This window comes from Streptomyces sp. NPDC043861, assembly GCF_056435905.1.
On sequence record NZ_JBWKDP010000001.1, the window covers coordinates 558,322 to 615,992 of the forward strand.

43 protein-coding genes and 5 pseudogenes (1 of these 48 running past the window's edge) are annotated in these 57,671 nt (G+C 70.8%); 16 read left to right on the top strand and 32 right to left on the bottom strand.

What is annotated here, in order from left to right; all coding sequences use genetic code 11:
* The 4 genes from AC068D_RS02255 to AC068D_RS02270 all read left to right on the top strand — a co-directional run.
* A partial coding sequence (locus AC068D_RS02255; RefSeq protein ID WP_478821007.1) for a HAMP domain-containing protein occupies positions 1-3,230 on the top strand: 3,230 nt, incomplete at its 5' end.
* Entirely contained in the window at positions 3,227-3,895 is a 669-nt protein-coding gene (locus AC068D_RS02260; protein WP_478821008.1) for a response regulator, read from the top strand. The genes AC068D_RS02255 and AC068D_RS02260, both read left to right, overlap by 4 nt.
* A gap of 50 nt (positions 3,896-3,945) precedes the next feature.
* A complete protein-coding gene (locus AC068D_RS02265) occupies positions 3,946-5,763 on the top strand; it encodes a SpoIIE family protein phosphatase (RefSeq protein WP_478821389.1) in 1,818 nt (605 codons plus the stop codon).
* Between the two features lie 313 nt (positions 5,764-6,076).
* Positions 6,077-7,348 (top strand): pyridoxal phosphate-dependent aminotransferase, encoded by a 1,272-nt coding sequence (locus AC068D_RS02270; protein ID WP_478821009.1) that lies wholly within the window; start codon positions 6,077-6,079, stop codon positions 7,346-7,348.
* Between the two features lie 179 nt (positions 7,349-7,527).
* Here the strand turns inward: AC068D_RS02270 and AC068D_RS02275 are convergent, their stop codons facing one another.
* Entirely contained in the window at positions 7,528-8,466 is a 939-nt protein-coding gene (locus AC068D_RS02275) for a MurR/RpiR family transcriptional regulator (protein WP_478821010.1), read from the bottom strand.
* 284 nt (positions 8,467-8,750) lie between these two features.
* Positions 8,751-9,734, bottom strand: coding sequence for an ETX/MTX2 family pore-forming toxin (locus AC068D_RS02280; protein ID WP_478821390.1), 984 nt, complete (start codon positions 9,732-9,734; stop codon positions 8,751-8,753).
* Positions 9,735-10,167: 433 nt separating this feature from the next.
* Here AC068D_RS02280 and AC068D_RS02285 point away from each other — a divergent pair.
* Positions 10,168-10,415, top strand: a pseudogene (locus AC068D_RS02285) (helix-turn-helix domain-containing protein); the annotation flags it as partial.
* Here AC068D_RS02285 and AC068D_RS02290 read toward each other — a convergent pair.
* Positions 10,416-10,700 (bottom strand): annotated as a pseudogene (locus tag AC068D_RS02290) (transposase); the annotation flags it as partial.
* Between the two features lie 227 nt (positions 10,701-10,927).
* On the opposite strand from AC068D_RS02290, the pseudogene AC068D_RS02295 reads away from it, so the two are divergent.
* From AC068D_RS02295 to AC068D_RS02310, 4 genes and pseudogenes are all read left to right on the top strand, one after another.
* Positions 10,928-11,701: pseudogene (locus AC068D_RS02295) on the top strand (AraC family transcriptional regulator); the annotation flags it as partial.
* A gap of 107 nt (positions 11,702-11,808) precedes the next feature.
* On the top strand, positions 11,809-11,970 hold the full coding sequence (locus tag AC068D_RS02300; protein WP_478821391.1) for an HNH endonuclease: 162 nt from the start codon (positions 11,809-11,811) through the stop codon (positions 11,968-11,970).
* Positions 11,971-12,079: 109 nt separating this feature from the next.
* A pseudogene (locus AC068D_RS02305) lies at positions 12,080-12,204 on the top strand (IS5/IS1182 family transposase); the annotation flags it as partial.
* 157 nt (positions 12,205-12,361) lie between these two features.
* On the top strand, positions 12,362-13,120 hold the full coding sequence (locus tag AC068D_RS02310) for a DUF6193 family natural product biosynthesis protein (protein WP_478821011.1): 759 nt from the start codon (positions 12,362-12,364) through the stop codon (positions 13,118-13,120).
* Positions 13,121-13,763: 643 nt separating this feature from the next.
* Here AC068D_RS02310 and AC068D_RS02315 read toward each other — a convergent pair.
* The 7 genes from AC068D_RS02315 to AC068D_RS02345 all read right to left on the bottom strand — a co-directional run bounded on the left by AC068D_RS02315 (position 13,764) and on the right by AC068D_RS02345 (position 19,410).
* Positions 13,764-15,281: a class I adenylate-forming enzyme family protein gene (locus AC068D_RS02315; protein WP_478821012.1), complete on the bottom strand. Its 1,518-nt coding sequence runs from the start codon at positions 15,279-15,281 to the stop codon at positions 13,764-13,766.
* Between the two features lie 62 nt (positions 15,282-15,343).
* Complete coding sequence (locus AC068D_RS02320; RefSeq protein ID WP_478821013.1) at positions 15,344-15,664, bottom strand: cupin domain-containing protein; 321 nt, start codon at positions 15,662-15,664, stop codon at positions 15,344-15,346.
* Between the two features lie 48 nt (positions 15,665-15,712).
* Positions 15,713-16,699, bottom strand: coding sequence for a D-2-hydroxyacid dehydrogenase (locus tag AC068D_RS02325; protein ID WP_478821014.1), 987 nt, complete (start codon positions 16,697-16,699; stop codon positions 15,713-15,715).
* Positions 16,696-17,508 carry a thiamine pyrophosphate-dependent enzyme gene (locus tag AC068D_RS02330; protein ID WP_478821015.1) on the bottom strand — a complete coding sequence of 271 codons (813 nt, stop codon included), beginning with the start codon at positions 17,506-17,508 and terminating at the stop codon, positions 16,696-16,698. Before AC068D_RS02330 ends, AC068D_RS02325 begins: the two co-directional genes overlap by 4 nt.
* Entirely contained in the window at positions 17,505-18,611 is a 1,107-nt protein-coding gene (locus AC068D_RS02335; RefSeq protein WP_478821016.1) for a hypothetical protein, read from the bottom strand. The genes AC068D_RS02330 and AC068D_RS02335 overlap by 4 nt, the downstream gene beginning before the upstream one ends.
* Positions 18,608-18,838, bottom strand: coding sequence for a 4Fe-4S dicluster domain-containing protein (locus AC068D_RS02340; protein WP_478821017.1), 231 nt, complete (start codon positions 18,836-18,838; stop codon positions 18,608-18,610). The genes AC068D_RS02335 and AC068D_RS02340 overlap by 4 nt, the downstream gene beginning before the upstream one ends.
* Positions 18,835-19,410: a 2-oxoacid:acceptor oxidoreductase family protein gene (locus AC068D_RS02345; RefSeq protein ID WP_478821018.1), complete on the bottom strand. Its 576-nt coding sequence runs from the start codon at positions 19,408-19,410 to the stop codon at positions 18,835-18,837. Before AC068D_RS02345 ends, AC068D_RS02340 begins: the two co-directional genes overlap by 4 nt.
* A gap of 143 nt (positions 19,411-19,553) precedes the next feature.
* Between AC068D_RS02345 and AC068D_RS02350 the strand changes: the two genes are divergently transcribed.
* Both AC068D_RS02350 and AC068D_RS02355 read left to right on the top strand, forming a co-directional pair.
* On the top strand, positions 19,554-20,213 hold the full coding sequence (locus AC068D_RS02350; protein ID WP_478821019.1) for a TetR/AcrR family transcriptional regulator: 660 nt from the start codon (positions 19,554-19,556) through the stop codon (positions 20,211-20,213).
* A 175-nt stretch (positions 20,214-20,388) separates the two neighbouring features.
* A complete protein-coding gene (locus tag AC068D_RS02355) occupies positions 20,389-20,520 on the top strand; it encodes a hypothetical protein (protein WP_478821020.1) in 132 nt (43 codons plus the stop codon).
* Here AC068D_RS02355 and sigJ read toward each other — a convergent pair.
* Positions 20,517-21,416, bottom strand: a complete 900-nt coding sequence (gene sigJ, locus AC068D_RS02360; RefSeq protein WP_478821021.1) for an RNA polymerase sigma factor SigJ — start codon at positions 21,414-21,416, stop codon at positions 20,517-20,519. The genes AC068D_RS02355 and sigJ overlap by 4 nt on opposite strands.
* 101 nt (positions 21,417-21,517) lie before the next feature.
* Between sigJ and AC068D_RS02365 the strand changes: the two genes are divergently transcribed.
* On the top strand, positions 21,518-21,895 hold the full coding sequence (locus AC068D_RS02365; RefSeq protein ID WP_478821022.1) for a hypothetical protein: 378 nt from the start codon (positions 21,518-21,520) through the stop codon (positions 21,893-21,895).
* 83 nt (positions 21,896-21,978) lie between these two features.
* On the opposite strand, the gene AC068D_RS02370 is transcribed toward AC068D_RS02365, so the two are convergent.
* Both AC068D_RS02370 and AC068D_RS02375 read right to left on the bottom strand, forming a co-directional pair.
* Positions 21,979-22,353, bottom strand: a complete 375-nt coding sequence (locus AC068D_RS02370) for a hypothetical protein (protein WP_478821023.1) — start codon at positions 22,351-22,353, stop codon at positions 21,979-21,981.
* Positions 22,350-22,937 carry a TetR/AcrR family transcriptional regulator gene (locus tag AC068D_RS02375; RefSeq protein ID WP_478821024.1) on the bottom strand — a complete coding sequence of 196 codons (588 nt, stop codon included), beginning with the start codon at positions 22,935-22,937 and terminating at the stop codon, positions 22,350-22,352. The genes AC068D_RS02370 and AC068D_RS02375 overlap by 4 nt, the downstream gene beginning before the upstream one ends.
* A 972-nt stretch (positions 22,938-23,909) precedes the next feature.
* On the opposite strand from AC068D_RS02375, the gene AC068D_RS02380 reads away from it, so the two are divergent.
* Entirely contained in the window at positions 23,910-24,695 is a 786-nt protein-coding gene (locus tag AC068D_RS02380) for an alpha/beta fold hydrolase (protein ID WP_478821025.1), read from the top strand.
* A 313-nt stretch (positions 24,696-25,008) separates the two neighbouring features.
* Here AC068D_RS02380 and AC068D_RS02385 read toward each other — a convergent pair whose 3' ends face one another.
* Both AC068D_RS02385 and AC068D_RS02390 read right to left on the bottom strand, forming a co-directional pair.
* Positions 25,009-25,242 carry a hypothetical protein gene (locus AC068D_RS02385; RefSeq protein ID WP_478821026.1) on the bottom strand — a complete coding sequence of 78 codons (234 nt, stop codon included), beginning with the start codon at positions 25,240-25,242 and terminating at the stop codon, positions 25,009-25,011.
* Positions 25,242-25,544 (bottom strand): hypothetical protein, encoded by a 303-nt coding sequence (locus AC068D_RS02390; RefSeq protein ID WP_478821027.1) that lies wholly within the window; start codon positions 25,542-25,544, stop codon positions 25,242-25,244. Before AC068D_RS02390 ends, AC068D_RS02385 begins: the two co-directional genes overlap by 1 nt.
* 354 nt (positions 25,545-25,898) lie before the next feature.
* On the opposite strand from AC068D_RS02390, the pseudogene AC068D_RS02395 reads away from it, so the two are divergent.
* The 3 genes and pseudogenes from AC068D_RS02395 (at position 25,899) to AC068D_RS02405 (ending at position 29,949) form a co-directional block, all read left to right on the top strand.
* Positions 25,899-27,115: pseudogene (locus tag AC068D_RS02395) on the top strand (glycosyltransferase).
* A gap of 671 nt (positions 27,116-27,786) precedes the next feature.
* Positions 27,787-29,058 (top strand): APC family permease, encoded by a 1,272-nt coding sequence (locus AC068D_RS02400; RefSeq protein WP_478821028.1) that lies wholly within the window; start codon positions 27,787-27,789, stop codon positions 29,056-29,058.
* A 156-nt stretch (positions 29,059-29,214) separates the two neighbouring features.
* Positions 29,215-29,949, top strand: coding sequence for a DUF4328 domain-containing protein (locus tag AC068D_RS02405; RefSeq protein WP_478821029.1), 735 nt, complete (start codon positions 29,215-29,217; stop codon positions 29,947-29,949).
* Between the two features lie 663 nt (positions 29,950-30,612).
* Here AC068D_RS02405 and AC068D_RS02410 read toward each other — a convergent pair.
* The 17 genes from AC068D_RS02410 to AC068D_RS02490 all read right to left on the bottom strand — a co-directional run.
* A complete protein-coding gene (locus tag AC068D_RS02410; protein WP_478821030.1) occupies positions 30,613-32,181 on the bottom strand; it encodes an amidase in 1,569 nt (522 codons plus the stop codon).
* Positions 32,178-33,392 carry an MAB_1171c family putative transporter gene (locus AC068D_RS02415; protein WP_478821031.1) on the bottom strand — a complete coding sequence of 405 codons (1,215 nt, stop codon included), beginning with the start codon at positions 33,390-33,392 and terminating at the stop codon, positions 32,178-32,180. The genes AC068D_RS02410 and AC068D_RS02415 overlap by 4 nt, the downstream gene beginning before the upstream one ends.
* A 16-nt stretch (positions 33,393-33,408) precedes the next feature.
* Complete coding sequence (locus tag AC068D_RS02420; RefSeq protein ID WP_478821032.1) at positions 33,409-33,954, bottom strand: hypothetical protein; 546 nt, start codon at positions 33,952-33,954, stop codon at positions 33,409-33,411.
* Between the two features lie 36 nt (positions 33,955-33,990).
* Positions 33,991-34,365 carry a hypothetical protein gene (locus AC068D_RS02425; RefSeq protein ID WP_478821033.1) on the bottom strand — a complete coding sequence of 125 codons (375 nt, stop codon included), beginning with the start codon at positions 34,363-34,365 and terminating at the stop codon, positions 33,991-33,993.
* 1,120 nt (positions 34,366-35,485) lie between these two features.
* A complete protein-coding gene (locus AC068D_RS02430; RefSeq protein ID WP_478821034.1) occupies positions 35,486-35,839 on the bottom strand; it encodes a VOC family protein in 354 nt (117 codons plus the stop codon).
* 308 nt (positions 35,840-36,147) lie between these two features.
* Positions 36,148-37,056: a GNAT family N-acetyltransferase gene (locus tag AC068D_RS02435; RefSeq protein ID WP_478821035.1), complete on the bottom strand. Its 909-nt coding sequence runs from the start codon at positions 37,054-37,056 to the stop codon at positions 36,148-36,150.
* Entirely contained in the window at positions 37,023-37,943 is a 921-nt protein-coding gene (locus tag AC068D_RS02440; protein WP_478821036.1) for an NAD-dependent epimerase/dehydratase family protein, read from the bottom strand. Before AC068D_RS02440 ends, AC068D_RS02435 begins: the two co-directional genes overlap by 34 nt.
* A gap of 44 nt (positions 37,944-37,987) precedes the next feature.
* Positions 37,988-39,142, bottom strand: coding sequence for a hypothetical protein (locus AC068D_RS02445; protein ID WP_478821037.1), 1,155 nt, complete (start codon positions 39,140-39,142; stop codon positions 37,988-37,990).
* Positions 39,139-39,870, bottom strand: coding sequence for an HAD family hydrolase (locus tag AC068D_RS02450; RefSeq protein WP_478821038.1), 732 nt, complete (start codon positions 39,868-39,870; stop codon positions 39,139-39,141). The genes AC068D_RS02445 and AC068D_RS02450 overlap by 4 nt, the downstream gene beginning before the upstream one ends.
* A complete protein-coding gene (locus tag AC068D_RS02455) occupies positions 39,857-41,110 on the bottom strand; it encodes an ATP-grasp domain-containing protein (protein ID WP_478821039.1) in 1,254 nt (417 codons plus the stop codon). The genes AC068D_RS02450 and AC068D_RS02455 overlap by 14 nt, the downstream gene beginning before the upstream one ends.
* 44 nt (positions 41,111-41,154) lie before the next feature.
* Positions 41,155-43,701 carry a non-ribosomal peptide synthetase gene (locus tag AC068D_RS02460; protein ID WP_478821040.1) on the bottom strand — a complete coding sequence of 849 codons (2,547 nt, stop codon included), beginning with the start codon at positions 43,699-43,701 and terminating at the stop codon, positions 41,155-41,157.
* The gene (locus AC068D_RS02465; RefSeq protein WP_478821041.1) at positions 43,698-45,305 is read right to left on the bottom strand and encodes an AMP-binding protein; all 1,608 of its coding nucleotides are present in this window, start codon (positions 45,303-45,305) and stop codon (positions 43,698-43,700) included. Before AC068D_RS02465 ends, AC068D_RS02460 begins: the two co-directional genes overlap by 4 nt.
* Positions 45,306-45,316: 11 nt before the next feature.
* On the bottom strand, positions 45,317-48,544 hold the full coding sequence (locus tag AC068D_RS02470) for a non-ribosomal peptide synthetase (RefSeq protein ID WP_478821042.1): 3,228 nt from the start codon (positions 48,542-48,544) through the stop codon (positions 45,317-45,319).
* Positions 48,541-49,797, bottom strand: a complete 1,257-nt coding sequence (locus AC068D_RS02475; RefSeq protein WP_478821043.1) for an MFS transporter — start codon at positions 49,795-49,797, stop codon at positions 48,541-48,543. Before AC068D_RS02475 ends, AC068D_RS02470 begins: the two co-directional genes overlap by 4 nt.
* The gene (locus AC068D_RS02480; RefSeq protein ID WP_478821044.1) at positions 49,790-53,914 is read right to left on the bottom strand and encodes a non-ribosomal peptide synthetase; all 4,125 of its coding nucleotides are present in this window, start codon (positions 53,912-53,914) and stop codon (positions 49,790-49,792) included. Before AC068D_RS02480 ends, AC068D_RS02475 begins: the two co-directional genes overlap by 8 nt.
* The gene (locus tag AC068D_RS02485) at positions 53,911-55,173 is read right to left on the bottom strand and encodes a MupA/Atu3671 family FMN-dependent luciferase-like monooxygenase (RefSeq protein ID WP_478821045.1); all 1,263 of its coding nucleotides are present in this window, start codon (positions 55,171-55,173) and stop codon (positions 53,911-53,913) included. Before AC068D_RS02485 ends, AC068D_RS02480 begins: the two co-directional genes overlap by 4 nt.
* Positions 55,174-55,175: 2 nt before the next feature.
* Positions 55,176-57,671, bottom strand: partial view of a type I polyketide synthase gene (locus AC068D_RS02490; protein ID WP_478821046.1) — the 3' portion only. 2,103 nt of this gene lie beyond the right edge of the window; the window shows 2,496 of its 4,599 coding nt (coding positions 2,104-4,599); its start codon lies off the right edge, out of view; it ends in the stop codon at positions 55,176-55,178.

Consider the following 57,671-nt stretch of genomic DNA (forward strand, 5'->3'; position numbering starts at 1 on the left):
AGTCCACGGTGAACACGATGGTCGATCAGCTCTCCGCGTTCGCCGACGAAGTCACCCGTGTCGCCCGCGAAGTGGGCACCGAGGGAAACCTCGGCGGCCAGGCACATGTCCGCGGCGTCTCCGGCGTCTGGAAGGACCTCACCGACAACGTCAATTTCATGGCCGACAATCTGACCTCGCAGGTCCGCAATATCGCCCAGGTCGCCACCGCAGTAGCTCAGGGCGACCTCGGCAAGAAGATCGACGTCGACGCCCGCGGCGAGATCCTCGAAGTCAAAACCACCATCAACACCATGGTGGACACCCTTTCCTCCTTCTCCTCCGAAGTGACCCGTGTCGCCCGCGAAGTGGGCACCGAGGGAGACCTCGGCGGACAAGCACATGTCCGCGGCGTCTCCGGCGTCTGGAAGGACCTCACCGACAACGTCAATTTCATGGCGTCCAATCTGACCTCGCAGGTCCGTAACATCGCTCAGGTCACCACCTCCGTGGCCAACGGCGACCTGTCGCAGAAGATCACTGTCGACGCCCAGGGCGAGTTCCTCCAGCTCAAGTCCACGGTGAACACGATGGTCGATCAGCTCTCCGCGTTCGCCGACGAAGTCACCCGTGTGGCACATGAGGTGGGCACCGAGGGAAACCTGGGCGGCCAGGCACATGTCCGCGGCGTCTCCGGCGTCTGGAAGGACCTCACCGACAACGTCAATTTCATGGCCGACAATCTGACCTCGCAGGTCCGCAATATCGCCCAGGTCGCCACCGCAGTAGCTCAGGGCGACCTCGGCAAGAAGATCGACGTCGACGCCCGCGGCGAGATCCTCGAAGTCAAAACCACCATCAACACCATGGTGGACACCCTTTCCTCCTTCTCCTCCGAAGTGACCCGCGTCGCCCGTGAGGTGGGCAGTGAAGGACAGTTGGGCGGCCAGGCCCGCGTCGAGGGCGTTCACGGCACATGGAAACGTCTGACGACGAGCGTCAACAGCCTGGCTCTCAACCTGACCACACAGGTTCGGGCCATCGCTGAGGTGGCCTCTGCGGTGACCCAGGGCGATCTTTCCCGTTCCATCGCCGTCGACGCCCGCGGCGAGGTCGCCGAACTGAAGAACAACATCAACCTCATGGTCTCCAACCTCCGGGAGACCACCAGGGCCAAGGACTGGCTGGAATCGAACCTGGCCCGTCTGGCGGGCCTCATGCAGGGCCACCGCGATCTCAGGGAGGTCGCCGAACTCATTCTGCGCGAACTCACCCCGCTGGTGAACGCTCAGTACGGCGCGTTCTTCCTGGCGGACACCCACTGCGACGACAGTTCCTCCGACAACGTGGGGAACCAGGGCAAGGGACTCGCCTTCATCGCCGGCTATGGGTCCCAGGCATCGACCACGGGCGCCGCGGACACCCTGGGATCGACGGTGGAAACGCCCGGCATGCTCAGTCACGGCTTGGTGCGTCAGGCCGCTCTGGAGAAGAAGCGGATCCTTGTCGAAGAGGCACCACCGGACTACATCAAGATTACTTCGGGACTCGGGGAAGCTGCCCCCGCCAGCGTGGTGATCATCCCCATTCTGTTCGAGGACACGCTTCTCGGCATCATCGAACTCGCCTCCTTCTCGCGCTTCTCCGATGTGCATCTGGCGTTCTTCGACCAGTTCGTCAACACCATCGGCGTGGCCATCAACACGATCATCGCCAACTCTCGTACGGAGGCGCTGCTGAGTGAGTCCCAGCGGCTGGCGATGCAATTGCAGGAGCAGTCGGACGAACTGCAGAGCCGGCAGGCTGAACTACAGCGGTCGAATGCCCAGCTCGAGGAGAAGGCGAGCCTGCTCGCGTCCTCGTCACAGTACAAGTCGGAGTTCCTGGCGAACATGTCGCATGAGCTGCGGACCCCCTTGAACTCGCTGCTCATCCTCGCCCGGCTGCTGGCGGAGAACCCCGATGGCCATCTCACCGACAAGGAGGTCGAGTTCGCCACGACCATATACCGCTCCGGGTCCGACCTCCTCCAGCTCATCAACGACATCCTCGACCTTTCCAAGGTCGAAGCCGGCCGGATGGACATCCGACCGAACAGGATTCCCCTGGTCAAGCTCGTGGAGTATGTCAGCGCCACGTTCCGCCCGATAGCCATAGACCGCCGGCTCGCATTCGAGATCGTGGTCGGGGAGGACGTGCCGGGCGAGATCTACTCCGACGAGCAGCGCATCCAGCAGATCCTGCGCAATCTGCTGTCCAACGCGATCAAGTTCACCACACAGGGCAAGGTCACCCTGCGGGTGGAACGAAGGCAGAATCTCCAGGTGCTGATGACACCGGCCACCGACGTCATCGCCTTCGTGGTGGAGGACACCGGCATCGGCATTGCGCATGACAAGCTTTCCTCGATCTTCGAGGCGTTCGAACAGGCCGACGGCACGACCAATCGCAAGTACGGCGGCACCGGTCTGGGCCTGTCCATCAGCCGTGAGCTCGCCAACCTGCTGGGCGGCAAGATCGTCGCCGAGAGCGAAGTGGGGAAGGGCAGCACCTTCATCCTGTACGTTCCGGTCGCCTCACCGGACGGCGACGCCGGCGCGGAGACGGTGCCACCGGCCGACGCGTCCGCGCGAGAGCTCGTCAGCACCCAGGTGGCACTGTCCCCCAAACTCCGCGAGCCCGACGCCGCCTTCCCGCTCTGTCTGCCCGTCAAGCAGAGCGACAACTGGCTGAGCCCCACACGTCTGGAGGAATGGACGTCCGGACGTCCGGGACAGGTGCTGCCGGGCAGGCGCGTCCTCATCGTCGATGACGACATCCGTGTCGTCTTCGCGCTCACCCAGGTCCTGGGACGCGTCAAGATGCCTGTGGTCTACGCGGAGAACGGAAAGGAAGGCATCGAGGTTCTCGAGCGCCAGCCGGACGTCTCCCTTGTCCTCATGGACATCATGATGCCTGAAATGGACGGCTACGAGACCATCGAAGCGATCCGCAGCACCCCGCGCCATGCGGACCTGCCCATCATCGCCGTCACCGCGAAGGCCGTCCCCGGCGACCGTCAAGAGGCCATCGCACGGGGAGCCGACGAATACGTCCCCAAACCCGTCGACGTGGACCGGCTGCTCGCGGTCGCATGCGAACTCCTGGACCCCGACGGATCACCCGGAACCCCGCGCGTCACCACCGTAGGTGAGGCGGATGCCAGCCCACGGCGGGATACCACTGACACATCCCCGGAGCAGCCGTCATGACACCCGGACCCACCCCTGACGTCGCCAGCATCCTCCTCGTCGACGACATGGAAGACAACCTCACCGCCCTCGAGGCCGTGCTCGATCCCCTCAACCAGCACCTCGTACGGGCGTCCTCGGGACCGGAAGCCATGAAGGCGCTGCTGCGCCAGGAGTTCGCCGTCATCCTGCTCGACGTACTCATGCCCGGCATGGACGGTTTCGAGACCGCATCCAACATCAAGCGTCTCGATCAGACCAAGGACGTGCCGATCATCTTCCTCACCGGCGCGAGTACCGACAGCAGTTACGCGTTCCGCGGCTACGCCACTGGCGCCGTGGATTACCTCACCAAGCCCTTCGATCCATGGGTGCTGCGCGCCAAGGTCTCCGTGTTCCTTGAACTCCACCGCAAGAACAGACAACTGCAGGACCTGGTGGCCCGGCATCTCCATCGTCTCGACGACGTCAGCGAACGGCTGACCCGTGTCGAGACCCAGCTCGCGTCAAGCAGCCCGGACGACACCGCGGGGCTGTGGCACCACGTGGCCCGTATGGGGGAGGCCATCCGGGAACTGCGCCAGTTGCTCACATCCCGTTACTCCGCGGACCTCAGAGGTGAGAGCGACGGGCTCACCGACGCGCAGAGCCAGCCTTGCATGGCCTCCCCGGGTGTGTTCCGGTGATCGGGCGAGGGGACGTTGACATGCGCGAATCCGAAGTGGCGACAGTTCGGATGTGCACCCTTCCGGGAAGCACTGTCGCTCCCTCTGCCGCGCGTGCGTTCATGCGCAGAACACTCGATGAGTGGGTCGGCCGCGAACTCTCCGCGGAGACTGCCCAGCGGCTGCTCGAGGACGCTCTGCTCCTGGTGAGCGAGCTGGTCACCAACGCCGTCGTTCACGCAGGTACGGCCGTGGATGTGCGCTGTCGCCTCCAGGATCCAGTAGCGCTCGAAGGCGAACGGACGGCACCGGCACTGGTAGTGGAAGTTTCCGACCGCCATCCATCCCGACCGCCGCTGCCGGGGGAGCTCGACACATCAGGCATGAACGGCCGTGGACTCCAACTTGTGAGGGCGATCGCACAGGCCTGGGGCGTGAGCTACGGCGACGGGATCAAGACCGTCTGGTTCCGGCTCTCCCCCGCCGACGCGGACACGGCAGCCTGCGCCGTCCCCCGGCTGACCGGCACATCGGCCCCGGACCGTGGTGACGTTCACAGCGTTTCCCCACCGCACCCTCGGCATCCGATCGCCGAGGACTGTCATCCCGCGTGGGACAGACACGCCGCGCTGTCCTTCCTGGCCGAGGCATCGGACCTGTTCTCCGGCCAGTTCGACGAGGACAAAGTGGCCGCGCTGGCCGGCCAGCTCCTCGTGCCCCGGTTCGCGGAATGGTGCGCGGTGTGGCTGGAGGGAGAGGGAGGCACACAGCGCCGCACACCCCGACTCGTGCGGGTCTGGCACACCAGCGAAAGCCTGGCTCCTGGCCTGCGGACCCTTCTGGAGACGAAATCCTCCGCACTCCTGAAGCAGGCACAGATCTGGCCCGCGCAGCTGCCCATGCCCCCTTGGCTGGGTCCGGCACCCGGCGTCCACGACGGGCCGCCGGGGGGCGTTGCGCTCGCCTGCCAGCTCGTCGCAGCAGGGCACAGAGTGGGCACGCTGGTCCTCGGGCGGATAAGACGCACCCACCCGCCGGGCGCGGCCGTCGCCCTCATAGCGGATTTCGCCCGTCGGCTCGCACTGGCGGTCACCGCGGCCCGCCGGTACACCCGGCATGCCGACACCAGCAGAGTGCTCCAGCAGGGGCTGTTGCCGGAGAGTCTCCCGGACGTCCCGGGCATGGACACCCATCTCGTGTACGAACCCGTGGGCGAAGGCGCGACGGCGGGCGGCGACTTCTACGACCTGTTCCGCACCAACGACGGCCGGTGGTGTTTCGCTCTCGGCGACGTCTGCGGGCATGGGCCCGAAGCGGCTGTCGTCATCGGTCTCGTACGACCTCTGCTGAGGGTCCTGGCCGAGGACGGCTACGCCGCCCCCAAGGTTCTGGACCGGCTCAACCGGGTGCTGGTCGACGATGCGGTACGCGCGGCTGAAGCCGCCCCGGCCGGACACGCCTGCACCTGGGAGGAAGTGCGTTCGCTGTCCCTCCTCTACGGTGAACTCGCCCCCGGTACTCCCGGCGGCATCCGCTGCACGCTCGCCAGCGCCGGGCACCCGCTTCCCCTCCTGCTCGGCGCCGGGGGAGACGTACGTCCCGCCGCGGACCCTCAGGTGCTCCTCGGCATCATGGAGACCACTGCCTATGAATCGCAGTCCTTCACCTTCGCACCCGGCGATGCCTTGCTGTGCGTCACCGATGGTGTGACCGAAAGGCGTTGCGGGAAGCGCCAGTTCGACGACGACGAGGGCCTGCCCCGGATGCTCGCCCGGTGCGCCGGGCTGGGAGCGGCGGGCATCGCCGAACAGATCCGGCACGCCGTGCACAGCTTTGCCCCGGCCCCACCCGTCGACGACCTGGCGCTGTTCGTCCTGCGAGCCCGTTGACCCGGGCGCCTGCGACGCAACTGGAGTTGCATAAAAATAATATCTTGCAAGGAAAGTTGCATCACGGTCCCGCAGTAACTAGCCTTTCGCGCATCCCATTCGAACTGCGAAGGCCGCGATGGCGATGGATCCCCGTGTCTCGCTCCGTGGCGTCACCAAGCGCGCAGCCTGGGACTGACCGATGGGCCCGCGGCACCCAGTGTCCGGCACGACCACCTGACCGCTCGAGCATCCATTGCGGCCTTGGCACGCACACGATGCAGGAAACTCACACATACCCCGGCTGGTGCAGACCTGGCATCAGCTGACATCCATGGGAGATGAAGACGCCGTGACGATGCATTCGGCGACCCTGGCCATCAACGAAACCATCCAGGCCCGCAGAACGGCGGGCGAGAGGGTGCTGCACCTCGGCTTCGGCGAGGCCGGCCTGCCGGTCCCGGAAGGAATCGCCGACGTCCTGTCAGAGGCCGCCGGGCGCAACGGATACGGGCCCGTCGTCGGTTCCTCTCAGGCCCGTGAAGCGGCTGCGGGCTGGTTCACCCGCAGGCACGTGCCGACCCGGCCCGAGCAGGTCCTGTTCGCTCCCGGCAGCAAGGCGCTCCTGTTCGCGCTGCTGACAGCGCTTCCCGGGGACCTGGTGCTGCCCTGCCCTGCGTGGGTCAGCTATGCCGCGCAGGCGGGCATCGTGGGCAAGCGCGTCATCAAGGTGCCCGTACCCGCCGAGTCAGGAGGCATCCCGGACCCCGCGCTGCTGCAGCGGGCGCTGAAGGCCGCGCGTGGGGCGGGCGCGAACCCCGGCGTGCTGGTGCTCACCGTCCCGGACAACCCGACGGGCACGGTCGCCCGGCCGGAACACATCCGCGAGGTGTGCGCCATAGCCCAGCAGTACGGCCTCGTGATCGTCTCGGACGAGATCTACGCCGAGCTGTGCCACGACGGCACACCGCCTCCGAGCGCGACCTCCTGCTTTCCCGAGCGCACCGTCGTGACCAACGGCTTGAGCAAGTCCATGGCGTTGGGCGGCTGGCGGATCGGATTCGCCCGAGCGCCGGACACTCCCTGGGGCCGCCTGCTGATGCGTGATCTGACCGGCATCGCCAGCGAAGTGTGGTCCAGCCTCGCCGCGCCCATGCAGGCCGCGGCCGCCTACATCCTCGCGGACCCCGGCGACGTGACCGCCCACATCTCCGCCTCGCGCCGGCTGCACGCCGCGGTCGCCCACGCCGTGCATCGCGAGTTCGTCCGTGCGGGTGCCGTATGCCGGACCCCGCAGGCCGGCTTCTACCTGTACCCGGACTTCGAACCGGTCCGCGAGGGGCTCGCGCGCCAGAGTGTCACCACCGGCCCGGAGCTGGCACATGTCCTGCTGGACCGTCACGGGGTGGGTGTCCTGGCCGGCCAGGCGTTCGGCGATGACGTACGTGCCCTGCGCGCCCGGGTGGCCACGAGCCTGCTGTACGGCGAGTCGACGGACGAGCGCTGGGCGGCCCTGCGCAGCGACGACCCACTCTCCCTGCCCTGGATCTCCGCCTCGCTCGACCATCTCTCCAAGGCCCTGGACGCTCTCGTTCCGCAGGACTGAAGCGGCAGCCGATCAGCGGACGGGACCGTTGCGGCCCGGCACTGTGCCGACTGGACACTGCCGGGCCGCAGACGGCCCCCGTCCGCCACGACCGCGGGCGGCCGAGCCGGTGACGCCCTCGCGCCTGGAGAATTGCGCGCAGGGCCGTGCACAGGGCCGCGCTTGGCAATCGCGTAGGGTCAGTCGGCCTCGGGTGTCGCCCCACCGGGTTTGGCGGGCAGCTCCCGCAGAGGCTCGGCCACGTAGACGCCGAATCCCTCCAGCAGTTCCTCCTCCTCCAGCAGCGTCTCGCGCACCTCAAGCCCGCTCGCCTGAGCCACGCCCGCGGCCAGCGCCTGGACCAGCGCCGTGAAGGCGGTCATCGATCGCAGCACGGAAGGCCCGGAGGCATCCACGAAGAACGCGTGATCCGCGAGCGGCGCCAGCGGCGACCCAGGATTGTCGGTGAGGGCGATGCACCGGGCTCCGCGTGCACGGGCCCAGTCGAAGGCACGGACGGTCTCCGCGGTGTAGCGGTGGATGGAGACGGCGACGAAGCAGTCGCCCGCACGGATCCGGCGCAGCTCATCGGTGAGCGTGCCGGCGCCGGCCGTCACGAGCTCCACGTCCTCACGGAGCATTCGCAACAGGTAGCCGAGCAGGTACGCCGGGGCATGACACTTGCGCAGGCCGATCACATGAACCCGCGGCGCATCGGCCAGTGACCGTACTGCCGCGTCCCACTCTGCCCGGTCGATCCTGGCGAAGGTGCGGGAGATGTTGGCCCGGTCCAGCGCGACCGCCCGCTCCAGCAGGTCGCCGCCCTCCGCATTCAACTGCTCCAGGTTGTCGTACCGGCGCAGCAACTGCGCCTGCTCCTTCAGCCGCTCCCGGCACAGCCGGGTCAGCCCGGGATAGCCTCCCAGCCCCAGACCCGTTGCGAACCGGACGACCGTTGCCTCGTTCACTCCGACGGCCGACGCCAGATCGGAGACGGTCATGAACGCGACCCCTTCGGGGTCGGCCATGACCCGGTCAGCCAGCAGCCGCTGCGAGGGGGTGAGCCTGCGAAGTCGCTCCTGCAGTCGTGCCACGAGCTCGTCGAAGGAACCCGGTGCTTCTTGGGATGCCGATGCCATGGACCGATCTTCTCGCTCCGGGCGGCGCCGGGCACCGGCGGGTGCCCGAGGAATGTCACGTGGGACCGCTGCCCGGACGCATCGAGGCAGCGGCCCGAGTCGGCTCAGCCACCGCTGTGAACGCCACCGTGCCATGTGCGCGGAGGCGCACCCTGCCCGGCCGAGGACTGCACGGAATGAGGTGACGGAAAGCCGAGGCTCCGGCGGTGCGGAACAGCCATGCACTGGCCGTCCATTCGCCGGAGCCTCGTCGGGAGCCGCTGTCAGGAGGCGGGAACTGTGGACTACCCGACTGGTTCCGAACCCCATCCCGTTCCGGTATATGGCTTGTAGGGGCCAACACCGTTGCTGGCAAACAGGGCCGTCGAAGTGCCCGTGACTTCAACGAGGCTATTCATCAGCAGATGGTCCTCTTCCGGTTTCGGGATGCTCCACCCGTCGGGCAGGGACCACCCCGCTTCCCTCGCCTTCTGCAGCACGTCGACTACATCAACCTCGACGGCGAACCTGTTGTTCCAGCAACTTACCCCGCCGCCTGCGCAATTCTTCTCCTTGTCTTTGCCATTGATCTTGACCTTCTTAGTGAACTTGGCCTTGACACTCCAGTCCGATTTGTACTTCGCTGTCTTGAGCGTGGAGTACACGTAAACTTCCTTATGCGGGGGCACCGTGATATTGGAGGAGGGAATTGAATAGGTCCTTGCGAGACTCGTCGTACAGGCACGGGACTTGGTGAGCGATACAGTGAGCGTTTGCGTGACGGTCCCTGAGGCCACATTCTGTTGGCCGAGAGTTCCAGCGACCTCGAGGGCGGCCGAAATTCCTCTTGTCGTCGTGGCCGTATGCGTCGTCCAGTGCTGCGCTGCATAAGACGCACTGGACAGCGTCTGAGTGGTGTTGTTGCCATTCCAGAGTCTAGTTTTCAGCACCGCCTCATCTGCCACTCCAGTGACCGTGGTGCCCAAATGCTTACTGACGAGATCACTGACCTCTACATCATCGGTGATCACGTCAACATCGCGAGTATTATTGTCGTTGCGGCCGGCGTTCACCCCTTTCCAGAGGTAAGCATCCTTGATCATTTTCTCCAGGTTGGTGAAGCCTGGGGCCCGCGAAGGGAGATCGTCGGCGTCGTACCCATCACCGGTGGGATCGGCCGGGTCGGCAGTGGCGTACTCATTGTTGCACTCGTCAGGCTTAGGCATGCCACCAATTGCTATGATGGCGGAAGCAGGCTGCTGCATCAGCACCATGGAGAGCAGCGCCATCGTCACCCCCGATCCAACAATCACTCGCCTTCTTCTGCTTCTGCTATTCATCGCTCTTCACCCTTCCATGCTCACGGGACGAGCCGGCCCTGGCTCCGACTCGGATGGGCGTAGTGGGCAGCAGCCCGCGTCGGTGTAAGTCATCGAGCCGGGTCGGCGTCTTGGGGTGTGTGGGGCCTGCCACGCTCCCGTGTCCCGCGCGGCGCCGCCTGAGTATCCGTTGCTCAAGGCCGGGCGGCCCTGCGCGCACGTCACCGGGCCCCGGGTGCCCGCGGCTCCCGCTCGGGACGGCCAGTCGCAGGTCAGTGGCCGGTCTGCGAGTAACTCTCCACGTTCATGGGCGAGTTCCGCGGTCCCGCTTGCGCATGCTCGCCGCGCCCGCCGCCATTGAGTACGGTCCGCCGGACACGCGTACGAGCGGGAAGGGCACGAGGTGGGGCGGATGACCGGTGGGGATCCGTCGCTGCTGCGGCGGATCAATTCCGCAGTGGTGCTCCATGCGCTGCGCGCGCCGAGGCGCCCACACTCACCGATCTGACCCGGATCACGGGGCTGTCCCGGCCGACCGTCGAGGGCGTCCTCGAAGGGCTGGTCGGCTCCGGTCTGGTCGTGGAGACAGGCCCCGACGAGAGCGAGCCCCGGCGGCAAGGGCGGCCGGCGCGGCGGTTCCGTGCCGAGGCACGGGACATCGAGGCCCCAGGACCGGGTCTCGTCGATCATGTCCAGGGCCAGTTGCCACTTCTCGACATGGCCCACGTCCTCCGGGATGCCGCACCGCTCGCGGTGGGCCACCTTGGCGGGATCAGCCTGCGGCGACGCAGGATCCCAGCTCTTGGGGAGAAACAAGCGCCAGTCGATCGCCGCCGAGGCGGTGTCCGAGGCCAGGTGCAAGGACACGCCCGCTTGGCAGTTGGTCACCTTGCCGGCGGTGCCGGTGCACTGCCGCGACACACAGGCGGAACTGTCACGCTTCCGGGGTGCTGCGGTCCGTCCGCCGCATGCGGCGGGCCTCAGAAGAGTGCTTTCAGGGCTGCGTCGATGCCGATGAGGGTGGCCTCGCTGAGAAGTTGGCCCACGCGTTGTTGTATCGATCAGCGGCGTTGCCTGAACGAACAAGGTTCCTACTGTTCGTACTGCTCCTACCCCCACCCGGCCACGCCCGCTGCCTGCCGTAGCCTCTATGGATGCAGGTCATGGAGTGGGACGGAGGTCAGCTGGCGGTAGTGCGTCCCCCGTCGGGCGGGTTCCCGCGGCACAGTCACGACGAGTACGTGATCAGCGTCAACCTCTGCGGCTTGGAGCAGGTCCGGCTGGACCGCACCTCGTTCGACGTGAGCCTGGACGAGTTCACTGTCTACAACCCCGGCCAGGTCCAGTCGTGCACCACCCAGGTCCTGCCCGAGACTTCCTTCGCGGCCGTGAGCTGGTACGTCCCGCCCACGGTGGTGGAATCGCTGACCGGCGATGCCACCGTCGACTTCGAACGGCCCGTCGTCCGTTCTCCGCACCTGCGCGCCGATTTTCTGGCTGCCGCCAGGGCATTCCGCAAGCTTGCACCGGACGGACACCCTTCGCCCGCCGAATCCGCTGCTCTGGTCCAGGAGCGACTGGTGCTCGTGCTGTCGCGGCTGCTCGACCTGGCGGCGGGACGGCGCGCGCGTGGCCCGGAGACCACCGACGCCCGGATCGCCGCGGTTCTTGACCGGCTCCGCGCCGACCTGTCCGTCGCGCCCCGGCTGGCCGAACTGGCCGACGAGGCAGGCATGTCCCGGGAACATCTGATCCGGACGTTCACCCGCGCCACCGGAGCCCCGCCCTACGCCTGGCACCTGTCGGCCCGGTTGGCCGAGGCGCGGCGTCGGCTGCGCAGGGGCGTGCCCGTCGCCGACGTTGCGCACGGGCTCGGCTTCGCCGACCAGGCGCATTTCCACCGCCATTTCGCCGCGGCCTACGCCATCACACCCGGCCGGTACCGTCGGCTGTGCCGGTTCGAGTGGACTATCCGCAGAAGGAACTCATCGCGAGACTCCTGGCGGATACCTGCGAGATCTGCGGAAGCAAGGGCAACGTTCAGGTGCACCACGTCCGTGCTCTCGCCGACCTCGCTCACACCGGATGGCAGCCTTCCGACTGGGCGCGCGTCATGCTTCACCGACGCCGCAAAACCGTCGTGGCCTGCAACACCTGCCACGACCGCATCCACTCAGAACGGCCAGCCAGACCACTCACGCAGTAGTCACTGGAGAGCCGGATGACCGGGAAACCGTCATGTCCGGTTCGGCGGGAGGCCGCGCGGAACAGGACTCGCCCCACGGCGAGCACCTCACCGCGCGGCCGACCCAACCGCCTGGCTGCACGGTTTCAAACGGCTCCGCATCCACTCGGAACGCCGAGCAGACATCCACGAAGCCTTCTCCTCAAGCTCGCCTGCTGCCTGATTACCCACCGACAGGTGCTGTCCCTGACCTGACCGCCATCTGCCTCACGCCGATAGACGGCTCCGGCGAACTGCTTGCATGAACCGCACGTACTGCAGTCCGCACTTGCCCCCAGATCCAGGTAGGGGGACTCGGCCCCTGGAACAGCAGCCACATAACATGACCAGCCGGACGAGAGGAAGATCACCTGTGAGCGCACAGTCCCAGCACGACGGGTCAAAGATGGATACCGCGCTCTACCCGGAGCTCAGCCCCGACGCCGGCGACCCGGGCGCTGGGCTGCGGCGCTTCGCGGCAGCAGCAGGAATCACCCTGGCGCCGCTACATGTCACGGAATGGGCATCGGCGCCTCACGGGCCAGTCACGCTCGTCGTCGAAGCAAACCGCGGGATCGTCCATGTCGTCCTGGAACGCGACAGGCACGAAATCCAGGTCGACCTGACGATGCCCTGGCTGGGAGCGGCCCTTTCCGGGCATGCCGAGACGCTGACGGACGTGGCGCAGGCGATCGACGACTGGCAGCGTGGCGACGCACTCACCATGATCGCCAGCCGTCGGGTGTGGCTCGCCGCCTCCCCGCGCGCAGTGGCACACGAGCAGGGGCGCGCTGTCGAGTACGCATGGGACGTGGCGAGGGCCGCGACCGCCGACCAGTGGAATGGGCCTCTCGTGGAAGAGGCATACAACACCCCGGAGCTTCGCCAACTCGCCCCGCTCGTCACCCACGGCACGCTCACATTCCGCCGCTCCCCCATGCCGCCCTTCTCCCACGACCTCTTCGAGATAGGCCCCGCCGGCAACAACAGCTGGCGGGTCGGTAGCCAACAGGCCCCACTCGGCACGCACACCGTTGTCCCCACCGTCGCCGAAGCGATCGCCCTGGTCGTAGAGGCGCTGACCCCGGACTGCAACCCGGCCATCCAGGCCAGTGACTCCGAACTCGACTAGCTACTTGCTCCTGAAAAATGGTTCGCCCAGCTCAGAGGCGGTATCAGGGTTGGATCGTGGTGGCGGCTTTTGTAGGTGGGGGCTCTGTCATCGGCTGACGACGACCATCCGCTGCAGGTTGTAGGCGAAGATCCCGAGTCCGGTCCAGGCCTGGGCACCCGCCAGGTGGCGCAGGCGGGTGCGGCGGAGTCCGAAGGTCAGGAGCAAGTAGCTAGTGGGTCGCTCTTTGTTAGGCGCTCTAAGACAAACGGCGGCGCAGTTCACCGGTGCGGCTGACCTTCCACGGGTTCGGGCCTCGCTCCGAGGCTCTGATCCGGTGGATCGTCTTGTGTGACTCGTGGTGCACGGCACCCACGGCGAGGTCATCGGCCATCGCGCGGTCCGCGACCACATTGCCCTGCGACCGCTTCCGGCGACGCCCTACGTCGGACTGCTTCAAGTGCCCCAGGGTCCGACTCGGTGCTCCGGCCTCGCGGTCGGCCATCCGCAGCAACCTGACCACTGAGCGGTTGCCACGTATCTCCGAGCGTCAATTGGATGGATCACGCCTGCCACGCTTCCCGCCACCCGCGCAGCGGCATCCTGCGCGTGGTCGTGTTCTCGCCCGGCCTCTGTGTGCTGACCGACAGCAAGACCCGGCGGCTCACCAGGAGCTGACGCCGCAGCACGACGATGCGGCCGCGATCCGCTGCGCGATGAGTCGGCGCCGGACCTGGCCGGTTGCCGGTGTACGGGGCAGCTCGTCGACGACGCGGAGCAGGCGTGGGTGCTTGTGGGGCGCCAGCCTGCCGTCGAGGTGGCGCCGCAGGTCCCGCAGGCTCGGCGGACGTCCGGGGTCGCGGGGTACTACGACCGCACAGACCACCTCGCCCCATACGGGATCCGGCAGGCCGACGACGGCGGCGTCGGCCACGGCCGGATGGTCCGCGAGCCAGGCCTCCACTTCCCCTGGGAAGACGGTCTCGCCACCAGTGCGGATCAGCTCACCGAGCCGTCCCGTGAGGGTGATGCGCCCTGCGGCGTCGATCTCCGCAAGGTCCCCGGTGCGATACCAGCCGTCGTCGAAGGCCGCGGCGGTGGCGGCCGGGTCGTCGAAGTAGCCGTCGAAGAGCAGCGGGCCGCGCACCTGCAGCTCCCCGTCGGCGCCCCTGCGTACCTCGGTCGACGTACCGGGCACGCCGATGGAGTCCGGGCGGTCGAGGAGGCCGTCGCCGTCGAGCGCCGCGACGTTGCCCGTTTCGGTCGAGCCGTAGAAGACGCGCAGGTGGGCCCGTGGTGCGGCGGCCCGGATGGCGTCGAGGAAGGCGGCGGTGACGGCGGACGTGCCCGTGTCGGCGAAACGCAGCGTGGCCAGCGCCGCATGGTTGCCGTCCAGCACCCGCTGCCAGACGGCGGGCACGCAGTAGAGCCGGGTCGCCCGGTGGGTCCGGACGGCCGCCCGGATCGCCTGCCCGTCCGCTTGCTCCAGGTACACCACCGTGTCGCGTGCCTGCCACTGCTGCAGGGAGATCGTCCAGGCCGCCATGTGGAACAGAGGGAACGGGCAGACCGCGGCGCCGCGCGGTTCGAGCTGTGATCCCGGGTGGGACCGCAGGAAGCTGACGCGGTGGGACAGCACGATGCCCTTCGGCCGGCCGGTCGAGCCTGAGGAGAAGAACACGCAGTGCGGGTCGGTCTCCAGGAGGCCGGTCGCGGTGTGCGGATCCGTGCCGCGCGTCGCGGCCGCCCTGTGTACCTCTGCCTCTGCTGCGACCACGGCCCTCAGGTCCCGTACTGGGGCGCCGATCGCAGCGCGGAGCCGCGCGGTCTCGGCCGGTGTCCGGTCCGCCGTGATGACGAGCGCCGGGCGGACCGCGGCGGCGAGCTCGGCCGCCTCGTCGACGCCGAGCGTTCCCGCGACGGGCGCGTAGAGTGCGCCGAGCCTGGCAAGCGCGGCGAAGAGAGGGACCGCGTCGATGGTCGTGCCCGCCCAGCAGACGACGCGCTCGCCCCGGCCCACACCGAGCCCCCGCAGGGTGCGGGCGATCCTGTCGGCGCCGGCATCGACCTCGGCGAAGGTGAGCGATCGGTCGCCGAGCACGGCCGCCGTGCGGTGCGGCACGGCCCGCGCGGCGTTGGTGAAGACATCGCCGATCAGCAACTGGTGCACGGGTGCGGGCATGAGTACGGGCCTCCTGCGTGCGGCGGTACGGCGCGTGGCGGCCGCCACGCGGGCCGCGCCGGTCAGTCCTTCAGCTCGACGATGATCTCGTGATAGTCGCGCTCCCCGGTGTTCACCGCCGTCTCCACGCCACCGCGGGTGACGTAGATCGCGGCGCCGGGCACTACCTCGGCCTCCAGGAAGTCCCGGTAGGGACCCTCGGTGTCGGGCTCGGGCCGTACGACGATCCGGTCGCCGGAGATCTGCACCAGGATGTTGTCGAGCTCGTGCCGGTGGATGTCGCTGTGCTCGCCCGGTGCGAGTCGCAACTCCCAGATCCGCACCCGGTCGTTGTCGAACAGGACCTTGCTGCCGATGCGCCCGAGCACGCGTTCTTCGTCCACAGTCCGCTCCCGTCGTGTCCGTCGCCGCTACCGGGTCGCCGGCAGCGATCAGTACCCGATCGTCGTGTCGACCTCGTTGATCAGCCTCTCGCCCGCGAGATAGCGGGCCAGGTTCTGGCGCAGGAGCCGGAAGACCCCGGCGAAGTGCGCACCCGCGGCGGAGGCCGAGTGCGCCGAGATCGCCAGATTCGGCGCGTGCCACAGAGGGCTCTCGGCAGGCAGTGGTTCGACACGCGCGACGTCGATCGCGGCGCCGCCGAGCCGCCCCGACCGCAGGGCCTCCACCATGGCCTCCTCCACGACGCACGAGCCGCGGCCCACGTTGCAGAAGAACGCTCCCGCAGGCATCGCGGCGAACGCGGCCTCGTCCATCATGTCCACGGTCTGCGGCGTCTCCGGCAGGGCCGCAACCACCGCGTCGCACTCGGCCAGCATCGAGCGCAGCCCGTCCGGGCCGTACAGCGTATCGGCGTGCGGCGTGGGGCGTTCGGCGCTGCGCCGCACCGCCGACACCCGCATGCCGAAGGCACGGGCACGTACCGCGACCTCGGTACCGATCGCGCCTAGGCCGAGCACGCCGAGGGTACGGCCTGTCAATGGCTCGCCGTAGTAAGGGGTCCAGCTGCGCTCGCGCTGCGCGCGGTCGAATTCGGCGAACCGCTTGAAGTACCCGAGCACCCTCGCGAAGGCGAACTCCGCGACCGGCACGGCGTTCACCCCGGACGCGGTGGACAGCCGGATGCCGCGGGCGTCGAGGTCCGCGGGCAGCAGGTGCCCGACACCCGCGCCGATGGCCTGGACCCAGCGCAGCCGGGGCGCGGTCCGCAGGAGGTCCGGCGGCAGGTGCAGCCCGACGAGGATGTCGAGCCGGCCCAGCGCCGCGGCGGTGGTGTCGCCGGGCGGGCATTGGACGACCTCGACGCGCGAGTCGACCGCCCGTAGCTCAGCGATGTCCCGCTCGATCACGTCGGCGGCCCGCTGGTCCCAGGACGGCGGGTAGGCAAGACCGACGACGACCGCGGAAGGCTCCGTCACCGCGCCACGTCCTTCCGGCCTTCCAGGTCCTTGAGCACGCCCATGGAGTGCACCGCCGCATGGTGCTCGGCCAGGTAGCCGGGGGCCTGCGTCGTCTCCACGAACCAGCCGGTCGGGCACATCGTCAGGATCTCGACGAAGGTGAAGCCCAACTCCTGTGCCCGCAGTGCCCGCACGACCATCCTCTTCGTGCGGTGCACATTGACCGCGGTGTCGACCGCGCCGCGTGCGACGTACACGGCCCCGTCCAGCTGGGCGAGCAGGTTCGCGAGCCGGATCGGATGGCCGTGCCGGGCGCTGTCGCGGCCTTCGAGGGTGTTCTTCGTGCGCTGGCCGAGCACGGTCGTGGCTGTCATATGGCCGCCGGTCTCGCCGAACACGCCGTTGTTGAGCATGAAGCAGGTGATCCGTTCACCGCGGGCCGCCGCGTGCAGGACCTCCTGCAGGCCCTCGTCGGCCATGTCGCCGTCGCCCTGTACGGTCAGTACGGCAAGGTCGGGCCGGCTCCGCTTCACTCCGGTGGCCACCGAAGGGGCTCGCCCGTGCAGTGCCTGGACGACCTCGATGTCGAGGTTGTTGGAGAAGGCCGTGGAGCAGCCGATCCCGAACACCGCGACGCAGGAGGCAGTGCGGCCGAGTTCCGCGACGGCTTCCACGATGGCGCGCATCGCGACCGGTTCGCCGCAGCCCGGGCAGAGCTGATGGGCCCCGATGTCGACCAGGGCGGGCGTGAAGTCGTGGACGAGTTTCGCGCCGCAGGCCGGGGGCTCGTCCGTGGGGACGATGGGCAGGGCCTTGCGTCCGGTCATGGGGCCACCTCCGTGATCCGCTCCCGCAGAACCCGCACGTCCAGATCCGGTGCGACACCGAAGCCGGAGGGGTCGGTCGAGAGCCCGCCGATGAATTCGACCGGCAGCGCGCCGTCCACCGCGAGCCGCACGTCCTGCACCGCCTGGCCGGTGTTGTTCTCGTACACCGCGACGGCACGCGCGCCCCTCACGAGCCGTGCGATCTCGGCGTAGGGGAAGGGAACCAGCGTCACGGGCCGCACGAAGCCGATGCGCGCCCCCGCGGCGCGCAGTTCGCGCACGGCGGCACGCAGGTACGTGGCCGGGGTGCCGTAGCCGACGACCACGAGTTCGGCGTCGTCGAGGAACATGGACTCCACCCGGGGCGGGATCGTGCGCAGCATCGCCTCGGTCCGCTCGGCGCAGGCACGGTAATGGACCGCGAGGTCGTAGCCGGCCAGGCCGCCGAGGCCGTCGCGCTGCTTGACGGTGCCCAGCGGGGAGACCAGCTTCGCGCGGCCGGTGCCCCCGCTGCTGCCGTCCAGCGCCCACCCGGGGCGCGGGAGGACTCCTTGCGAGGCCCTTTCCGACCCCTGCGGCCCCGGGACCGACACCGACCGGTGCGTGTGCGCGAGGTAGTAGTCGCCCAGGACCATGACCGGGGTGCGCCATGTCTCGGCCCACTCGAAGGCGAGCGAGACATGCGCGACCGCCTCCGGGACGTCCGACGGCGCGAGCACGGGCAGCCGGTAGTCGCCGTGGCCCCCGCCGCGGGTGGTCTGGAAGTAGTCCCCCTGGCCGCGGGCCATGTTCAGCACGACCAGGGGCAGCCGCGCGAGCGTCATTTCCGCCAGCGACTCCTGCATGAGCGCGAGTCCCTGGCCGGTCGAGCCGGTGGCGGCGCGCGTGCCGGTCGCCGCGGCTCCCCAGCACATGCCGATCGCCTCGAGCTCGCTCTCCGCGTTCATGCAGACACCGCCGGCCTCGGGCAGCCCCACTGCCATCGACTCCAGGACCTCCGTGAACGGCGTCATCGGATAACCGGCGAAGAACCGGCAGCCCGCGGCGACCATCGCGGCCGCGAGCGCGTCGGAGCCGGCAAGCAGCCGAGAGGGCCTGGTCATCGGGCCGCCTCCCGCTGGTCGTAGCGGTACACCTGGAAGACGAAGTCGGGGCAGATCGCCGTGCAGGCCGTGCAGGCGATGCAGCCGGGCAGCAGCCGCGGGTACCGGTGCCCCCGGCTGTTCACCTGATCGTCGGTCATCACCAGGACCGACGGCGGGCAGGCGCCGATGCACAGCTCGCATCCCTTGCACGCCTCGACGTCGATGACGAGCGTGCCGCGGCTCATGCGACCGCCTCCGGCCAAGCCGGCACGTACGCCGCGGCCGCGTGGCCGAAGCCGGCTTGCAGAGCCCGCTCGTTCACGGCCAGCAGGCGGCTGCGGTAGGGCGGCACGACATCGGGCAGGGCGGCCACCATGTCGTCGATCCCGACGATGCCGGTACCGCGGACGTACGCGCCGAGGGCGACGAGCGTCGCCGCGGCCACCGCCCCGAGCTCGTCCGCGACGCCTGATGCCGGGACCTCCAGCACCCGGATCCCGCCCGGCCACGGACGGGCAGTGCAGAGCGTGCTGTTGACCACGGCGAGACCGCCGGTCCTGACGCGCTCGGTGATCCCGTCGGCGTATGCCTCGTGCATGACCAGGCACGACCACGCACGGAAGACGGTCGGCGGGCTCTCGATCGCGCAATCGCCCGCGACCAGCGTGGCCTCGGTACTGCCGCCGCGCATCATCCCGCCGTAGCTGCCGAACATCGAGACAGCGAATCCGGCGCTCGTCAGCGCCTGGGCGAGCAGCCTGGCGCCGAGCTGGATGCCCTGCCCGCCGATGCCGGTCATCAGCAGTTCACGCTCCACCGGCCCTCCCTCCACCCGAAACTGACGCATCATTGATCTGATGCTCTGTCAGAACAACGTTCTCAGAATAGGAACGACCGTTCCCCGCCGCCAGATGCTGTGGCAGGATTTCTTGCACAGGGCGGAGAAGGCGGGGAGAGACGATGACTGACGGAGCGCCAGATCTGGTGGAGCGTGCGGTCGCCCGGCCGCTCGCCGGACGCTACGAGGTCTCGGCGGACGAGGTGCAACGGCTGATCGAGGGCACCTACACGGTGATCGAGAGGACCGGGTCACTGGACCCCACGGTGCGCGACATCCTGCGCGAGTCGAGCCTGTCCAACCAGGTGTTCTACCGGCACTTCCGGTCCAAGGACGACCTCCTCATCGCGATGCTCGACCACGGCCGGCGGCGGATGGCGGACCATCTGCGCCACCGGATGTCCCTGGCCGCAGATCCGCTCGACGCGGTCCGGGCCTGGATCGAGGGGGTGCTCGCCCAGGCCGCCGACCGGCGTGCGGCCGCCAGGACCCGACCCTTCCTGGCCCATGTCGACCGGCTCGCGGCACGCTTCCCCGAGGAGCAGCGGGCCTCCGAGGAAGCCATGATCCAGCTGCTGGCCTCCGCACTCCGCGAGGCGGCCGCGACCGGCGTACTCACCGGCGCGGGCGAGCGCGCCGACCACGACCGCGATGCCCGTACCGTCTACCTGCTGACCATCGCGGTCCTCCACGACCACCTGCGCACCGGCACGCAGCCGGACCCGGCGGAGACGGACCACCTGGTGCGGTTCGCGCTCGCCGGCCTCAGCGGCAGCCGCTGACCGCTCCCCTGTCGGTGCGCTGGAACGACCTCCAGCGCTGTTGCGCCCGGCTTCGAGACCGTTGGCCACGCCTCCAGCAGATCGTGCGGCGGGGCAGTACCGGCACGCTGCGTACCGGCGGCATCGCAGCGTTCCTGCGCACCCGGGTCCACCGGGAACGCAACACCGTCGAGCGGTGCATCAACCGCTTGAAGCAGGGCGCGGCATCGCCACCCGCTACGAGAAGACCGCCACCACCTACCTGGCCGGACTCCACATCGCGGGCATCTCCCTCTGGTCCGCCGGTGATCCAAACGAAACCGCCTAGCCCTCCCGCGCCCACGGCCGCAGCTTCTCCGGGTTGCGGACCGCCCAGATCCGGGTGACGCGCCCGTCGGAGATGTCGAACGAGGCTACGGTCATGACGACGCCGCCGCGCCGGGCCACGAGGCCCGGCACACCGTTGACCGACCGCTCCAGGAGTTCGAGCCCCGGAGCCTTGTCGGCAATGGCGACCATGTACTGGGCGATGCGCGTGCCGCCCTCGACCGGGCCCAGGACGGTGCCGACCATGCCGCCGCCGTCGGCGGTCATCACGGCGGCTGGGTTGAGGAGACCGACGAGGGCTGCGATGTCCTTGGTCTCCCATGCCTCTTTGACGTGCCTCACCACGTCGGCCTGGTCGTTCGCCGTCATCGGAGCGCGCGCGACGCTCACCCGCCGCCGGGCGGAGGACGCCAGCTGCTTGCAGGCCGCGGGGGTGCGGCCGAGAACGTCGGCGATCTCGGCGAACGGGTACCGGAATACGTCGTGCAGGACGAACGCCACCCGCTCGGCGGGCGTCATCGACTCCAGGACGACGAGGAAGGCCATGGTCACCGACTCGTCCAGGACGATCTGTTCGGCGGGGTCGGCGCCGCCCGCGGGGTCCCACTCGGTGCGGTCGGGCAGCGGCTCGGGCAGCCACGCGCCGACATAGCGTTCACGGCGGGCCCGCGCCGAGCCGAGCACGTCCAGGCAGATGCGGCTCGTCACCGTCGTCAGCCAGGCACCGGGCGACAGGATCTCCTCCTGCCGGCTTCGTGGCAGCCCGTACCAGCGTGCGTAGGCATCCTGTACGGCGTCCTCGGCCTCGGTCACCGAACCGAGCAACCGGTAAGCGACATTGATCAGTTGGCGTCGCTCGCCGGCTATCTCATCTGTGCTGGTCCCGGCAGTCCCCATGCCTCCGGCCGCCCCCTCGCCTTACCTTTCGCAGGCCCGGGTCGTCGGGCTGGTGAGACCTTATCGATCTACTGCCCGAGGGCGGAAAAGGGGACTGTGACATGGCCACTCAGGTGACGGCGACGGCGAACGCACAGCGCAGTTCCTCGTTCCTGCAGATCGCGATCGCCCTGCAGACACTGACCATCTTGCTTCAGGCGGTCTCCGCCGGACTGCTGCTGACCTCGTCCTACGGAGAGGCACTGCACAGTGTCGGAGCCCGTGTGATGTACGGGGCGTCGATGCTCTACGTGCTCGCGGCGGTGCTGGCGTGGAAGCCGGGCGGCGGCTCGCCCCGGCCTGTCCGGCACGCGTCAGGTTTCCTCGTACTCGCCTCGGTCCAGGTCGTGCTCGGCATCGCGCACGTCCCGTCGGTCCATCTCCCCCTGGGCGTTTTGATGTTCGGTTTGAGTGTGCTGGCGCTGGCCCGGCGCCACTGACTTCGGCCCGGCCAGGTGAACTTCCGCGAAGTCTCTGTGGACGGGGAACGAGATGACAGCCGAGGCGAGCGGTGCCGGTATCGCTACAGCACCCCGGCTCCGGCCAGGGCCGCCACCGGAAGCAGCAGCATCCACTGCGGCAGCCGCAGCAGGGGGCGTGACCAGCCTGCGCGGAGCGTGATCACCAGGAAAACCGCCGTATATGCGAGGAAGTGGGCCGCGATGAAGAGGACGAGCGGCGCATTCGCAGTGGGCCGGGTCGCGAGGGCGATCAGGGTGAGGCCGCTGAACAGGAGGTCCGCAGTGGCGAAGTGCCACACCACGTGCAGGGTACGCCGCGGCTCGGCCTGAAGGGAGCTGCCCAGCAGCGGGCGGACCACGTCGCGCTCGCCGGCGACGAGGTGGATCAGGGCCGTCACGGTCGCCAGGGAGCCCCCGGCCAGCAGCCATCCGTTCACCGGGCCTCGATTCCCTTGGCGGCGATCCCGGCAACACTCCGGGCCAATTGGGGGCCGGCAGGCTCGCCGAGGATGCCCAGCCGGAACAGGACGGTGCCGACGAGGGCGTCGAGTACCAGGTTGGTATCGACGCTCGGGCCCGTCTCGCCGCGCGCCTGAGCGCGCTCGAAGACGTCGGTCAGGCGCTGCTTGGCTGGCGCGAGGAAAGCGTCGCGGATTCTGGCGCGAAGCTCGGGGGCGGCAGCGAAGTCTGCCAGCAGGCCGGGCAGCGCCGCAGCGGCGGCCGGGGTGCTGAACTCGTCGATCAACTGCTGCACGAGGACGGTGAGGTCGCCTTCGAAGGTGCCGGTGTCTGGAACCGGTGCGGTGTCGGTGGTGGTGAACACGGCCTCGTAGACCAGCTCGGCCTTGCCGGACCACCGGCGGTAGATGGTGTCCTTCCCCACCCTGGCCCGGCTTGCCACGGCCCCGAGGGACATGGCGGCATAGCCGGTCTCGGCCAGCAGTTCGGTGGAGGCGACGAGGATCGCCGCATGAGCAAGCTCATCTCGCGGGCGTCCTCGACGAGTTGTCTCGGCAGTCATGACCTCTTTTTACCATACGGGTCGACCCGTATGGTAAATATTCCGCGGTCCTCGATCGCACAACCAGACGAATCCCAAAGGCGGGACGGGCGGGACTGCGGCGGGGTGGCCGGTCCGTGGACCGTGAACCGGCCGCAGACGGGACGCCACGGCTGGACCGTCGAACGCATACCGCGAACTGTCCTGCCGACTGCCGCCTGCGCCGGCACCACGCGAGCATCGCCTGCGGTGCTGTGGACGTGGCGCCGCACCTGTCCCGCAAGCTCTGCCCAGGGCTCGACCGGGCGACGACCGGCCCGGTACTGCCGCTTCAACTCCACCCCCTCGTACGCACAGGTGGCCGCCGACCGCCGCCGCGTCAAGGCTTCGTCGTCTCAGTCGGGGAGACGGGATGGACCAAAGCGTTCGGATCACTGCGGCGGCCATCCGCATTGTCAGTCACCCTCATCCCTCAACTCGACGGCGAAGTCCAGGTCCAGTTCGTCTCTTTCTGGCACTGCGTCTCAGCCGGGGGACATGCCGAGTTCTACGTCGATGTAGGTGGCTCGGCGAACTCGGTCCTGTGGACGCGCCTCCGGGGGCAGGCGGTGTGCAGGGCGAGTCCTTGCCACCGGCCAGGCGCACTCCCGCCCAGCCCATCACAGAAGCGCACCAATCCCGACGTAGAGGCGTTGGGTTCACCAAACCGCCCACGTCCTCGACGCCATGCCGAAGTCGACCCAGTCAGCGGGGTGAAGAAGGCAATCCAGGACATCTGCAACGCCGAGGACCACGAGCGTGCCGAGCAGGCCGTCATGACGTTCGCAAGCTCTACGGTGCGAAGTTCCCCAAGGCCCTCGCGAGGATCACCGATTGCCAGGACGTGCTGCTGGAGTTCTTCGACCACCCGGCCGAGTACTTCGAACGGAGCCTCATGGTTGAACCCTCTGAAATGATCACAGCGTGACAACCAACTCCCACGAACGATCTGACATGCCTCCACGCGAAGTCCGCGTTGCTACTCCCGACGGCGGTCGACTTTGGGCTGAGCGCAGTGGCACCGGAAGCGCGGTCGTGCTCCTGCACGGCGCCGGCATGGACTCCCGCCTGTGGGACGCCGTCGTTCCCGAGCTGGCCCGCCACCACGACGTGATCCGCTACGACGCCCGCGGGCTGGGACGCTCCACACCTCCAGACAGGCCGTTCAGCGACGTCGAGGATCTGCGCGCCGTCCTTGACCACTTCGGCCTTCGTCGAGCGGCGCTGGTCGGGTTGAGCATGGGCGGGGAGACCGCGCTGGACTTCGCCCTCGCCCACCCGGAGCGCGTCACCGCACTGGCCCTGGTCGGTGCCTCGGTCAGCGGTCACGTCTGGCCGCAGAGTCCCGAGTTGGCGGCCTATGCCACGGCCCGGCGCGAGCGTGAGACGGCCACCCTGGCCGAGCTGGAACTGACGATCTGGGCAGCCATGGGCCGTACGGCTCCCGGGGGAGAGCTCATCGAGACGATGGTCGCCTCGAACGCCCAGCGGCGAGTTGTGAGCGAACAGCACTGCGTTGTCTCCGCGGGCCGTGATGCCGAACCACACCTCGGAGACATCGCCGCGCCGGCGCTGGTCGTCCACGGCGGCCAGGACCACCCAGAGATTGCGGTGATCGCCGAACGACTTGTCACCGACATCCCCGGCGCCTGCGGCGAGACGATTCCGGACGCCGACCACTACCTGCCACTCCGTACACCCGGACGTCTCATCAAGCTACTGCTGTCACACCTGCCCTGACACGCGGCCCATCAACGATCCACAACGATTGACAATTACTCCCCTGGCCGATGCTCGCTCGCGCGCATTCCTCGCCGTCGTCCGGGCCGACGCACACACCCCACGGGCCGCTCCGGACGATCTGATCCCGCAGACCCCGCAAGGAGATCCAGCGCCTGGTCGTCGCCCTTGTCGTCAACAGCCCGTCCGTGACGCGGCCCACCGTCTGGGCCGGTCCGCCTGGCGACGCCGTCGCCAGGCTCGATCACCAGCCGGCCATCACCGGCGGCAAGCCGCGATCGAGCCATGAGGATCACTGTCCACAGCTGGAGTATCAGCTGGCGCTCATACCGTGCTCAGGCCACTGGCTCGCCTCTTCGTACATGGCGTTGATCTTGCGTGATGCCTTGAGGAACGTGTAGTCGACATTGCCGTCGTCCGGATGCGACTTGCGGTCCTGCCTGTTCATCGTGAGGTGCCGCACCATCTTCGCAGGGTCCCCGCCGAATGAGTAGCGGACGGCGCTGGGGTCTTCGGAATGCTTCTTGAAGTAGACAAGTGCGGCCACTACCACTCACCCTCGAAGTCTTCGCGCCTGTTCAGCGGCGTTTTGCTCTGCCAATTCCAGGACTCGTAGGCCACCCGGTGTGCCTCCTGGCAGGTGGCTCCAGGGTCCTCGCGGAGGTAGGTGAGCTCGATCGGCTCATGTTCCAGCAGAACGTGGTCCTTCGGCAGTACTTTCCCGGAGCGGAGGCGAATCCCGGCATCGGCGATTTCGGCATCAGGACGGCAGTGGTCGCCCGCCGCGGCACCGAGCACGGTTCCGGCCTGGGCGCCCAACGCCGGCCTGTGAAGGGAGCGTTCGCTCATCTGCACTGGCTCTGCCGCCTGCGGGTCCGTTGGGAGAGACACGCCGGCAGACACGAAGCGTTCTTCACGCTGGGATGCGCGCTGATCAGCTGGGGCCGCCTGAATCGATGGCAATGGGACTTCGTGAGACGGCGTGTGGCGGCGCATGGATGGCTTCCGGGCCGACATATCGCCGTCTGCGACGCAGCTTCACGGAGAGGTTGCCGGTCCCCTGCGGATGATGAAGGGAAGAGGGGAGTGCTCACTCCCCTTCCATGATCAACATATAACGCGCCGGGGGGCTTGCGGCAAGGTCCTGGTCGTGCCGCAGAATCACCCACCCAAGCCAGGACCTGCGGAAATGAGAATCACGAGATGCGTGTGGTGTTGTCGACGTACGGATCGCGCGGGAGCGTCGAACCGATAGCGGGACTCGCGGTGCGATTGCAGGAACTCGGCGCGGAGGCGCGGGTGTGCGCGCCGCCTGACGAGGAGTTCGCGAAGCGCCTGGCCGAAGTGGGCGTGGAGATGGTGCCGACCGGCCAACCGGTGCGCCCGCTGGTGACCACGGTGACCCCGGGGTCGGCGGTGGGCCTGGCGCAGCGGGCGGCCGAGTTGATGGCCGCACAGTTCCACACGGTCGCCGCGGCGGCCGAGGGATGTGATGCGCTGGTGGCGACCGGCCCGTTGCCGGCCACGGCCGGCGCGCGGTCGGTGGCCGAGAAACTGGGCATCCGCTACGTGCATGTGAGCCACCAGCCGGTCAGCCTGCCGTCGCCGCACCGCCGCCCGCCCGCGCGGCGGGGCCGGCCGTTGCCGTCGGAGGTGACCGACAACCGGGCGCTGTGGGACCTGGACGCCCGGATCGCGACCGCGATGTTTGGGAGATGCTCAACACCCAACGGGCGTCGATCGGCCTGTCACCGGTGGACAACGTCCGCGACTACGCCTTCACCGACCATCCGTGGCTGGCCACGGACCCGATCCTGTCCCCGTGGCAGGAGCCCGCGGACCTCGACGTCGTGCAGACCGGCACGTGGGTCCTGACCGACGAACGCCCGCTCCCCGCCGAGTTGATGGCGTTCCTGGACGCCGGCACACCACCCGTGTACGTGGGCTTCGGCAGCACGCCCATGAGCGACCCGAAGGAGGTCGCCCGGGTGGCCATCGAGGCGATCCGCGCACAGGGTCGCCGCGCGGTCGTCTCCCGCGGCTGGGCCGACCTGGCCGTGATCGATGACCAGGACGACTGCTTCGCCGTCGGCGAGGTCAACCATCAGGCACTGTTCCGCCGAGCGGCCGCCGTCGTACACCACGGCGGCGCGGGCACCACGACGACCGCCACCCGGGCCGACGCGCCTCAGGTGGTGATACCCCAGGGGGCGGACCAGCCGTACTGGGCCGCCCGGGTGGCCGACTTGGGCATCGGCACGGCCCATGACGGTCCCACCCCGACCTTCGAATCCCTGGCGGCCGCGCTCACGACGACTCTGACCCCCGAGACCCACGCGCGAGCGAGGGCCGTGGCCGACACGATCCGCACCGACGGAACGACGGCGGCCGCGAACATGCTGCTCGAAGCGGTCAGCTGAGAAGGACCGCCGGTGTCCGCGTGAACCACGTGGGGCCGCCGCGCCAGGGAGGGCGCCCGGCGCCGGGCTGCACCGCCGACTCGGAACGCTCGACGAGACCGGCCTACCCGCTGGTGTTCCGCGGCGGCGGCCCGGCCGGGCCCGGGCGAGCAGGAGCACCGATCTCCAGGGGTGGTCACCCGGCTCATGCCGATCCGGCTGTCCGCCTGCGCCGCCGCCATGTCCCACCAGTGCCGCCGCGCCAAGGAGCCCGGCATGCCGAGCGCCGACCTCGGGGATCCGGGAGCCGGGTCCGACAGTCGCTGTGGTGGCGGACGAACTCGCCGAAGTGCCGACAGCGGTTGAGGGGTCAGAGCCGAAGCCCCTGCGGAAGGGCGACGGCAGGAAGGGCCCTCCCGCCGACCGTCGGGAAGGAGACCGTTGCCGCGATGACGGCCGACAGCGCAAAGGGGGAGGGGCCGACGATGGCGGAGCGCCTCGGCGTCGTGGAGCGGACGGGATACCGCTGCCTCGAAGCCCTCCGGGCGGCCTGAAGCAGGACCACTGGCTTCGCCAGGCATGTGATTGCCGGCGAAGCCGGTCCTGCGCATGCACTTCTGAGCCTCCCGGCTCGGCACCTTCGTCCTATACGGTTCGCCCGGACAAACGAGGTATGGGGCTGAGGAGCAGCGATGAGTCAGGGGCCGGGCCCTACGGGGACTGCTGAGCTCAAGCGGGAGCTCGGTGTCTTCGACGCGGTTGTCGTCGGCCTGGGGTCAATGATCGGGGCGGGCATCTTCGCCGCTCTCGCGCCCGCCGCAGGCGCGGCCGGGTCCGGGTTGCTGCTCAGCCTGGCAGTTGCCGCAGTGGTGGCGTACTGCAACGCAACCTCCTCAGCCCGCCTTGCCGCCCGCTATCCGGCTTCCGGTGGGACTTACGTCTACGGCCGTGAACGGCTCGGCGAGTTCTGGGGGTACCTGGCCGGCTGGGGCTTCGTCGTCGGCAAGACGGCATCGTGCGCGGCGATGGCCTTGACCGTCGGCTCCTACGCGTGGCCGGACCAAGCCCATGCCGTCGCGGTGGCCGCCGTGGTGGCGCTGACCGCAGTGAACTACGTGGGCGTACGGAAGTCCGCGTGGCTCACGAGAGCGATCGTTGCCCTCGTCCTGGCCGTTCTCGCTGCGGTGGCCACCACATGCCTGGCGGGTGGCACGGCTCGGGCCGCCCGGCTGGACATCGGCGGCGACGCAACGGTCGGCGGGGTACTGCAAGCGGCTGGACTGCTGTTCTTCGCCTTTGCGGGCTACGCCCGCATCGCCACCCTCGGTGAGGAAGTCCGCGATCCGGCCCGCACGATCCCGCGAGCCATCCCTGTCGCCCTGGGCATCACCCTGGCTGTGTACGCGGCCGTCGCCGTCGCGGCCCTGGCAGTCCTCGGACCCGACCGGCTCGCGGACGCCACGGCGCCGTTGACCGAGGCAGTGCGGGCCGCCGGTGTCCCCGGTCTTGCCCCGGTGGTTCGCGTGGGCGCGGCCGTCGCCGCCTTGGGATCCTTGCTCGCGCTGATTCTCGGCGTCTCGCGCACCACCCTCGCCATGGCCCGCGACCGGCATCTGCCCCACGCACTGGCCGCCGTCCACCCCCGGTTCGGCGTCCCGCATCGAGCCGAACTTGCTGTCGGATTCATCGTCGCCCTCGTCGCCGCGACAGGAGATGTACGCGGCGCAATCGGCTTCTCTTCCTTCGGCGTCCTCGCGTATTACTCGATCGCCAACACCGCTGCCTTCACCCTGACCCCGGCGGAAGGCCGACCGCCGCGCATCGTCCCGATCATCGGCCTGGCTGGTTGTCTGCTCCTGGCCTTCGCCTTGCCGGTGTCCTCGGTGGTCTCCGGTGCTGCCGTGCTCGCGGCCGGCGCGGGGGCCTACGGCCTTCGCAAAGCGGCGTCCCGCACCTGTCCATGAGGAGCCCTGGCACGGACGTACGCCGGCGCGCACGAGGGCCCCTCGAGCCGGGGCGCCGTGGGAGAACCACATGGACAGCCCGCGCCTTCTCCCCGTAGGTTCCGCGAGCGCCTGCCGCAGCGGTGGACGTCAAACACCTGTGGGGGGTTGTCTGTCATGTCTGCGTTTCCCGTGTTCACGCCCAGACCTGAGCTTCGGGTGCCGGTGCCGACCAGGCTCGCTGCGGCGACCTGTGTGCTGCTCGGCCTGGCCATGCTGGCCGATGTGTACTCCCTTGGTACGGGGGCGCAGTACTACAGCCTCTGGAGCGGCTTCGGCGAGGAGGGTTTCCACTACGTCGGCCTCGAAGAGATGGATCGGGCCGAGCGCCTCTACAGTCTCTCGGGCGTGCTCCAGACCGTTGCTTTCCTGGTCTGCGGGCTCGTGTTCATCCTGTGGTTCCGGCAGACGCGGGAGATCGCCCAGCTTTTCGCGCCCGACGCGCACAGCAAGTCGCAGGGCTGGGCGGTCTGGGGCTGGATCGTGCCGGTCGTCTTCCTGTGGTTCCCGCGCCGTATCACCCTGGACATGTGGACGGCGAGCGAGCTGCGGCACGACGTGCCCGACGCGCCGCGCACGCCGGTCACCGTCGTCAACGTGTGGTGGACGGTGTGGATCTCCGGCGTCATGTTGAGCAATCTGGCTTCCCGCCAATACGTCCGGGCCGAAGAGGCGGACGCGATCAAGGAGGCTCTGGGACTGTTGATGGTCGCCGACGTTCTCGACATCGCCGCCGGCGTGCTGGCCGTCGTCGTCGTGCGCAGGCTCACCCGGATGCAGCTGCGGAGGGCGGCATGGACCGGGCCCGGCCACGACGGCCCGGCCGAGGATTCCGGACGGCGCGGCCCGTGAGCCGTGGTTCAGCAGAGGAAGGACCAGCAGGAAGCGGGCCGACCAACTCGGCTCGGTTGGGGTCGGGCACGTCCGTCGGAGGGCGGACCGCAGGCCCTCGAGACCGAAGTGCGCCAACTCGAAGGTTCTGTGCGTCGAGTGACGGTCAGTCAGTGATCAACCGGCGCAGGTCAGGTCAGGTCGGCAGAGGCCAGGGTCATGAACCACAACTGCACAACGATGCCGGCCGCCATCCAACCGCGACCTCCGTGCCGGGCGCGTTCGTGCCTACCACGCAGGAGGCAACACCGACCGACAAGGGAGCTGTATTCGTGGGACCCCCGCCCTTGACGGCGGTCCGCACCGTGTCGGATCCGGCCATCGGGTGGTCGTGCTGACACTCGCTTCCTGCGTCAGTGGGATTATGATGATCACGAGGGCCCGGGTACTGCATCCCCCGTCGGTATCCGGGCCCTTCTTTTCCTGGCGGGGTCCTGGCCGGTGGTTCGCCACCGATGCGAACGGTCCTGATGCGATCCGGTTTCCCCGACCAACCTTCGGTGGTGTCCCCTGCGTTGGCGGCCGAGTTCAGCAGGAGCCCGGTGCCCCGGGTCTCTGCTGCTGTGCGGGCTCGCCCCGCCCCACCCCCGTGGGGGCAGAGCGAGCCCGGTCATGGGCGCCCGGTCACGTGGTGGACACGGGCGGTTGTGAGGGCCGGGCAAGGTGCCGTGCCAGGTGCTTGGCCGCGTCGATCACGGTGCGATCGGCCAGGTAGGGGCCGATGATCTGGATGGCCAGCGGCAGACCGTCGGCGGTCTTACCCGCGGGCATGACGAGGGCCGGGAGTCTGACATGGCCGGCCAGATTCAGCCACGCCGTCTGGTCGAAGTACGGGCGTCGTTCGCCGTCGACGGTGATGAACCTTTCGGGAACCGGTGTGGACGTCTGGTCGTCGACGGCCGTGGAAGGAACGGCCGGTGTGATGAGGACGTCATGGGTGGCGAAGTAGTCCGCCCAGCGGCCGCGCAGGTTCTCGCGCTCCTCGTTCGCGCGCAGCCAGTCCCGGTGCCGCATCGTGCGCGAGTGCAGGAAGAGGCCGCTCGGGTCGTCGACGGGAATCCTCTCGGCGGCGGCGATGTCGTCGGCGAAGCCGTCGTCGGTGGCGGTGGCGCTCGCCGTGGCGTACATGAGCCGTTGGAAGAGCTTGTCGCTGTCGGCGAGCGGCACGGGACGCGTGCTGTGGTCGACGCTGGCACCCGCGGACCCCAGGAGTTCGGAGAGCTGGTCCAAGAGCCGGCGGACAGGTTCGTCGACATGGCAGTACGGGTCGTCCTGCCACATCCCGAAGCGGTAGTCCGCCAACCGGCTGCGCCTGGGCGCGGGGAGTTCGATCCTCCAGGCGGCGGCCTCGGCGGGAGCAGGGGCGGCCAGGACGTCGAGGAGGGCGTCGAGGTCGTCGGCGTTCCGGGCGATGGGGCCGAGGGTGAGCATGTCGGAGCTGGAGAGCCACCCCGGTGGCCGGGGGATGTGTCCCCGGGTGGGGATGATTCCCCCGCTGGGGCGCAGCGCGTACACACCGCAGTAGGCGGCCGGAAGGCGGAGGGAGCCCGCGAGGTCGGAACCGAGTTCGAGGCTGGTCATGCCCGAGGCGACGGCTGTGGCCGGGCCTCCGGAGGATCCGCCCGGGGTTTTGGCGTCGTCGTACGGGTTCTTGGTCCTGCCGAAGATCGGGTTCGAGGTCTGCAGGTCCTGACACATGACCGGGACGTTCGTCTTGCCGAGGATCACGGCACCGGCGGAGCGCAGGCGCGCGACGGCATCCGCATCCTGGCCGGGGACGTGGTCGGTGAGCTCGGGTGAACCGCAGGTCGTGCGCAGCCCCTTCGTCTCCAGAGCGTCCTTGACCGTGAGGGGAAGGCCGTGGAGTGCGCCGAGCGGCTTGCCCGTCCTGGCCATGTGGCGGTCGGCCTCGTCGGCTGCCGCGCGTGCACCGTCGGCGTCCAGGGTGATCACTGCGTTGAGGTCCGGATTGGTTTCGGCGATGTGCTGGAGGTACTGCTCCAGCAGGGCGCGGCTGGTGATCGTGCGCCGGTGCAGTGCCTGGAGTTGCTCGCGGGCAGGAGCCAGGTGCAGGTCGGTGCGCGGGGGCGGTGCGCCACCCGAGCGGGAGCGCGCAACCGCGGTCATGGTGGCCATGGACGCCGCTGCGGCGATGGCCGTGGAGGCGATGAGCAGGGTGCGACGGAGGATCACGAACGGGCTCCTGAGGTGGGGCTACGGACGTCGGAGGCATTGCTCGCAGGGGGCGTGAAGTACGCGGCGACGCGTTGGAGGTGCACCAACTCGTCCTCTGTGGTGGCGAGGGCCAGCTTGGCATCGGCGAACTCGGCCGGGCTGTCGACGAGTTCGTCCGCCGCGTGCCGGGCGAGGGCGGCCCGGATCTGGTCGGCGGTGACGGCTGCGACGAACTCGGTGCCGGACAGTCCTTCGGACGCGCGGCGGGCTTCGGCCTCGACCCGCACGGCCGGATCGAGGTAGCGGCGCATCAGTTTCTGTCCCTGACGGATCTCGACTCGGCGCCGCAGCAGGGGGAAGTGGGCGCTGCGGCCGCGCAGGACGTCCTGGCCGTGGCTGGCCGGGCGGCGCAGTGTGATGCCGGGGTCGGCCTGGTCGAGAGCGGACCACAGCCGGCCCAGGCGCCGGTAACGGATGTGCGCGGCAGCCCAGTCGCGGACGCTGGTGGCACGCCGGGAGACGGTGGGGATGAGGTAGCCGATTTGGGTGAGCGTCGCGCCGATGTCCCCGCAGGCCCAGGCGAAGTCGTTGAGGTGGCTGACGCTGAACCCGGCCTCGGCCCCTATGATGCCGGCGATCCGGATGCCGCTGTATCCGAGGGTGATGACCGCGCCGATGGTCACCAGACGCAAGCTGAAGGCGATCGACCGGTTGGTGGCGCTGCGCGCATAGGTCCAGCAGGACACTGCCAGGTAGATCTCGGCGACGGTGTACGTCCCGAAGTACAGCAGTACGTAGGTCTGGAAGACGGGATCGTGCGCGTAGTACAAGGAGAAGTCGGTGGGCCGGGTGGCGGCCGGGGTGAGCGACGCGAACAGCACCGCCATGGCCGCGATGACCGCCAGGGCGGCGACGAGCAGCAGTCGGCTGCGCCGGCGCGCTTCCGCGGGAGGCTGCGACCAGTGTGCGAGGACGGTCGCCTGGAGGGCGAGGACGACGATCACGAAGCCCTGGGCAATAGGCACGACGATGTTCGGGACGCCGAAGAGGCCGTCGATGCGTACCCACACCCAGGTGAGGGAGACCGCATAGCTGAGAGCGGAGAAGCCGTACGTGAAGGCCAGCGCGACGAGCGCCGGGTCGCGGCGGCTCTTGCCCAGGTCACGCACCAGGACGAGGAATCCGGTGCCGGCGATGGCGAGGCACAGGGGGTGGAGGATGTCTTTCACGGGGCCCTATTCGGTTTCAGCGCAGCAACGTGCGGGCTATCGGGTCGACTTCCAGGCAATCCGGCGTGCGGGACGCACTCACGTGCTCCTGCAGGAGAGAGCCCAGCATCTCGGCCTCGAATTCCTCCGGTTCGTTGTAACGGGTCCGCCCCAGGACGAGCTGCACCGTTGCGGGATCGATGTCCGTGATCAGACCCCCGAGGCTGCCGGCCTCGAGCGGGGCGTTACCACGGTGGCGCTTGAGCATGTGACCGAACTCGTGGCCCACGATGATCTCGGCGTGCGCCCGGCTGACGGCCGTGTCGTAGAACACGTAGTCGGTGTCTCCGGTGGCGAGCCACAGACCGCACGGGGCCGAGGCGTCGAGGGAGTCGGGGTCGGCCGGGTCGGAGGCGAACGGCATCAGCCGGATCGACCGGCCGAGGCGCTCCTCCATGAACGGCACCAGGTCCAGGACGCTGTCGACAGCAGGCAGGTCGAGGCTCGCGACGAACTCTCTGCTCCGGCGCTCGACCTTGTCGGCGTCGCGGTCGGGTCCGCGGTTACGACGGTTGAGCCACACGGAGCTTCTCCTTTTCCTGGAGACACCAGTCGCCGGTCACGTCGAATCCCTTGCGGGGTCGTCGGGCAGGCCTTCCTCCTTGCGTACGGCTTCAAGGGCTGCCAGGACCTTGCGTTGTCCGGCGGCGGACACGCCCATCGACCGCAGCGCGATCTGCTCGACCCCGTTCTCCTTCAGTTTCCGCAGGATCTCGAACTGAGTCGTGATCTTCCGCGTGACCTCGTCCTCGACGAAATAGGCGGCCTCCACGCCGAAGAACCGGGCGAGGAGCGGAACGATGGTGATGGTCGGGGTCCGCTTGCCCGCACGGAGCAGGCTGATGTGGGACCGCGTGTAGCTGTCCTCCCCGTACGACGAGATCGTGCGCGCCACATGGGCGTTGGTGTACTCCTCCGCCCCCGGAGGACGCACCCGGTCGAACAGGAAGTTGAGGCGGTCGCTGAAGGGAGCGCCAGGGCCTGGGACGGGAACCGGTCGAGCCGGCTCCGGCGCATGGGGACCATCCCCTGGTTCCACCGCTGCACCGCCTCCCTGCCCTTGGGCGTGACTATAGTTGACGCCCGTTGTGCGTAACTATAGTTGACGTCCCGGAAAAGGGAAGCCGCCGGCCCGCTTCGTGGCCATGGTGATGATCACAGGCTGCGCCGTCGTCGCGCAGCGCCACGGCAGGGCGCTTCCCGCACGGCAGGGAACGAACAGCGGCGCACGGCTGTGCCGCCCCGACCCGGTGAACGCTCCGGTACCACCAACGGTGACTGCGCCGCACGAGGCGCGCGTTGTGCCGCGACAGCTCTGGGGCGCGGGTGCGTCGCGTGCTGCCCGGAGTCACACGTCGGCACTGGTGAGGATTCGACTATCTGGTTGGTCGCAGCACGGAGTTGGCGGCGGTCCTGCGCAACTCGGCGGCGGCGGCGCGTTGCTGAAGGGGGCTGTCACGGTCCGTCGTGGGTCCGCAGGGTGACGCGGCGGACGTTCGGGCCCTGGGCATCGACGAACATGCGCAGCATGTGACGAGGGAAGTCGGGGTGGTCGACGAGCAGCGTGGCCCTGTTCCGTGGCTCATCGTCCGGCCTGGGCCCACCGTAGGCCCCGGGGCCCTGTTTCCGGGTCCGGGGACAGGCTTGGCGTGGCCGGTGCTCCCGGGGGACGCCTACGTGGCCCGCATGGCCGCCGTACGGGCCGCTGCCGCGCCGTTGCCGTGTGGTGGGTGGTGCTCCAGGCCCGTCGGACGGCGGCCCATACGTCGAACGGCTCGCCCCATCGGGGCGTTCGGCGACCGCGGCCGCCGGTTGCGGCCCTCTCCGCGGACGTGCCCGTCGGCGGCCGCGTCGGCACGGGTGCGCAGGCGCGCCATGCAGCATGTGCCCCGCTGACCGAGCCGGCCCCCCGTACGGCGGCGGCTGCATATTCCGCCCGCACAGCGCGCACCGCACCCGCGCCCGGGGGACAGAGACCCGCTGCCCCTGCTCCCCCCAGGGCGCGCTGCCCCCTGGTGGACCATCGGCACGTCACTGTCTGCGTGAAGACGCGGTCAGGCGGGCTGCCACAGCTCGACCCGATTGCCCTCGGGATCGGTGACCCAGCCGAATCGACCGACACCCTCCATGTCCTGCGTTTCTTGGGCCACGTCCGCTCCCTTGGCGCGCAGTTGCGCGAGCATCGCATCCAGGTCGCGGACCCGGAAGTTGAGCATGGTCTGCTGGGCACGGGACCCGAAGTAGTCGGTCTCGGACTCGAACGTCGCAAACACCGTCAGGCCGGCTCCCTGATGCCACAGGCCGTTCTCATCGGCGTCCAGGCCCAGGCACTCGCGATACCACGCGCTCAGGGCCGCCGGGTCGACGGCCCGCATGAAGTATCCACCGATTCCAAGCGCACGTTCCATGCCGCCATCCTGTCAGGACGGCGGTCGGGCGGCCGGCACCACACCATCGCCCGCTTCTCCTCAGTGGCGGGGACGATTCGTGCCTCCCGAAGCGAGTTGGCGTGGGTGAGGGCTTTGACGGTGGCGGTGAGCCGGTCGGGGGCGAGCGCTCGGGCGATCCTTGTCGCTCAGGCCGTCGAGATCGACCGCCTCGGTACGGGCGGCTGTGGCATCTGCTGCGGCACCCCGCATCAGCCCGTCGCGTCATCGCGCCTCCCGCCGTCGGCCGGGATGCCGCCCTGGTGACAGCAGCACCCCGGCCGGCCGACTCAGCCGGTCCGAGTGGGCCGGGGCAGGTGCGCAGGCGGCCCGGGTTCCAGCACTCCCACCTGGAAGGTGAAGGTGCAGTTGAGCTCCCTGCGTTTGCGCCGGATCTCACGGAGGCGGTACAGGCTGCACCGCCACTGGACCTTGTACACGACCTTCAGGAACAACCACCGCGATGGCCGTCCCGCACAGTAGGCGGACTCGTCGTCGTACACCTGGAATCCGTACTCGTCGGCCAGGACCGTGATGGCGCCGGGCGAGAAGAACATCAACTGGCGCTTGCCGGAGGGCGCCAGGGCGTCCAGGGCGGCACGCATCAGCCGCCGCCCGTGCCCCTGACCACGGTGCTCCTTCAAGATGTACATGACGGCGATCTCGCACCAGTTGCCCAGCAGGTGGTGGACGAGGAGCGCACCGAGCAGCTCACCGGTTTCGGTGTGCACCAGGGCGAAGGTGTCACGGCGGCCCATCCACTCGGCCGGGCTGTAACCGGTGATCTTCGGTGAATCCCTGATCTGGCTGACGACGACCCGGGCCTCGTCGCGGGTGAGCGGCCGGCGCTGAACCTCGGTCGGAACCCGTGTCTGCCGGGAGGTGTCGTGGGCGGCGGCGGAGGCGGTGCGGTGGGTGGGCACGGCGATTCTCCTTGAGGCGTGCGGGGCGTGCGGGGCGTGCGGGGCGTGCGGGGCGTGCGGGGCGTGCGGGGCGTGCGAGGCGTGCGAGGCGTGCGAGGCGTGCGAGGCGTGCGAGGCGTGCGAGGCGTGCGAGGTGTGCGAGGTCGGTACGGGGTCGGTACGGGGTCGGGCACGGGCGGCGCCCGCGGTCGGTGCGGTGCCGTCGTCCCGCGCGGGCGGGGAACACAGCCGGGCTGCCGAGCTCAGCACTCCCGTGCTGCGCGCATCTCCGCCCATGTGTCCTCGACGGTGTCAGTGACCGGGCGGCAGCGCAGACCCGTCGCCAGCGCGCGGGTGACGTCGGCACGGTGGACGCCGTCGTGGAGCTCGTCGCCCGGTGGGCACCAGATCGGGAGGTCCGACCAGCCCGAGACCCCGGCATCGGCCAGCGCCTCCGGACCGACCCACACCAGACGCGTCGACGCGCCCGTCGCGGCGACGCACGCGTCCAGCAGGGCGCCGATCGTCGTGTGGCCGGGCGGGCCCACCATGTTGTACGGGCCGCTGAGCCCCGTCTCCAGGGCGTCCAGGATCCAGTTCGCCATGTCCCGCACGTCCACGTACTGCAGCGGCGTGTCCCTGGGACCGGGCGCGAGGAGCGGGCCGCCGCGGGCGACGCGCTCCAGCCACCAGGGCAGGCGGCCCACGTTCTCCCGAGGTCCCAGCAGCAGGCCGGCGCGCACCAGTAGGGACCGATCCTCGCCGAACTCCCGCACCACGGCCAGCTCGGCGCCCCTCTTGTCGGCGGCGTAGTCCGTGGCGTCCGCGTCCGGATCCCCGTCCACCAGCGGACCGTCCTCGTCCAGCCCGGCCGCGACGGGCCAGGTGTGCACGGAGCGGCTGGACACGAACGCGTACCTTCCCACCCGCCCCGACAACAGCCGTGCGGAGTCCCGGACGATCCGGGGCGCCGACATCCACGTGTCCACGACGGCGTCCCACGCGCCCTCCGCGAGCGCCGCCAGGCCGTCGGGTGCCGTGCGGTCGCCGCGGAGCACCGTCACTCCCGGCGGTGCCGGACGCTCGCCCCGGTGGAACACCGTCACGTCCCATCCTCGGTCCCGCGCGCCCTCCGCGACCGCGCGGCCCGCGAAGTCGGTGCCGCCGAGCACCAGCAGCCTCACCCTGTCATCCCTCTCTTCTCCGTCTTGTGCACCCTGCATCGCGGTCACGCGGCGACGGTGGTCGCCGACCGGTACGCGGTGAACCGCTCGGCGATCTCCGACGCCCGGTCCTCGGCCTCGGACAGCTTCATCTCCGAGCAGTCGTAGCCGAGTTCCTCCTTCATGATCGCCATCGACGAGGGCTCGAAGACCACCGTGCCGTCCTCGCGGATCTCGCTGATGCCGTCCTGCACCTGGCCCGAGCGGACGATCGCGTCGGCGCGTTCCGGACGCATCCCGTCGGGCAGCACGATCTCGAACGTGCCGTCCGCCTCCAGGGCGACCGGATGGCCGCCCACCGCGCCTCCCGCGCCCGGCGCGTGGATCCGGTCCGCCCGCCCGTCGGCCAGCGGCTCCAGCACGCTCAGTGCCGACGCCGCCGTCATCGCCTGGCCGGGCAGGCCGCCGGTGCGCCGGTACCGCTCGGGCAGCCGGTTCAGCAGCGCCGGTACGTCCAGATCGGCCGTGATGTCCCGGTCGCCCACCCGGATGCCCAGGCCCATCTCCGCCGGACCGCTGTCCCCGTGCCGGGACAGGCGGTGCGAGACGTAGTGGTGCGCGACGAGGCGCACCTCTATGTCCTCGGCCGGACGGCCGAGTTCGTCCGCCACGGCCGCGGCGATGCCGGGGACGTTGTTGGCGACATTGCCGATGCCGAGGTCCGGGGAGAGACCGATAGCCAGCAGCGCGGGATGCACGGCGTCGGGGTAGGCGGCGTTGACGACGACCGGGTTCACCCCGGACTGCCGGACGGCCTCCATCGCCTTCATCGTCGGCACCAGGTGCATCGGCAGCCACGGCCCGTAGTTGGCCGCGTACAGCCGCTGGAACGCCGGCTCCGCCAGCGTCGAGATCACCCACCACGACTGGTAACTCGCGGCCAGGAAGAGGACGTCGGGGCGGAACTCGGCGATCCGCTCGGCGGTGCGCGCCACGTCCCGCAGATCGGTCAGGGCGTGGCTGACCCGGGGCGCGTACCCGCGCTGGATGGCGCAGAACCGGGCCAGGTTGGTGGCGCGGAGCACCGCCTCCTCGTCCCGGCCGACCAGCCGCAGTTCCCTCGGACGGTCGCTGTGCGCCAGCTCGAGGAAGACACGGCGACCGATGTCGCCGGCGCCCAGGATCATGACCTTGCGTGCCTCGTGCGCGGGGCTGTTCATCGGATCCTTCCAGGGGTTGCGGCGGTGAGGGTGGACACGGGGGTCGCGGCGGACCGGATGAGCACGGACATCACGACGTCCGGGAGGTCGCCCATCGAGCGGAACACCTCCGCGCCCTCCCGGTGCGCGCCGGTCGCCCGGTCGGCGGTGTACTGCAGGACCCGCATTCCGGCGTCGAGCCCGGCGTCCACGCCGACCGGGCTGTCCTCGATCACCAGGCAGTCCGCGACGGCGGCCCCGGACCGCTCGGCCGCCGCCAGGAAGAGCTTCGGGTCGGGCTTCCACGCATCCACCTCGTACGCGGAGAAGAGCCGGTACCCGAAGTGGTGCAGGATCCCCGCCTTGGCGAGGCGGCGCTCGATGAGGTCGAGCGGGCTGTTCGAGGCCACGCACATGCCGGACACGCCCGGCATGGCGCTCAGCCGGTCCAGCGCGTGCGCCACGCCCTCGACGGGCTCCAGCCGGTCGCCGATCAGCTCCTCGCACCTGGCCCGCGCGATCGGCACGGCGTCCGCGGGCGGCGGTGTCCCGGCCAGCTCCTCCAGCAGGTCGAGGCACTCCTGCATCTTCTTGCCGGAGAACAGCTCGTCCCGCCGCTCCTTGCCGAGCCTCACTCCCATCAACTCGCCCACATGGGCGAGTCCGCCGTTCTCGGCGTCCTGGGTGTCCACCAGGACGCCGTCCAGGTCGAAGATGAGAAACGTTCCGTCCGGCTCATTCGTACGCATAGGTGATCCAGTCGACGCTCTCGATGGCGGCCACGGCGTCGGCCAGCTCCTGGTGGGTGGCGGCGGATCCGATGACGGCCGCCGTGTTGCCGCGCGCGCCGATCCGCCAGTCCACGCAGGCACCGGGTTCGGTGAGCACCGCGACGCTGTTCACGTTCGGCAGCCGGCGCAGCGCGGACACGTTGCGGATGGCCTTGACCCGGCGTGCTCCGGCGGGCGGAACGATCAGGTAGTGGAAGGCGATCGGCGCCCCCTTCCTGACGTCCTGGGTCTCGTACGGCAGGCCGAGGGCGGCCGCCACCGCCACGTACGCCGGGTCGGAGGTGCCGGAGCGGACGGCCAGGTCGTCCACCCACGCGCCGAGCCTGCCGTTGACCTCGATGACCCTCGGTCCGTCGGCGGTCAGCTTGATCTCGACGTCGGCCACGCCGTGGATGTTCAGTGCGCGGACGGCCCGGCAGGCCAGGTCCCGGACGGCCCGCTCGTCCTCCTCGGACACCACCGAGAAGCCGCCGTAGCCGCCTCGCTCGCGGAAGGGCTCGGCCAGCGCGAACTTGCTGGTGACGAAGACCGGGCGCACGTCGTCGCCGTCGGCCACGCAGTCCACCGCGATGTAGTCGCCCCACGGAGCCGGCGTGGGGCGGCCTTCGAGCAGCTCCTCGAGCATCACGGCCGTCTCCACGGGCCCGTCGCCCGAGGCGTCGAAGACCTCCGCGACCGCCGCCCGGCACTCCTCGGCCGTCGTCACCGCGCGGGTGTTGCGACTGGAGGCGCCGACGACCGGCTTGATGATGGCGGGCAGCCCGACGTGCTCGATGGCCTCGTCCACCTGGTCCGGTGCGGTGACGGTTCGGAAGCGGACGGCGTCCACGCCCGTTCGGGCGAACCGCTCCCGCTGGAGGTCCTTGTGCGTGATGGCGTCCACGTCGGCGGGGGAGTGGTAGCGCAACCCCAGTGCCGCGGCCAGCCGGACCGTGCGGGCGATCTGGAACTCGCTGAAGGTGATGATCCCCGCGGGACCGAGAGCCTTCAGCGCCACCACGGTCTCGTGCTCGGTGCGGCCCGCCAGGTCGACGACGGTGCCGAAGGTCTCCAGGGTCGGGATCATCTCGCGGGCGTGCTCGGTGTCGGCGACGACGAACACCAGGGCACAGCCCGCGCGCCGCGCGGCCTCGGTCAGCCGCGTCGGGGCGAGGCTGCCGGTGTCGTACACGGTCAGCAGCACCGGTTGGTCACTCATGTGTTCCACCTCTGTCCGGGGAGAGCAGTGAAGGGCGGGGCGGCTCAGGCCGCAGGCCAGTCGCCGCCGCGGCGTACGGTCATCAGCGCCTTCGCGAGCGACTCCACCGTCGTGCGGGTGAACAGCACTCGCACCGGGATCTCCAGGCCGAACTCCTCCTGCAGCTTCAGCGCCGCCCGCGTGGCGATCAGCGAGTCGCCGCCGAGATCGAAGAAGTCGTCGTACGCGCCCACTTCGTCCGCCCACAGCGCCTCGGCCCAGACCCGGGCCACCGCGCGCTCGGCGGCATTGCGCGGTGCCACGAACTCCGCCTCGGGACCGGACCGGTCGCCGTCCGGCGCCGGCAGGGCCGCTCGATCGGTCTTGCCGCTGCCCGTCAGCGGCAGGGCGTCGAGGAAGACGAACACGGCGGGCACCATGTAGTCGGGCAGGGTCCTCCCGCACCACTCGCGCAGCGCTGACACGCCGGGCGCGCGTCCGGCCGCCGGGACGCAGTAGGCGACGAGCACCCGCTCCCCGGGAACCGCGTCGTCCCGCACGGTCACCGCGCACGCGGCCACGTCCTCGTGCGCCAGCAGCGCCGCCTCGGTCTCACCCGGCTCGATCCGGAAGCCACGGAGCTTCACCTGCTGGTCCAGGCGGCCCAGGAAGTCCAGGTTCCCGTCCGGCAGCCAGCGCACCAGGTCCCCGGTCCGGTAGACCCCGTCGGCGAAGCGCTCCGCGGTCAGGTCCGGGCGCCCCAGGTAGCCCCGGGCCACGCCCGCCCCACCGATCAGGAGTTCGCCGGGCACGCCGACCGGGACGAGCCGGCCGTGCTCGTCCACCACGGACACCTCGGTGTTCGGCGTCGGCCGGCCGATCGGAACCGGGCCCCCCGCCCCTTCCCGGAGCTCGGCGAGCGTGGCGTACACGGTGGTCTCGGTCGGGCCGTACCCGTTGACGACCCGGCGCCCCGCACGGAGCATCCGCGCCGCCAGCCCGGCGGGGAGCGCCTCGCCGGCGGTGAAGACCGTGAGCCGGCGCCCGGTGTCCCCCAGGGCGTCAAGGAGCGGTCGCCAGGCGGACGGAGTGGCCTGGACCAGCGTCGCGGCGTGCCGGTCGATCAGCTCGGTCAGCGCGCGAGGGGTGCGCACCTGGTCCCGGTCGGCGCCGATGACACGGCCGCCGGTGATCAGCGGCAGGAAGACCTCGACGCCCGCGATGTCGAAGGTGGCCGAGGTGGTGAAGAGCACCCGATCGCTCTCCGGCGCCGGGAAGGTGTCCCGCATCCCGTGCAGCAGGTTGACCAGTGAACCGACCGTGACGGCCACGCCCTTGGGAACACCGCTGGAGCCGGAGGTGTACAGCACGTACGCGAGATCGTCCGGGCCCGCGCCGGTGAGGGGCTCCGCACCGCTCCCGGCGGTACCGGGGGCCTCCCGGCCGGCGTCGGCCGACGCCGGCGCGTCCACCGAGACGACCACCCGCTCACCGCCCAGCGGCCCGCGCAGCGACTCCTGGGTGACGACGACCGGCGCCGCCGTGTCCGTGAGGACGAACGAGAGCCGATCCGAGGGGTGTGCGGGGTCCAGCGGCACGTACGCCCCGCCCGCCCGCAGTACGGCGAGCAGCGCCACGATCAGCTCCGTGCCGCGCTCCAGGCACACCCCGACCGGCACGTTCCGGTGCACTCCGAGGCTCCGCAGGCGCCGGGCGAGCCGCCCGGCCCGGGCGTCCAGCTCCCGGTAGGTGACCTCATCGTCTCCGAAGACCACGGCGATCGCGTCCGGCGTCCGGGACGCCTGCGCGGCGAACAGCCCCCAGACCGTCCGGTCCTTCGGGTAGGCGACCGGATTGCGGCCCCAGGCCCGCAGGGTCTCCCGCTCCTCCGCCGTGACGACGTCCAGCTCCCGGAGAGGGAGGTCCGGCCGGTCGCCTGCGCCGGTGAGGAGAGTCACCAGGCCGTCCGCGAACCGCGCGGCGGTCCCGGCGGTGAACAGCGCGGCCCGGTACTCCAGACGCAGCCGCAGTCCGCCCTCACCGTGCTCGGCCCAGTGCAGGGCCAGATCGGGCGGGCAGATCCCGGCGGGCGCCCGGTATCCACAGTCGGCGTCCCCGGGGTGGGCTGCGAACACGGCCTGCACCAGCGGGTGGTGGCCGCCCGAGCGCTCCGGAGCCGCCCCGAGGGCGGCGGCCAGTTCCAGGAACGGGACCGCGGCCCGCTCCCGGGTCTTCCACAGGGTCGCGTCCACCCCCGCCGCCAGCTCCGCGAAGGACGGCCCGTCCTGCGGCCCGATGCCCCCGAGGCCCGTACGGACCACGACGAGGTTCCCGTCCACCGCGACGCCCACCGCCACGTCCCGCTTGCGGGCCCACCGGCCGAGGACGGCCTGGAACGCCGCGAGCAGCGCGGCGGGCAGCCCGGCACCGTGCTCCGCCGCGACCTTGCGCAGGGCGTCCGCCGTCGCCGCCGGGACGGCGCGGGTGAGCTCCGCCGTCGCCGGGTCCGATTCCGGCCCGGCGGGACGGGGGCGGTCCACCGGCAGCTCCAGCGGCTCAATCCCGTCCAGCGCGGCCCGCCAGTGAGCCGTCGAGTCCAGCGCTTCCGTCATGACGTCTCCCGAGTGCCGAGGATCCGCGCGAGTGCCTTGCGGTCCGTCTTTCCGTTGTCGTTGAGCGGCAGCCCGTCCATCAGCCGGATCCGGGACGGCACCATGTGCAGCGGCACGCGCTCGCGCAGCCAGGCGTCGAACGCCGTCGGCTCCACCTCGCGCCCGGCGTACGCGGCGGCCAGCTCCGTCTCCCCCTCCTCGGCGGGGACGGGCACCACGGCCACGTCCACCACGTGCGGGTGCCGGCGGAACACCGCCTCCACCTCGCCGATCTCCACGCGGTGGCCGCGCACCTTGACCTGCTGGTCGAGCCGGCCGCGGTGGACCATGACCTCGCCCTCACGGCGCACCCGGTCACCGGTGCGGTACCAGTGGCGGGCGGTGAGGGGGCCAAAGCCGTCGTACACCACGGCGGGGCCCTCGGCCTCCTCGTACGCGAGGAACCGGCCCGCGTTCTCCCGGGGGTCGAGGTAGCCGTCGAACCGCTGCGGGCCACGCACGCACAACTCGCCCTCGTCGGCGGGCAGTCCGTCCTCGCCGAGCAGCACCGCCTCCATGTGCGGGTACACCTGGCCGATCGGCACCGAACCGCCGGTGTACTCGGGCCAGTCCGAACTCGGGCCGGTCAGACGGTGGTTGACGCAGCCGATCGCCACCTCGGTGGGGCCGTAGGCGTTGTGTATCTGCGAGTGCGGGGCCACCTCGCGCCAGAGGGCCACATGCTCTTGGGTCACCGGCTCGGCGCCGAACGAGCTGTGCCGCAGGGTGACCGCCCGGCCCAACGGCACATGGCCCAGTCGCTGCGCCTCACGCACCACCGACGGCACCGACGACCAGTGGGTGAGCCGTCGCTCCACGATGAAGTCGACCGGACGGAACAGCTCCTGGACCGAAGGCACGACCAGCGTCCCGCCGCCGCCCCAGGTGACGAACAGGTCGTAGCAGTGGACATCGAAGGTCAGCCCGTAGACCTGGGGGTGCCGGCAGCCGGGCGCCATCTCGTAGCGGGAGATGTTGTACGCGAGATACGGCGAGACGTGCCGGTGCAGGATCGGCACGCCCTTGGGCTGGCCGGTCGATCCGGAGGTGAAGATGAGGTACGCCTCGCGGTCCGGATCGTCCGGGACCGGGGGGAGGGCCGTGCCGAACGGCTCGTCGGCCCGCTCGTCGTCGGACATTTCCAGCACGGTCGGCCGGTACCGCTCGGGCAGCAGCCGGAACAGCCCTGCCGCCCTGACGTCCACGAGCGCGGCCTCGACTCCGGCGCGCTGGGCCACGTCCAGGTTGCGTGCTTCGGGGTGGTCCGGGTTGAGGGGCACCACGCTCGCGCCGAGACGCTGGATCGCCAGATAGCCCGCGTACGCGGCGACGGTCCGGGAGGCGACGAGGGCCACCCGGCGGGGCACACCGCCGTGCTTCCGCACGAGCCCCTCGGCCAGTGTCAGCGCCAGGGCGCGCAACTGCGCGTACGTGAGGACCTCGGCGCCGATCTCCAGCGCCGGCCGGTCCGGCAGACTCAGCGCCGCGGTCTCGAACCACTGGTACAAAGTGCGCTGGTTCGCGGCGTCGCCGGGATCGGGTACGGACATGGGGCGCGGGGTCATCGGTTCCTCTCTCAGGTACGTGTCGCACGGGCCCGTGCCCGTGTCCGCAGGGCCTGCTGCCGGGCCTGCCCCCGCTCCGAGCCCCCCGGAGCGGGGCGCGGGACGAGGGCGGCGGCTGCGGCGCCGTCGCCGAAGTGGTCGGCCATCGCCCGGACCGTGGGGTGCCGGAACAGGTCGATGACATCGACCTCGCGCCCCAGCGACTCCCGCAGCCGGCCCCGGAGCCGGATCAGCAGCAGTGAGTTGCCGCCCGCGTCGAAGAAGCCGGTCTCCGGGCCGACCGCCCGGCCGAGCACGTGCTCCCAGGCGTCCGCCACCAGGCGCTCCGTCTCGTTCACCGGCCGCTCCGCCGCAGCGGCCGCAGCCCGTGCCGCCCGCCGTTCGGCCGCCTCCGCGACGGCCCGGAGCAGCGCCGTACGGTCGGCCCGTCCGCTCGGCAGCAGCGGCAGCCGGTCCAGCACCTCCAGCCGCTCCGGCAGCATGTAGCGGGGCAGCGTCCCCGCCAGGTACGTGCGCAGGGCACCGGCGGCGAGCTCGGCGCCGGGCCTGGCCACCACGGCGACGGCGAGCCCGTACCCGGCCGTGTCCCCGGCCGTCCTCGCGGACATGTCGTCCACGACGGCCTCGGCCCGGGCCACACCCGGGTGCGCCAGCAGCGCCGCCTGGACGTCGAAGGCCGCCACCCGGACGCCCCGCACCCGTACCCGGTCGGAGATCCGCCCGGCGAACACCAGCCGCCCGTCGGGCAGGCAGCGCGCCAGATCGCCGGTGGCGAAGAGCCGGCCGCCGGGCCGGCCGCCGTACGGGTCGGGCCGGAACCGCTCGGCGGTCAGCCCGGGGCGGCCCGCGTAGCCGCGCGCCACCGCCGCGCCGCCGATGTGCAGTTCGCCCACGCCCCCCGGCGGCACCGGGTCGCCGGCACGGTCCAGGACGTACACCGTGGCGTCCGCCGGAACGCCCAGCGTCACCGCGTCCGCGCCGGACTGCACGGGGCTCGCCAGCGCGGGCCCGCCCGTCTCGGCCGCCGCGTACACATGGTGCACCGCCGCCGCCCCACCGTCGTACGCGTACCGGATCACGGCCGGTACCAGCGGCTCGCCGGACGCCAGCACATGGGTCGTGCCGATCCCGACCCCGCCGGGCGCGGCGAGCGCCGAGGGCATCGCCCACACCGTGCCGCGGGCGCCACCGGTGGGGACCGTCATCCGGCCGCCCCGCACCAGCGGAGCGAACAGCTCGAAGACCGCTCCCGATGCGTCCGGGGCGCCCAGCGGAACCACGGACTCCAGTGCCTCGGCGGGCAGTTCCCGCGCTGCCCAGGTCAGTCGGGACGCCAGCTGCCGGTGCTCGAGCACCACCGGCAGCGGCTCGCCCGTCGTTCCGGAGGTGCGGAGCACGACGGCGGCGTTCCGCGGCCCTGCCACCGCCTCGGAGGGGAACACGCCCGGGGGCACCGGATCTCCGGCCGGGCCCGTACCGCAGAGGTCGGACGCGACCACCCGCACCCTCGTGCGGTCGAAGAGCGGGAAGGCGACCGGGTCGGCGAGCACCGTGTCCACGCCCGCGTCGTCCACCGCGATCCGCAGCAGGAACGCGGGCAGCGAGGGATCCAGCGGAACGCACACCCCGCCCGCCTTCCACACCGCGAGCTGGGCGGCCACCAGGTCGAGGGAGAGCGGCACACACACCCCGACCCGGACCTCCGGTCCCACGCCCAGCGCCCGCAGCTGCGCCGCCAGCTCCTCGGCCGCCGCCTCCAGTTCGCCGTAGGTCCAGGTGCGCGCCCCGGCCGCCACGGCGACGGCGTCCGGCGTCCGGGCGGCCTGTGCGGCCACCAGGGTGTGCACGCACTCCTCCACCGGGTCGGCATCCTCCGACGGATTCCACAGGGCCGGCAGCCGCCGCCGTTCGGCCGTGTCCGGCCGCAGCAGCGCGGACACCCGCTGCCCCGGGTCCACGCCGATCCGCTCGAGGACCGTTCCCAGCCGGGCCAGCAGCAGCTCGGCGACGGCGCCGTCGATCAGGTCCGCACGGTAGTCGGCCAGGACCAGCAGCCCGTCGTCGTCCGTCTCCAGGGTGTCGATCGCCAGGTCGGCCTTGGTCGTGGGCTGCCGCAGCTCCCCGGCCCGGAACAGCACACCGCCCGCCCGGTGCGCGGGCGCGGTCGGCTGGTGGGTGTACGCCACCTGGTACAGCGGGTGGTGGCTGGGGTCCCGGCCGACGCCCAGGGCGTCGATCACCTCGTCCATCGGCAGGTCCGGGTGGTCCAGGGCGTCCAGCAGGTCACCGCGCACCCGGCCGAGGAGCTCCGTGAACTCCGGGTCGTCCGACAGGTCGGACCGCAGCACCACCGGGCGGGTCAGATACCCGACGACCCCGCCGGCCTCCGTGGTGTCCCGTCCGGACAGGGCCATCCCGGTCAGCACATCGACCGTTCCGCAACCGGAGAGCACGGTGTCCACCGCGGCCTTCAGCACCATGTACAGACTGCACCGGCGGGCCCTCGCGAGCTTCTTCAGGGGTTCCACCACGCCGGGCGGAACGAGCGCGGTGCGCCGGTCCCCGGCATGCCCGGCGGCCGGGCCGCGGGGAGCGGACACCGGCAGCTCCAGCACCTCGGGGCCACCGGCCAGCCGGCCGGTCCAGTAGCGCAGGTTCTCCGCACGGTCCCGCTCGTCCTCCTTCGTGCGCAGGGCCAGGAAGTCGCCGTACGCCACGGGCGGATCCGCCGGCAGCGAAGGGCTGCCGTCGGCGAACGCCCCGTACAGCTGCACGAGTTCGGAGACGAACAGGGCGAGGGACACCCCGTCGAAGACGATGTGGTGGACGCTCACCAGCAGCCGGTGCGCCGTGCCGTCCAGCCGGAGCAGCCGCAGCCGCAGCAGCGCGCCGCCGTCCACGTCGAGCGGCTCCGCTGCGAACTCCTCGGCGAGTGCGGCGGCCTCCGCCCGTGCGACCGGCTCGGGCTCGGGCAGGTCCGGTGCGGCGGAGGCGGCGTCCCGTACGCACTGCACGGGTTCGCCGTCCGCTCCCCGGGCGACCCGGGTGCGCAGCGCGGGGTGGCGGCGCACCAGCTCGCCCAGCGCCCGGCCCAACGCTTCCCGGTCCAGCGTGCCGTCCATGTCCACGGCGAAGGGGATGCTGAGGAAGGGGTCGTGCGGGCGCAGTTGCGCCGCCGTCCACAGCCGCATCTGGCCGCGGGTGAGGGGGAGTCGGAGCTCCTCGGGGCACGTGGTCACGGGGTCACGTCCGATTCGGCGGGCGCCGGCTGCGCCGTCGCCGCGGGGCGGGGGCGGCCCAGCGGGGCGAGGGCGATGAGTACGGCCGCGGGCAGCAGCAGCGCTCCGGTGAGCACGATCGACTCGGCGACGCCGGCCAGGTCGGCGGTGATCCCGCCCAGCACCACGCCGAGGACCGTGAAGTTGACCATCAGGGCGTTGAACAGGCCGACGCCCCGGCCGCGCAGCTGCTCGGGCATGTCGCTGAGCAGGGTGTTGGCCACCGGCACCTGGAAGAGACCCGAGCCCAGTCCGGCCACGAGGCACCACACCAGCACGACGGTCACTCCCAGCGAGTCCCGCAGGCGCCCCGTCGGGTCGAGCAGCAGCAGCGAGACGCCGAACAGCGCGATCGACCAGATCAGCAGCTTCCGGTCGGAGTAGCGGCGCACCAAGGGCGGCCCGAGCAGGGCGCCGGCGACCGAGCCGGCGCCGAACGCCGCCTGCGCCAGCCCGTAGTCGAACGGGGCCAGCCGGAAGACGTTCAGGAGCTGGGAGTTGAGATTGGTGGAGAACAGGCCCAGCGCCAGCATCACCGGCACCAGCACGACGGCGAGGAAGCGCAGCGACGGTGTGGCCAGCACCCCGTCGAGGCCGGTGCGCAGCGACCGCCAGTACGGCTCCCGAGGGCCGCCCGCCACGGGCACCTCGCGGAGCACCGTCATGGTGCTCAGCAGCAGCGCCGAGACCACGAAGGTCGCCGCGTCGATGACGAACACCGCCGAGACACTGCCGAAGGCGAGCAGCAGCCCGCCCATCGCAGGGCCGACCAGGTTCAGGGTGTGGTTGGTCGACTGGAACAGCGCCACCGCCGTGGGGATGCTGTGCCCGCGGACGATCAGCGGGATCGCGGTGAGACGGGCGGTCTCGAAGAACGACTTCCCGATCCCGCTCAGCAGGATCAGCACGAGCAGCAGCAGCGGCGAGTCCCGTACGGCGATCATCAGCAGGGCCAGGACGGCCCGGACCAGGTCCGAGCCGACCATCAGCACCCGGGCTGGCATCCGGTCGGCCAGCGGACCGACGAACGCGCCGAGCACCCCGGACGGCAGCAGCTGGGCGATGACCACCAGGGACACGTACAGCACCGGGTTCTCCGTCTCGGTGGCCACCACGTAGATCAAAGTGATCTTCGTGATGGCGTCACCGAGGAAGGAGGCCACGACGGCCAGCCAGTACCGGATGTACATCCGGTCCTTGAGGAGCTCAAGCATCGGTGTGGCCTCCCGCTTCGTGGTCCTCGTCCCGCAGCACGTCGTTGAGCACGCAGGCGACGTCCCGGACGTGCGGGTGGCGCATCATCGTGTAGTGGTTGCCCGGCACCGTGCGGACGTCGATGTCCCGTCCGGTCAGCTCCCGCCACGAGCCGGCCGGGTCGTGGGTCTCCTCGGCCGCCCGGATCAGGGTGACCCGGCCCTTGACCGGGTCGGGGCGGAAGTTCCACAGCAGCCGCAGGTTGGCCTCCCACAGCTCCAGCACGCCCGCGATCTGCTCCCGGCCGGCGTCCGGCGGAAGATAGCCCGAGGCGCGGGCCAGCTCCAGCAGATGGTCGAGATGCTCGTCCGGCGTCATCCCGCGCAGCTCATCGGCGGACTTCAGCCGGTCGCCGTAGTCCCACTGGAGGTTGGCGGCGACGGCCTCCACGATGTCGGCCCGGTCGGGTTCGGATCCCTCCGGGACCACCGCAGGGGGATGCGCGTCCATCATCACCACGGACACCCGCTCGCCCGTCCGCTCCAGCTCGGCGGCGACCGCGTAGGCGTTGGCGCCGCCGTAGCACCAGCCGGCGACGGTGTACGGCCCCTCGGGCTGCACACCGCGGATGAGCTCCGCGTAGGCGGCGGCCCGTTGGCCGAAGCCGTCGAACGGCAGTCGCCCGTCCACCGGCGGTGGGGAGGCCAGGGCGTACACCCGCCGACCGCCCTCGACGAGCTCGGCGAACGGCATGTAGCAGACGACCTCGCTGCCCGCGGGGTGGGCGAAGAAGACCGGGGCAGCGGTGGCCTCCCGGTTCTCGTCCTCGCCGGAGCCCAGCTCGACGAGGTGGACGGTGTCCTCCTCCGTGTACCCCTCGCGCAGCATCCGCGCGAAACGCTCCACGGTCGCGCCGCGGAAGATCGCGGCCATCGGCAGCTGCCGGCCGAACCGCTTCTCGATCTCCGCCATCAGACGCAGCACCAGCAGGGAGTGTCCGCCCAGGTCGAAGAACCGGTCGTGCAGACCCACCGGAGCGACCCCGAGGACCTCCTCCCAGACGTGCGCGACCTCCAGTTCCAGCGCGTCGCGCGGAGGCACATAGCTGCCGGCCGCGCGCTCGACCACCGGCGCGGGCAGCGCCCGGCGGTCGATCTTGCCGCTCGTGTTCAGCGGGAGCGAGTCCATCCGTACGATCACCGACGGAACCATGTAGTCCGGCAGGAAGTCCCGCAGGTGCTCGCGCAACTCCTCCTGCGACGGCCCGGCTTCCCCTCCGGCCTCCGCGTAGCCGACCAGCCGCCGGTCGCCCGGCCGGTCCTCGCGGACCAGCGCCACCGCGCGGCCCACCGCCGGGTGCCGCTCGAGCCGCGCCTCGATCTCGCCCAGCTCGATCCGGAAGCCGCGCAGCTTCACCTGGCCGTCGTCGCGGCCCAGGAAGACCAGCGTGCCGTCCTCCCGCCACCTGGCCTTGTCGCCGGTGGCGTACATCCGGGCTCCCGGGCGACCCGAGAACGGGTCGGGCACGAACCGCTCCGCCGTCAGCCCCGGCCTGCCGCGGTAGCCGCGGGCCACGCCGGTGCCGCCCAGATACAGGTCGCCGGGCACCCCGATCGGCACCGGGCGCAACCGTTCGTCGAGCACGTACGCCTCGGTGTTGGCGAGCGGGCGGCCGATGGAGATCTGCTCCGTGCCGCTGTCCAGCCGCTGCGCGGTGGACCAGACCGTGGTCTCCGTCGGACCGTAGACGTTCCAGGTGCGGCCCGGCCGGCGGACGAGCCGCCCGGCCAGCGAGGGCGGCAGCGCCTCGCCGCCCACCAGGGCCCGGAGCGAACCGTCGTTCTCCCAGCCGGCCTCGACGAGCAGGTGCCAGGTCGCCGGGGTCGCCTGGAGCACGGTCGTGCCGGTCTCGGCCAGGACCTCGGCGAGCCGGCGGCCGTCGACCGCCTCCTCCTTGCGCACGATGTGCGTACGGGCCCCGGCGACCAGCGGCCCGTACAGCTCCAGGCCGGCGATGTCGAAGGTGATCGGGGTGACGGCGCTCAGCACGTCCCCCGGGCGGAGGCCCACTTCGCCGGCCATCGCGAGGAGCAGGTTGACCAGATTGCGGTGGGTGACCTCCACGCCCTTGGGTCGGCCCGTGGAGCCGGACGTGTAGATGACGTAAGCGAGCCGGTCCTCGGCCATCGCGAGCTTCGGCGGCACCGGCGGGGCGGCGGCGATGGTCTCCGCGTCGGTGTCCAGGCAGACGCGCCCGCCCGGGCAGTCCGCCAGCGCGTCCAGCATCCCGGAGCGGGTCAGCACCAGTCGGGCGCCCGCGTCGCCGGTCATGTCCGCCAGGCGGCCGGCCGGATGGGCGGCGTCCAGCGGCAGGGCGGCGCCGCCCGCCATGGTCACGCCCAGCAGCCCGACCACCAGGTCCACCGACCGGTCCAGGCACACGCCGACCACGGACTCCTCGGCGACGCCCCGCTCCCGCAGGTACGAGGCGAGCCGGCCGGCCCGCCCCACCAGTTCCGTGTACGTCAGTGACTCGTCGCCGCAGGACACGGCCGCCGCGTCGGGCGTGGCCAGGGCCTGACGCCGGATCAGGTCCTCCAGGCACAGGCCCGGTTCCCGCTCGGCCCCGGTGCGGTTCCACTCGACCAGCATCCGGTGCGCTTCCTCGGGGCCGACCGGTGACAGGTCCGCCACGGCCACCCCCGGGTCCTGGACCATCTGCTCCACGATCCGGGTGTACTGGCGGGCCATCCGCGCCATCGTGCTCTCGTCGAACAGGTCGGTGTTGTACTCCAGGAGGCAGTGGAAGCGGTCCTCGGAGACCGCCGGGTCGTCGGCGACGGCCAGCATGACGTCGTCCTTGGCGGTGGCGTTGTCGAGGGTCAGCTCCTCCACCGCCAGGCCCGCCATCGGCGCCTGCTCCTCGTAGTGGAAGTCCACGAGGACGAACGACGACTGGTAGACCGGTGTCCGGCTCGGGTCGCGGTCGATGTCCAGCTCGTCCAGGAGCGTGCCGAACGGGATGTCGTTGTGGTCGAAGGCGCCCATCATGGTGGTCCGGGTCGCCCGCATCAGCTCCCGCAGCGTCATCCCGGGCCGCAGCGTGGAGCGCAGCGGCAGCATGGTGAGGAAGTAGCCGATCGTGGACTCGATCTCGGGCCGCCCACGCGTGGACGAGGTGGTGCCGACGACGATGCTGTCCTGGCCGGACAGCCGGTGCAGCAGCAGCTCCCACGCCGCGAGGAGCACGACGAACACGGACACGCCCTCCCGTTTCGCCAGCTCCTTCACCCCCTGGGTCAGCTCAGGGGTGAACAGGAACTGGTGACGGGCGCCGTGAGAGGTCATGACCGGGGGACGCGGCCGGTCCGTCGGCAGCTCGAGTACCAGGTCGGCGCCGTCGAGCTGCTGCTTCCAGAACGGCAGCTGCCGGCGCGCGACCTCCTCCCGCAGCCAGGCGGGCTGCCACTCGGCGTAGTCCGGATAGTGGACCTCGACATCCGCCAGCTTCGGCTCGCGGCCGGTGGCGTACGCCGAGTACAGCTCGGCGATCTCGGTGTTGAAGATGCCCATGGAGCCGCGGTCCCAGACCAGGTGGTCCACCGTGCCCACCAGCACGTGCTCGTGCTCGGTCAGCTTCAGCAGGGTCACCCGCAGCAGCGGCCCGCCGACGATGTCGAAGGGGACGCGCAGCTCTTCCGTGGCGAGCCGCAGCATCTCCTCCTCACGCCGCTCCGCCGGCACGGACCGCAGGTCGACCTGGCGGATCGGCACGTCCATCGTGGCGTGCACCACCTGGACCGGCTTGTCGCCGTCCTGCTCGAAGGTGGTGCGCATCGCCTCGTGACGCCGGACGAAGGTGTCCACCGCCCGCTGCAGGGCGCCGGTGTCGAGGCCGCCGCGGAGCCGGGACGCGAAGTACACCGTGTAGACCGGATCCGCCGGGTCGAACTGGTGGATGAGCCAGATCCGCTCCTGGTCCACGGTGAGCGGCACCCGGTCTCCGCCGCTCCGGCGGGTGACGGGGCCCAGCGCCTGCTCTGGCACGGCCTTCGAGGCACGCTCGCGCATGCGGCGGTCCAGGAGGGCGCGCTGGGCCGGGGTGAGTCCCGCGAGCCGGGACGAGAGGTCGGTCACGGCTGCCGCCCTTCCTCGGACCGGTACCGGTCCTTCAGTTCGGTGAGGTGTTCCAGGCTCTTCAGCACCCGGTCCGGCGCGATGCCGAAGTCGACCAGGCAGGCGACCTCGTCCACCCCGAGGTCCACCAGGTCCTCGATGAGCGACTCGCACTTGTCGGGGGTCCCGAGCAGGGCCAGCGAGTCGAAGTAGCGCTCGAAGGCCCGGTCGAGCATGACCTCCCGCTCGGTCTCGCCGAGCTTGGAGAACTCGCTGTCGAAGCTGTCCTGCTGTGCCAGGAACGACTTCAGATAGCCGGTCAGCGGGCCTCTGACCAGCTCCCGCGCCTCGTCGTCGTCCGGCCACAGGAAGGTGTGGACCATCGCCGTGACCCGCCCGGCCGCCGGGTCGTGTCCGGCCCGGGCGCGCGCCTCGCGGTACGCGGCCGTGTTGTCCTTCAGGGTCGCGGGATACTGCGCCCCCACGCCGGTCAGCAGGTTGGCGCCGATCTCCCCGGCCCGGACGAACGTCTCCGTGCTGCCCTGGGTGGACACCCACACCGGCAGCTCCGCCTGCAGGGGCCGGGGCAGTGACCGCACGCTCTGGAGGCTGCCGTCGGCGCGCGGCAGCTCCACGCTCTCGCCCGCCCACAGACGCCGGATCGTGGCGATGGCGTCGAACATCTCGTCCTTGCGGTGCGGATAGCGCCGCTGCCCGTCGCCGGGCGCCAGGACGAAGTCGTCCGGGTGCCAGCCGGAGGCCGCAGAGATGGCGGCCCGACCGCCCGACAGGTTGTCCACGACCGCCCATTCCTCGGCGACCCGCACCGGGTGGTGCAACGGCAGCACCGCGCTGCCCGCCCGGATCTGGATCCGCTCGGTCAGCACCGCGAGGGCCGCTGCCAGGACGGACGGGTTCGGGTACAGGCCGCCGAAGTCGACGAAGTGCCGCTCCGGCACCCAGATCCCGCCGAAACCCTTGCGGTCCGCGAACCGCGCGCTGTCCAGCAGCAGTTGGTACTTGCCCGGGCCCGCCGCCGTGCCGTCGCCGGAGAAGAAGAACAAGCTGAAGTCCATGGTGCTGCCCGGGCGCCGCGACCGGCGCGGCGCGGCGGGCTTCGCCGGCGTCCGCGCCCGGTCCCCGGTGGCCAGCTCCTCGGGCGCCCGGAGCTTCCGGTCCCGCAGGGACTTCTCCAGCAGCGCACGCTGGCTCGGCGACAGCGAGGCCAGCCGCTCCTGCACCCCTCGGGCGCCGTCCGTCCCGGCCGTCTCGTCCGCCATGGTCACGCCTCCTCCTGAAGCTTCGACTCGGCCTCGTCCGCCGACAGGCCCTCCACCTCGCGCAGCAGCGCCTCGAACTCGTCCAGGCCGATCGCCTCCGCCTGGTGCGCCCGGATCGCCGCCGCGAGCCCCCCGACGGTCGGCGCCTCGAAGACGGCGCTCATCGGGAAGTCGCCGTGCACCTGGCGCAGCCGGCCCACGATCTGGATGGCGAAGAGGGAGTTCCCGCCGAGCTCGTAGAAGTCGTCGTCGGGTCCGATCGGCGAGACGCGGAGCATGTCCCGCCACATCCGGGCCACCGACTGGGCGAGTTCGTCGTCCGGCCACACCACCGCCGGGTCCCAGTCGTCGTCCGGCCCCTGCCCGCCGCTGCCCAGCGCGTCGGTGAACGAGGCCGCCGTCAGGTTCGTCCGGTCGGCCAGCACCTCCTGGAAGTCGCCCCGGCACACCACCACCTGCGGCAGCCCGCCCGCGAGCGCGGCCCGGGCGAGGGCCAGGCCCTCCGCCACCGGCACGCCCTGCTCGCGGCGGAGCCGCTCGTAGAGCGCCCGCACTTCTGGCAGGCCCGCCATCTGCCGCTCGAACCAGTCGTCCCACGCCCATTGGGTCACGTCGAACGTGACGGCCGTCCGTCCGCCCGCCGCGGCGGAGTGGGCGTAGGCGTCGAGGAAGGCGGCGGCCGCGGTGTTCTCCGACTGCCCGAAGCCGCCGGTGACGCCGGTGGTCGTCGAGCCCGCGAGGAGGAACGCCTCCGGCTCGTCCGCCAGCAATTCGTCAAGGAGCAGCGTGGAGCGCACCCGCGCCGCCAGGACCGCGTCGAAGTCCTCCCGCGACTTCAGCGCCACCAGACCGGAGCCCCGGGCCTCCGGGAAGTGCAGCACTCCGCGCAGCCCGCCGGGGCCGAACAGCTCCCGGGCCTCCCGTACCACGGACCGCGCCTGATCCGGGTCCGCGAGGTTCGCCGACCGGTACGCCACGGCGTCCGGCCGGTCCGCCCGCAGCGCCGCGAGGCGAGCCGCACGCTCCCGTACGGTGTCCTCGGCGGTGGCCCCGGAAGGCTCTGGGTAGCCGACCAGCAGCAGCCGGGCCCCGGACTCCGCCAGGTGCTCGGCGAGGCTCAGCCCCGCCTCCCCGGACACCCCGGTCACCAGGTAACCGGCACCGCCCGGCCACGCCCGCTCCGCGGGCACCGGCTCCAGCGGGACCGGTGCGAACGCCCGCCCCAGCCGGCGGCCGCCCCGGTACGCCACCAGCGACTCCGCGCCCGGACCCGCCAGCTCGGCGGCGAGCCGGCCGGCGACCGCCCGGACCGCGTCCGGCCCGGACGCGGAACCGAGGCTCACGTCCACCGCCCGGCAGGTCAGCCAGGAGTACTCCTGGGGCAGCACGGTCACCGCCCCGTACACCGTGGCCCGCTCCGGCAGCACGACGGCGGTGCCGTACGCGTCCTGGAGGTCGTCGGTGACGACGTCGATCCGCACGGGGCGGTCCTTGCCGGACTCGTCGAGGGTCTGCGCCAGCCCCACCAGAGCGTGGAAACCGCGGTCCAGCGCCTCCGTGTGGCGTCCGGAGGCGTCCCGGCCGCCGTCCGCGCCGGGGCCGGTGACCGACCAGGCGTGCAGCACCCGGTCGACCGCCGTGCCGTCACTGCGGAGGTCCCGCACGACCCGCGGGAGGCCGTCGGGGTCCGCCGGGGCGACGGTGAACTCGTGCTCGGCGGTACGGGTGCAGCCGGCGCCCGTCCTCACGGTGACGACCGTGTGGCCCCGCTCGCGCAGCCCGGCCGCCACCTCGTCGGCGAGCCCGCGCCCGTCGGCGAGGACCAGCCAGTTCCGCGGGGCCTCCGTCTCCGCCCCCGGCAGCGGCGCGGGGTGCCACACCGGTGCGTACGTCCAGCGCGCCGGGTCCGCGCGGACGGCGGCCGCGGCCGTCTCCTCACGGCGGGGCAGCAGGTGGCTCGGCCCCTGGAACGGATAGGCGGGCAGCGGTACACGGCGCCGGGCGCGGCCCGGGTGGAGTGCCGCCCAGTCGACGTCCACGCCGCGCCGCCACAGCTCGCCCAGGCCCTCGCGCAGCGTGCGGCCCTCGGCAGGGGCGGCGGCCTCGCCGCGCGGGCGGGGGAGCAGTGTCACCACCGGCAGGGGCTCGGTGTGACCGCGCACCAGGCCGCTGAGCTGACTGCCTGGACCGGCTTCGACGAGAACGGCCGGGCCACGCCGTGCCAGCGTGGAAACGCCGTCCGCGAACCGCACCGGCTCACGGGTGTGCGCCACCCAGTACTCCGGGTCGGTGGCCTGGTCGTCGGTGATCCAGGTGCCGGTCACGTTGGACAGGAACGGGATCGACGGCTTGTGCAGGGTCACCGAGCGCAGCACCTCGGCGAGACCGGGCAGAGCGGGCTCCACCAGCCGGGTGTGGAAGGCGTGGGAGGTCTCCAGCTCCTTCACGACGACGCCCCGCTCCTCCAGCGTCCGGCGAGCCGCGGCCACCTCCTCCGG

Bases quoted from the DNA above. Each gene is read 5' to 3' on its own strand.
- AC068D_RS02435 (WP_478821035.1), bottom strand. From the start codon at position 37,056: ATGGGCGGAGATGCGCGCAGCACGGGAGTGCTGAGCTCGGCAGCCCGG.
- AC068D_RS02430 (WP_478821034.1), bottom strand. From the start codon at position 35,839: ATGGAACGTGCGCTTGGAATCGGTGGATACTTCATGCGGGCCGTCGAC.
- AC068D_RS02260 (WP_478821008.1), top strand. From the start codon at position 3,227: ATGACACCCGGACCCACCCCTGACGTCGCCAGCATCCTCCTCGTCGAC.
- AC068D_RS02460 (WP_478821040.1), bottom strand. From the start codon at position 43,701: ATGACGGAAGCGCTGGACTCGACGGCTCACTGGCGGGCCGCGCTGGAC.
- AC068D_RS02315 (WP_478821012.1), bottom strand. From the start codon at position 15,281: ATGCCCGCACCCGTGCACCAGTTGCTGATCGGCGATGTCTTCACCAAC.
- AC068D_RS02375 (WP_478821024.1), bottom strand. From the start codon at position 22,937: ATGACTGCCGAGACAACTCGTCGAGGACGCCCGCGAGATGAGCTTGCT.
- AC068D_RS02485 (WP_478821045.1), bottom strand. From the start codon at position 55,173: ATGGCGGACGAGACGGCCGGGACGGACGGCGCCCGAGGGGTGCAGGAG.
- AC068D_RS02335 (WP_478821016.1), bottom strand. From the start codon at position 18,611: ATGACCAGGCCCTCTCGGCTGCTTGCCGGCTCCGACGCGCTCGCGGCC.
- AC068D_RS02265 (WP_478821389.1), top strand. From the start codon at position 3,946: ATGTGCACCCTTCCGGGAAGCACTGTCGCTCCCTCTGCCGCGCGTGCG.
- AC068D_RS02365 (WP_478821022.1), top strand. From the start codon at position 21,518: ATGGCCACTCAGGTGACGGCGACGGCGAACGCACAGCGCAGTTCCTCG.
- AC068D_RS02390 (WP_478821027.1), bottom strand. From the start codon at position 25,544: ATGAGCGAACGCTCCCTTCACAGGCCGGCGTTGGGCGCCCAGGCCGGA.
- AC068D_RS02270 (WP_478821009.1), top strand. From the start codon at position 6,077: ATGGGAGATGAAGACGCCGTGACGATGCATTCGGCGACCCTGGCCATC.
- AC068D_RS02400 (WP_478821028.1), top strand. From the start codon at position 27,787: ATGAGTCAGGGGCCGGGCCCTACGGGGACTGCTGAGCTCAAGCGGGAG.
- AC068D_RS02350 (WP_478821019.1), top strand. From the start codon at position 19,554: ATGACTGACGGAGCGCCAGATCTGGTGGAGCGTGCGGTCGCCCGGCCG.
- AC068D_RS02445 (WP_478821037.1), bottom strand. From the start codon at position 39,142: ATGAACAGCCCCGCGCACGAGGCACGCAAGGTCATGATCCTGGGCGCC.
- AC068D_RS02340 (WP_478821017.1), bottom strand. From the start codon at position 18,838: ATGAGCCGCGGCACGCTCGTCATCGACGTCGAGGCGTGCAAGGGATGC.
- AC068D_RS02455 (WP_478821039.1), bottom strand. From the start codon at position 41,110: ATGAGTGACCAACCGGTGCTGCTGACCGTGTACGACACCGGCAGCCTC.
- AC068D_RS02450 (WP_478821038.1), bottom strand. From the start codon at position 39,870: ATGCGTACGAATGAGCCGGACGGAACGTTTCTCATCTTCGACCTGGAC.
- AC068D_RS02405 (WP_478821029.1), top strand. From the start codon at position 29,215: ATGTCTGCGTTTCCCGTGTTCACGCCCAGACCTGAGCTTCGGGTGCCG.
- AC068D_RS02280 (WP_478821390.1), bottom strand. From the start codon at position 9,734: ATGGCGCTGCTCTCCATGGTGCTGATGCAGCAGCCTGCTTCCGCCATC.
- sigJ (WP_478821021.1), bottom strand. From the start codon at position 21,416: ATGGGGACTGCCGGGACCAGCACAGATGAGATAGCCGGCGAGCGACGC.
- AC068D_RS02330 (WP_478821015.1), bottom strand. From the start codon at position 17,508: ATGACCGGACGCAAGGCCCTGCCCATCGTCCCCACGGACGAGCCCCCG.
- AC068D_RS02275 (WP_478821010.1), bottom strand. From the start codon at position 8,466: ATGGCATCGGCATCCCAAGAAGCACCGGGTTCCTTCGACGAGCTCGTG.
- AC068D_RS02465 (WP_478821041.1), bottom strand. From the start codon at position 45,305: ATGACCCCGCGCCCCATGTCCGTACCCGATCCCGGCGACGCCGCGAAC.
- AC068D_RS02475 (WP_478821043.1), bottom strand. From the start codon at position 49,797: ATGCTTGAGCTCCTCAAGGACCGGATGTACATCCGGTACTGGCTGGCC.
- AC068D_RS02380 (WP_478821025.1), top strand. From the start codon at position 23,910: ATGCCTCCACGCGAAGTCCGCGTTGCTACTCCCGACGGCGGTCGACTT.